Genomic DNA, 57,307 nt, shown 5'->3' with positions numbered 1-57,307 from the left:
CGGTAGTGGATCGCGACGGCCGGCTTGAATGGATTGTCGCCGACTTGAGCGATGGACGCCTCATTTCCGACAATACTTCCTCTCTCCGCGGAGAAGGCGGCAGTGTCAATGTAAAAGCGGTTGTGCTGGGAACGGGTGAGATGAGGGGGAATGTCACTTCCTATATCCGCCATCTGGCACGGAACACGGCAAGTGAGATCAATGCGCGATCCGTGATGAAAGACCAAGCTTCCAGCATTTTGAACAGTATCACGAAAATTGAAAAGGGAGCCAGCAAATCGGACGGGCAGCAATCGGGGAAAGTGCTGATGTTGGGAGAAAAGGCCCGCGGTGATGCCAATCCGATTCTCCTGATCGACGAGAATGATGTTGCGGCAGGCCATGCTGCGAGCGTGGGCCGGATTGATCCATTACAGCTCTACTACTTGATGTCTCGCGGGATCAGCCGGACAGAAGCTGAGAGATTGATCATTTACGGTTTCCTGGATACCGTCCTTTCCCAAATCCCTTCTGAGGCGCTGCGGAAGAGCATCCATCGCGTCATCGAAAGGAAGTTTGCGAATGAAAAACGCTCGTAAAGATTTTCCGATTTTGGATCAATCCGTCAACGGTCATCCGCTGGTTTATCTTGACAGCTCGGCAACCTCACAAAAGCCGGTTCAAGTGATCGAAGCGGTGGAAGCTTATTATAGAGAGATCAATTCCAATGTCCATCGGGGCGTTCATACTCTTGGCACAAAGGCGACAGATGCATACGAAGGCGCACGTGAAAAAGTGCGCCGTTTCATCAATGCGGGCTCGACCCGGGAGATTGTGTTCACGCGCGGGACGACGACAGGAATCAATTTGGTTGCGCGCAGTTATGCAATTCCCCGTTTGCAGCCTGGTGATGAAGTGATTCTGACGCCGGCGGAGCACCACAGCAATCTCATTCCGTGGCAACAAGTCGTGAAGGCCACCGGTGCAACCCTGAAATATTTCCCGCTTGAAGCAGACGGAACGCTTGATCTCGCCAAGGTGCGAACGACGATTACACCCAACACCAGAATCGTCGCGATTCAACAGGTATCAAATGTTCTCGGAACGGTTCACCCGATCAAGGAAATTGCGAAAATCGTCCATGAAAACGGAGGAATCATTTGCGTGGACGGAGCGCAAAGCGTCCCTCACATGAAAGTGGATGTACGCGATTTGGATGTCGATTTCCTCGCCTTCTCCGGTCACAAAATGTGCGGGCCGACCGGAATCGGCGTTCTCTACGGGCGTGAAGAGCTGTTGGAACAGATGGAACCGATCGAGTTTGGCGGCGAGATGATCGACCATGTCGACCTGACAGATGCGACCTGGAAGGAACTGCCGTGGAAGTTTGAAGGAGGAACCCCGATCATCGCCGGTGCGATCGGACTGGGAGCTGCCATTGATTATCTCGAATCGATCGGAATGGAGCAAATCGACGAGCATGATCGGAAGCTGGCCCGCTACGCATATGAAATGCTGAGTCAAGTGGAAGGCATCACCATTTACGGTCCCAAGGAAAATCGTACGGGTTTGATCACCTTTAACCTGGACGATATTCATCCTCATGATGTCGCTACGGTCCTGGATGCCGAAGGAATCGCCGTTCGTGCCGGACACCATTGCTGCCAGCCGCTGATGCGCTGGTTGAATGTTACAGCGACAGCAAGAGCGAGCTTTTATCTGTATAATGACGAAGCAGACATCGACCGCTTGGTGAAAGGCATTCAAAAGACGAAGGAGTATTTTGGCCATGTCTTTAGATGATCTGTATCGGCGCGTGATCATGGATCATTATCAGCGCCCGCGCAACAAAGGACGAATTGAAGACGGGGCGGTTACTGTTGATTTGAACAACCCGACTTGCGGTGACCGGATTTCGCTGCAAATGCGTGTGGAAGATGGCATCATTCAGGAGGCGAAATTCCTGGGTGAAGGTTGTTCGATCAGTCTGGCCTCCGCATCTATGATGACTGAGGCGGTAAAAGGGTTAAAGGTGGAGGAAGCACTGGAACTCGTCGACCTCTTCTCGAAGATGATGCAGGGGGAAGATGTAGACCCTGAGAAATTTCCGCTTGAGGATATAGAAGCGTTGATGGGAGTTGCCAAATTTCCGGCCCGGATCAAATGCGCTACATTGGCGTGGAAAGCGCTTGAGCAAGGTGTAAGAAATCAGCAAAAAGCAGACTAGAAGGGGGAAAAAACCGTGGCCGATCAAAACCAACTGCCCGATCTGTCGGAGTACAAGTACGGTTTTCGCGATAAAGACGTTTCGGTTTTCCGCTCCAAAAAAGGGTTAAGCCGCGAAGTGGTCGAAGAGATTTCCCGCTTGAAAGGCGAACCGGACTGGATGCTTGAATTTCGCTTAAAGGCGCTGGAGCAGTTTTATAAAATGCCGATGCCTTCTGCGGAGAACAGCAAGTGGTTTTCCATTTTGCCCGGTAAACTGGATGAACTTGACTTCGACGACATCACGTACTATGTCAAACCATCCGAGCGCCAGGGACGCAGCTGGGATGAAGTCCCTGAGGAAATCAAACAAACCTTTGACAAACTGGGCATTCCCGAAGCGGAACAAAAATTCCTGGCCGGTGTGTCGGCTCAATACGAATCTGAAGTGGTTTACCACAATATGCAAAAAGAACTGGAAGAGCAAGGGGTTATCTTCTGTGACACCGATACGGCTGTCCGTGAATACCCGGAGCTTCTGAAAGAGTATTTCGGTACGGTCGTACCGCCTTCAGACAACAAGTTCGCTGCTTTGAACAGTGCGGTCTGGAGCGGCGGCAGCTTTATCTACGTGCCGAAAGGCGTTCGCTGTGAAGTGCCGTTGCAGGCTTACTTCCGCATCAACTCGGAAAATATGGGACAATTTGAACGCACGTTGATCATCGCGGATGAAGGTTCGTTCGTTCATTATGTGGAAGGTTGCACTGCACCGATTTACAGCACCGATTCATTGCACAGCGCCGTTGTGGAAATCATCGTCAAGGATCATGCACGATGCCGTTACACCACCATTCAAAACTGGGCGCCCAACATTTACAACCTGGTGACCAAACGGGCCGTCGCTTATCGCGGTGCGCATATGGAATGGGTCGACGGAAACATCGGCAGCAAATTGACCATGAAGTATCCGGCTGTCATTATGCAGGGAGAAGGAGCAAAAGCGGATATCCTGTCGATTGCCGTTGCCGGTAAAGGACAGCACCAGGATGCAGGCGCCAAAGTGGTAGCCAATGCGCCGAACTGCACATCCACCATTATTTCCAAATCGATCAGCAAACAGGGCGGTAAAGTGACCTACCGCGGACTCTCCAGCTTCGGGCGGAATGCAACGGGCTCCAAGTCCAACGTCAAATGTGACACCCTGATTCTGGATGATCAATCAACTTCCGATACGATTCCGTATAATGAAATCAAAAATGACAACGTAACACTGGAGCATGAGGCGACCGTTTCCAAAGTGAGTGAAGAACAGCTCTTCTATCTGATGAGCCGCGGTCTTTCCGAAGAAGAAGCGACACAAATGATCATTATGGGCTTCATTGAACCGTTTACCAAGGAGCTTCCGATGGAATATGCAGTGGAAATGAACCGTCTCATCAAATTTGAGATGGAAGGTTCAATCGGATAAATTCTGCCGCAAAACCGTCAAGTGAGGCAGCTTGGCGGTTTTGCGTTTTTAACAGAGGAGGAATCAGGATGAAATGGATCGGCGAGTATTTTTATTTTATTCTGCTGGGAATTTTGGTGCTGATGTTTGCATTGGTGATCGGAACGCGTTTTTTCTAGCGGGCGGATCGGTTTTTTTTGACCAGGACGGCTTCGCGATTCCATTTTTTTAAGGTTGTTCGCGCATAATAAGGGTAAATGTTAACGAAGGTTTATGAGGTTCCTTTTAAACGGAGGGCGGAAAAAACATGACCTTGAAGCGCGAACTGACGGATCTGGAGCTTTCCTGTTACAGCGAATATTCAAAGCTTAAAACCGTGTTGATGTGTCCACCTGTTTACTTTCACATTTCAGAAGTGATTAACCGGGTACAACGGGTCCATATTGGGGAGATTGACCGCGAAAAAGCGAAACACCAATTTGAAAATGTGGTGCAAACCCTGGAGAGGCATGGAGTTGAGGTGATTTTGCTGCACTCGGATCCAGAATATTCCGACCAGGTTTATACGAGGGATATTGCCTGCGTGGTGGGGAGAGAGCTTCTGCTGGCCAATATGAAAGAAGAAGTGCGGCAGGGAGAAGAAACGGAGCTGGTCAGGCGGTTAAAAGAATGGCGCCTTCCTTACATTGAGGTCGGACACGGATCCGTCGAGGGAGGAGATATCCTCGTCGACGGTGATCAGGTTTGGGTCGGGCTGAGCGGCCGGACGGACAGAAAAGCGGTTGATGAGTTGGAAAAGCGCCTCCCTGATTTTACTTGGCACCGGATTCCATTGGAGAAAAAATATCTTTATCTTGACTGTATTTTCAACATTTTATCCCCGACTGAAGCGATTGTTTATCCCCCGGCTTTTTCAGAGGAAACACTGGCGATGTTCTCTTCTGTCCGGGAGTTGATTCAGGTGACGGAAGAGGAACAGTTTGGACTAGCTGCCAATGTATTGTCGATTGGAAATAAAGTGGTCTTGAGCCAGCCGCAATTCGGTCGCCTGAACCGTGAGCTGAGGCGGAGAGGGTATGAAGTGGAAGAAGTGGATATATCCGAAATAACCAAAGGAGGCGGGGCATTTCGCTGTATCACCCTGCCGCTCGTCCGGGAGTAAAGAAAAAAAAGCGGGAGGTCATCCCGCTGGAAATGCTTTGTCGTTTTGAGATAAATGTTTCAAATAGCCGGATACAGTCTCGATGGCCACGGCGATTGCCCGTTCATCCGGTTCGATTTGCGGATGGTGCAGACCGTAGGGGGTTTCAACTCCAAGCCAGAACATGAAACCGGGAATCTCCTGCAAAAAATAGCCAAAATCTTCTCCGGCCATTGTTTCGCTGCATTCGACCACATGGAAGCGGGTGTGATTTTGCGCCCATTGCAAAAACGATTGGGTCAGTTCCGGATGGTTGTACACCTGGCAGTAGTTGGCCCCCCAGTCGATAGTGGCCTTGCAGTCAAATCCGGTTTCGATCCCGCGAACCAGCGCCTGAATTCGCTGTTTTACCGTTTCCATCGCTTCGGTTGACAACGTGCGAATCGTCCCTTCCAGGCGGGCGTGTCCGGCGATGATATTCTGCTTGGTTCCGGCTTCGATCTTTCCGATGGTGACCACTCCGGCATCAAGCGGATTCAGATTGCGCGAGACGATCGTTTGCAATTGCAGTGTGAGTTCCGCGGCAGCGACCGCCATGTCATTGGCCAGATGGGGTCGGGCTGCGTGACCGCTGGTGCCGCACAGATCGATGAACAGCTCAGACGTGTTGGCAAAAAGGATTCCCGGACGGGTGGCAATTGTACCCACCGGATATTCCGGGGCGATGTGCAGCGCCAGGATGAGGTCGGGCTTCCAATCGGAAAACTCTTTGCTTTTCAGCATGGGAAAAGCGCCTCCCGGACCTTCTTCCGCCGGCTGGAAGATGAACAGGAGATCATCATCGACCGGATGTTCACAGAAATGGGTGATCAACCCCAGGGCGATGGCCATGTGCATGTCGTGTCCGCATGCATGCATGTAACCTTCATGTTTGGAACGGAACGGGTAACTGGTTTGTTCGGTGATGGGAAGTCCGTCCATATCCGCTCGGTAGCCGATACAGCGTTTTGGATTCTGTCCGGGGATTCTCACCAGTACTCCCGTGCGCCAGGTTTTGATTTGCAGGCGCGGGGGCAGGGAAGAGAGATAGTCCAGGATGAACTGTTGCGTTTTCACCTCGCAAAATCCCGGTTCGGGAATCTGATGCAATTGTCTGCGCAGTTCATTAAAACGATCAGTCATTGCTCTTTCTCCTTTAATCGGCGATTTGCAGCATACGTTTTTCCAGCGCCTGAATGAAGAAGTCGGTTTCCTCCCGTTTCAGCGTCAGCGGCGGGAGAAGGCGAATCACGGTTTTGGCCGTCACATTGACCAAAATTCCGTCCGTGAGCAGTTCCTTTTGCAACCGTATCACATTCTCGGCAGACAGGGAGGTACGGATGCCGATCATCATGCCCCGCCCGTCCATACCCGTGATCAGATGCGGGTATTTTTCTTTTAGAGCCTCCAATCGTCTCCACAGATAATCGGCCCTTTGTTTGCCCTGTTCCAATCCCCCTTCTTCCAACAATACATCGAGGACGGCGTTGCCCATGGCTGCGGATAGCGGAGAAGGAGCGAATGTGGTTCCGTGGTCGCCTGGTTTAAATACATCGGCTGCCCTTTCGCCCGCGATGATGCCGCCGAGTGGAAGTCCGCCGCCGATCCCTTTGGCGAACAAGATGACGTCAGGAGTTAAATCAAATTGCTGATACGCGAATAAGGTACCGGTGCGTCCCATTCCCGTTTGAATCTCATCCACGCAAAAGAGCATTTCCTCTTCGGCACACAGATCATCAATCGCGCGTAGGAACGATTCGGAAAGCGATACGACGCCACCAGCACCGAGAATCGGTTCCACCAGGATGGCGGCCGGCCGGTTCTGCCTGCAAACTTCCCGCAGTTCGGCAATATTATTCATTTCCACCTCATAAACGGGAAAAGCTGGTTGCGGGTAATCCTGGTATACACCCGGTTGCCGGGTCAAGCGCAGTGCACCGAGCGTTCGCCCGTGAAAGCTGTTTTTCAGCACGACGATGCCTTCTTTGCCGTTTTGTTCCCGCCGGGCCCATTTGTGAATCAGCTTGATGGCCGCTTCGGTCGCTTCTGCCCCGGAACCGCCGAAATAAACCTTCCCTTTCCCGAAAGTGTGCTTTACCAGCCGCAGCGCCAAACGGATGGCCGGCGGATTCAAGAAGATATTGGAAATGTGGAGAAAGCGGTGTCCTTGTTCCTCCAATGCCTTCATCAGACGGGGATGCGCGTGACCGAGGATGTTGACGGCCAAGCCGGTGAACAGGTCGAGATAGCGGTTTCCCGCTGTATCATAAAGATAGTTGTTTTCCGCTTTTTCAATGGCGATCGGCAGACGCTGTACAGTCGGCATGATATAGGTTTGGTCGAGTTCTTGCCAGTTCGTCGTCATGTTGCCTTCTCCTTTTGATATAAAATGAGGCCCCGGAGGGCCAAATTTCTTCTGATGGGGTAGCGGGCCGATTAAAGCTCGCGCAATGCTTGAATAACCTCTGTTTTCGATCGGGTCTGGCTGTCGATCTCTTTAATCACGCGGGCCGGAGTTCCGGCAACAACGGTGTTGGGCGGAACATCTTTGGTGACAACGGCGCCCGCAGCAACGACCGAGCCTTTGCCAACGCGAACCCCTTCCAGGATGACGGCATTGGCGCCGATTACAACATCGTCCTCGATGACAACAGGTGTCGCGGATGGCGGCTCGATGACGCCGGCAATGACTGCGCCGGCCCCGATGTGGCAATTTTTCCCGATTGTGCCGCGTCCGCCGACGACAACGTTCATATCGATCATGGTGCCTTCACCGATGACGGCCCCGATATTGATGACGGCTCCCATCATGATGACGGCATTTTTTCCGATTTCCACCTGGTCGCGAATAATTGCCCCCGGCTCGATCCGCGCTTCAATCTGCTTCAGGTCAAGCAACGGGATCGCAGAATGGCGGCGGTCATTTTCCACCACATAGTCTTCGATTTTATCCTTGTTTTCGTTCAGGACGGGAGCGATCGCTTTCCAGTCACCAAACAAAACGCCAACGTTGCCGTTAATAAAGGTTTTTATGTCACTATCAAATTTCAGGCTGTTCAAATCCCCTTTGATATGTACTTTGACCGGGGTTTTCTTTTCGCTTTTTTGAATAAACTCAATGATCTGGTGTGCGTCCATTTCTTTCATACTTTCGGCATCCTTTCTGCGGGTATTAAAAAAGGAATCCCTTGAAATTCGCGGATACAAACAGATTTCAACACAGTAAAGTATAACATATGTCATCCTTTTACAAAACCAGCCCGGTCAAAACAAAGGAGCCGGGTCCCCCATGTTTGCAAATGGGTCGCCCGGCTCCCGGTATTAGAGACCGCCTGGTTCGCTGTTTCCATCAGGGGCCAATCCGCCTGGTTCACTGTTGGTGATATGGATGCTCAGTCCGCCCGGTTCGCTGTTGCTTGCCATTTGGAGAGAATGTTTTTGCACGTGAAAGAGGAGGGTAAAAGCTGAAACCAGCGCAAAGGAGGAAACAACCAAAATGGAAATAAATTTAGATGCTTTCCTCAAGGAATTCTACCTCCTTTCTATTAAACTCTTTCTTTACATTATACATATTTCGCATGCAATTCTGAAATTCCTGCTCGTCTTTTCCGTCAAAACAGCGGGCCAGGCTGAACCAGGCTTTAAATTCTTTCTCTTTGTATCCCTGTTTTTGCGCGATTTCCAGGGCTTTTTGATAGTGCGAGATCGCTTCGTCCGTTTTGTCGATAATTTGACACAAATCGCCCATCATGATGAGGCTGGTGCTGAGCCGGGAAGTATCGTTGAACTTTTCTGCATATTTGATTGCCTTTTCCAAAGCGCCGTACGCATTTTCGTTTCTTCCCTGCTTCATGTAGAGAATGCCGAGCCGGGTATATACGGTGGTCAGGCGTTGGTCTTCAGGGAATTTTCCTTCGAGTTTCAGGGCCATTTTGAAGGAGGTTTCCGCGAGATCCCATTCCTTTTTCGCTGTGTATACACTGCCCAGAACGGTCCAAAGATCGCACATGCTGTCGTATTGTTTGTTGCGGCGCGAGATTTCGATTCCTTCCGTGGCAATTTCGATCGCTTCATCCAAGAGACCGGACAGTCTGGAAAACTCGGACCTCAGCCAATAAAAGCCGAGCGCAGTTCCGATATCGTCCATTAACGGGATTTGCTCCCATATTTCATGAACCAGCTGAATTCCTTCGGTGATGCGTCCGGTTCGTTGCAGGTAAACCCCTTTGTTGCGGTATAAAAGGGCTTTGATATGCCGGTTTTCACCGTCTTCCACAAATGCCTCGATTCCGTTGTTGGTGAATTCCAGGGCTTGTTCAATATCATTGCGGTAATAGCTGATCAAGCCCAAAAGAAGGTAGCTGGCCGCTTCCATGTTGTTTTCTTTGTACGGATTTTGCTGTGAGATGCGAAGTGCGTTATATAGAGCGCGTTCGGCTTGCTTCCATTTTCGTTTACCCATGTAACATTTAGCTTTAAAATAGTAGGCGTGGGCAATATATGGATGGCTTTCTTCCAAGTTGAGTTCTTCCAAAAGGTCGAGCGCTTCGTCGATAAATCCTGTTTTTCGCAGAGTGGCGATGGTGAGAAGTTTAAATTTTACTTTTTTTAATTCTTCCTGCTCCTGTACCAGCATTTCCGGAAGTTTATGCATTGGAAGATCCAATTTTTCCAGCAGATATGAAATTTTCTCGGGACTCACATGTGCGACTCCGCGTTCGATATTGCTGACCGTCGCCGGGGAGATATTTTCGTCGGCCAAGTCCTCCAGCCTGAGCCCGCGGTCTTTTCTCACCTTCCGGATCACTTCGCCGATTTCGTGCAAAGCTAAGGTCTTCATCCCGGTCACCTCTCTTAACCTGATTATTATTATATTACACCTTTTTAAAAAAATTGGGAATGTGTATTTTTTAATTTTCTTAAATATACTGGTGATCTGGTCGTTTTTTTAACAGCCTCGTGGCGAACATCTTTTACAATCCGTTATGTTTGCTGAAAAAATAGGTTAAAAAGATAGATAGAGCTTGTTTATCCATATTGGGAGGAATCATGTTGTTTATTTTATTTTTAAAGATTTTGCGGAAAAGAATTTGGGAAGACGGCATTTTTGATTTGGCTGCCCAATTAGCATATTACTTCCTGATGTCCCTGTTTCCCTTTTTGCTGCTGGCGGTCACGATGCTCGGCTTTCTTCCGTTCCGGTCCGACAATATTCTCGGAATGATCAAACCGTATGCTCCGGCCGGCACTTACCAACTCATTGCTTCCAATTTGACCAGTATTCTGGATCAGCAAAACAGTGGCATTTTTTCCGTCAGTTTGATTGTGACGATCTATCTCGCTTCAGTTGCCTTCCGGTCGATCATCCGGATTCTGGACAACGCTTATCGCGTTCATGTCGAACGGACTTTTTGGAGTGAGTTTATCATCGGTTTTTTTCTGATGTTCAGCCTGCTCGTCGCCCTGATCGTCTCCTTGACCCTGCCGATTTTCGGGAAGATATTGGGGGAATTCGTCTTCAGCTTGTTCGGGGTGGAGAAATGGTTTTTGGAGTTTTGGGTTTGGGTTCGCTGGCTGTTAAGTACGCTCGTTTTATTTTCCGTCTTTTGGAATCTTTACAAGTGGGCCCCGCACATTCGCGTCTCCTTCAGGCAGGCATTGCCCGGTGCTGTTTTTGCAACCCTCGGCTGGCAGATCAGTTCGTACGGTTTTTCGTTTTATGTTTCGATCAATCAAAATTATTCCCATATCTATGGGAATTTAGGAGCGATCATCGTTTTGGTCGGCTGGTTTTACCTGTCGGCAGTCGTGCTTGTCCTGGGGGGATTGATCAATGCGACCTGGTATCAGGTGAAGTTGGGGAGAGCCGTGACGGAAACGGGGGAGAAAGTATATTGACAAGTAGTTCCGGTGAAACTTTTCGGGCATTTGTCTCGTCACAATAGATAGGGTCAGGATGTTTGGCAGCCATCTCATCCAAATACGGGTGAGATTTCACCAACCAGTTGTGTCTAAATATTTAATTTATTTATAACTCGGCGGCAATCGGTGCGGCTGCGGGAGGGAAATAAAGTTGTAATCGAAGAAATAAATATATAATTGAAATTATTATTTTCACAAACGGTTGGTAAATCCCATATGAGCCGGATTAAAAACAGAAAGAAGGTGAAGAGATGAAAGAATGGGATCCGATTGAATTGAATATCGAGCCGCAAGACGGTGAATTGGAGTGCGAAATAGGCGGGCTGAAATGGGAATTGCCTGATGATGGTGTCAAGATTGATATCGATTTTTGACCGGGATTCAGGCGGGCTGATTTAACGGAGATACAAAGCGATATTATAACCTGTGTTTAAGATCGCTCTGCCGACAGGGTGTATGCCGACAAACATGAGCAGAAGGATCCGGGAGCAAAGAGATGCCTCCGGATCCGACTGATCTATCGGAACTTGAAACAAGCCGGCCGCTCTTTTGGCAGAGCGGTTTTTCTTTTCCGGAAAGAATGAAAAAATCGAAAATAGGTATTGTTATATAACAGTAACTGTGTTAATATAGTTACTAACAAGGGGTTTCTGTTATATAATAATGCGAATCGTGATCAAAGGGGAGAAATACGATGTATGATCTGGAATTGGAAGGGATCAAAGTGAATGCCCCGATCCCCCCAGCCTATGAAGAAATTTTAACAGCAGGGGCACTTTCGTTTATTGGCAAATTAGCCAGGGCTTTTACCGCCCGGCGGGATCGGTTGTTATGTAACAGGATGAAACGGCAGGCTGATCTGGATCGCGGGATTTGGCCCGACTTCCTCGAGGAAACCAAAGCGGTGCGGGAAGGGGATTGGGCGATTTCCGATCTGCCGGAAGACTTGAAGGACCGGCGAGTTGAAATCACCGGGCCGGCCGGAGACCGAAAAATGGTCATCAATGCGCTCAACTCTGGGGCGAAGGTGTTTATGGCCGATTTTGAAGACGCCAGTTCTCCCACATGGAAGAACATGATTCAAGGTCAGATCAATTTGCGCGATGCGATTCGCGGGACGATTCAATTTACCAGCGAAAACGGGAAAACCTATCGCCTGCAGGAAAATCCGGCGGTACTGGTTGTCAGACCCCGCGGGCTTCATCTGGATGAACACCATATTTGGGTTGACGGCCAGCCGGTTCCGGGAGGATTGGTGGACTTCGGTCTTTATTTTTACCATAATGCCAGCCTGCTCATAAAAAGGGGATCCGGGCCCTATTTTTACTTGCCCAAGCTGGAAAGCCATCTGGAGGCGCGTTTCTGGAATGATGTCTTTTTGTTCGCCCAGCACGAATTGGGCATTCCGCGCGGAACGATCAAGGCCACTGTTTTGATTGAGACGATCATGGCTGCGTTTGAAATGGATGAAATTCTTTACGAACTGCGTGAGCATTCAGCCGGTTTAAATTGCGGGCGCTGGGATTATATCTTCAGTTTTATCAAAAGATTAAGGAATTTTCCTGAGGTGATCTTGCCGGACCGGGCCAGTGTGACCATGACCGCACCCTTCATGCGGGCGTACAGTTTGCTGGCGATCAAAACTTGCCACCGTCGTAACGCCCCCTGCATCGGCGGAATGGCTGCGCAAATTCCGGTCAAAAACGACCCCGGGGCAAATGAGCGCGCGAAAAACTCGGTCCGGCTCGACAAAGAGCGGGAAGCGAAAGACGGGCATGACGGCACCTGGGTGGCTCATCCCGGTTTGGTTCCCGTCGCCAGGGAAGTATTTGACCGGTTTATGCCCGGACCGAATCAGATCGGGAAGCAGCGGGAGGATGTCGCCGTTTCCGCGAAAGACCTGCTGAAAGTTCCCAAAGGCAAGATCACGGAGAAGGGATTGCGCACAAATATCCGTGTGGCCATTTTATATCTCGAAGCCTGGATTCGCGGATTCGGGGCGGTCGGAATCGACCATCTGATGGAAGACGCGGCAACCGCGGAAATCTCCCGGGCTCAGGTGTGGCAATGGATTCGCCATGAAAAAGGGGTGCTGGAGGATGGGCGGAACATCAGCCCGGCATTGGTGCGCGAGATGATCGGTGAAGAGATGGAAAAATTGAAAAATGAAGTGGGTGAACAGCAGTGGCCGGATCGGAAATTCGAGGAAGCGCGCCGTCTGTTTTCTGAATTGGTGTTCGATAGTGAATTTGCGGAATTCCTGACACTCCCGGGTTCCGGACTTCTTTTCCAATTCGATCAGAAAGGATGACGATCAATGAGATATGCTGAACAGGCAGAGATGTTGCGAAAAGATTGGAAGGAAAATCCCCGTTGGAAAGGGATTTCCCGTACCTACACGCCGGAGCAGGTGCTGCGTCTGCGCGGATCGGTTCAAATCGAATACACGTTGGCCAGAAGAGGGGCGGAACGTCTTTGGGATTTGCTGCACCGCGAGCCCTTTATCCGCGCATTGGGTGCCTTGACCGGGAACCAGGCAGTACAACAGGTAAAAGCGGGGTTAAAAGCGATTTATTTGAGTGGATGGCAAGTTGCGGCTGATGCCAATCTGGCCGGACAGATGTATCCGGATCAAAGTCTCTACCCGGCCAACAGTGTTCCCGAGGTGGTGAAACGGATCAATCGGGCGCTTCAGCGGGCCGACCAGATTGAGCATGTGGAAGGCAAAACGGACCGGGAATGGTTTGTTCCGATCGTGGCGGATGCGGAGGCGGGATTTGGAGGGCCGCTCAATGTGTTTGAGCTGATGAAAGCGATGATTGAAGCCGGGGCTGCCGGTGTTCATTTTGAAGACCAATTGGCTTCCGAAAAGAAATGCGGGCATCTCGGCGGGAAAGTGCTGATTCCCACCTCACAAGCAGTGCGCAATCTGATTGCGGCGAGGCTGGCCGCAGATGTGATGGGGGTGCCGACCGTGCTGATTGCCCGCACGGATGCCAATGCCGCCCAATTGATTACCAGTGACATCGATCCACGTGATCACGAGTTTATCACCGGTGAACGAACGGCGGAGGGATTCTACCGGATTCGCAACGGACTGAAAACAGCGATTGCCCGTGGGCTTGCTTACGCACCGTATGCCGATCTCATCTGGTGTGAAACGTCGGAGCCCGATCTGGAGGAAGCACGGCAGTTCGCTGAAGCGATTCATGCCAAGTTTCCGGGGAAAATGCTGGCTTACAACTGCTCTCCGTCGTTCAATTGGAAAAAGAAATTGGATGAAAAAACGATTCTCCGCTTCCAAGAGGAGCTCGGGAAAATGGGATACAAATTCCAATTTGTGACCTTGGCCGGCTTCCATGCCCTGAACCACAGCATGTTCCGGCTGGCCAAAGAGTACAACAGAGAGGGAATGGCCGCCTACTCCAGGCTGCAACAGGCCGAATTTGCACTGGAGAACGAAGGGTACAGCGCCACGCGCCATCAGCGGGAAGTGGGTACGGGCTACTTTGATGAAGTTTCCATGGTCATCTCCGGAGGAACCTCTTCAACCACTGCCATGTCAGGTTCGACAGAAGAAGAACAGTTTACGGCGTGACCGGGAGATTGTCTGGAAGAAAGCCGTCCGGGTTGCTGCGGGCGGCTTCTTTGATGTGTCCGGCAGGCAAGAGTTGATCCCGGATCGAACAGTTTATAGAAGAGTTCCTTAGGGGGATGAATCAATGAACCATTTTTCAACATGGCCCGAAGTGAAAAACGTGGAGATCGCCTTTTTGCCCATCGGTTCGCTGGAGCAGCATGGGTATCATTTGCCAATCGCTGCCGACAGCATCATTGCCGAAGCGATTGCACATGAATGCGCCAAAAGATTTGACCACTCGTTTGTCTGCCCGGTGCTTCCTTATTCCGCATCATTCGAGCATGCGGGCTTTCCTGGTTCGATCTCGTTGCAGTCCATTACGATTATCATGGTTGTCAAGGATATTATCCGCTCATTGGAGCGCATGGGCGTGGACAAGATCGTGATGATCAACGGGCACGGCGGAAACTATTTGTTGGGGAATATTGCACAGGAGATGAATGTGGATCATTCACGCATTTTGCTTGCGCCCAGCCGCAAACATTGGGAAAAGGCGTATGAACAGGCCGGGATTTCGGCCGCTCCTTCGCGTGACATGCATGCGGGGGAGGGAGAAACATCCATTCTCATGTACTTGGATGAGGCATTGGTGAGGATGGAGCAGAGGGTGGATGTGGATTCGCCGGAACGCGATCTGCTGACGGCATGCGGAATAAAACCTTATACGGAAACGGGAGCGATTGGATTTCCGACCCGGGCCAGTGCAGACAAAGGGAGAATCCTCCTGCAAGCTTTGGGGGAGCAAATTTCAATGACAGTTCGGAAATTCATGGAAGGAACATGATAAGCAAGACTTAAAGCCAACCAAAACAAAGAGCGACACAAAACCGGGGCAAACCCCGTTTGCGTCGCTCTTTGTTTTGGATTCTCATCCGGTTCATCGCATCCTAATCGTGGTGGCCATTTTCCGCTTTGATCGATTCATAGATATCATGCAAAAGCTGTTGTTTCGTCTGCCATAAGTTTTCTGATAGATCCACATGGTATTCTTCTGGATTTAATATGCGCAAATGCTCCTCCCAGAAGAGAGAGAGCTGCTGTTGATGATAACGGCGGATTTCGTCTAATGAAGGCAGCTCGTAAACCCGTTCGCCGTTTTTAAAAATCGGTTGCAAGAGGGGAATGGCCCGGAAATGTTTCACCTTTTTGCGTCGGAAAGGTTGCAGCGGGTGAAACAGAACCAGCGGTTTGGATTCATCCACTTGTTCTTCAAGCAGGGTGAGCAGATCGCCGCGGGCTTTTCCGTTCTTGCGGTCCACAATGCGATAAATGTTTTTGAGGCCCGGAGTCGTCACTTTCGACGGATTGGAAGAAATTTTAATCGTCGGTTTCCATTCGCCGTTTTCATAACGGGAGACCATTTTGTACACAGCGCCCAATGCCGGTCTGTCATAGGCGGTGATCAATTTGGTGCCGACGCCCCATGCGTCGATCTTCGCCCCCTGCGATTTCAGATTTAAAATGGTGAATTCGTCCAAATCGCTGGAAGCGACGATTTTGGTTTCCGTAAGTCCGGCTTCGTCCAACATTTTCCGGGCTTTTTTGGAAAGGTAAGCGAGGTCGCCGCTGTCCAGACGGATTCCGGCCAGGGTTTTTCCTTGCTGTTTTAACTCCAGTCCCACCTGAATGGCGTGCGGAATACCGCTTTTCAAGGTGTCGTAGGTGTCGACGAGAAGCACCGCTTGATCCGGAAAAGCAGCGGCATAGGCCCGGAACGCTTCCAACTCGCTGTCAAAGTCCTGCACCCAGGAGTGCGAATGCGTGCCCGATGTGGGAATGCCGAACACATTGCCGGCCAGTGTGTTGGAGGTGGCGTCAAACCCGCCGATATAGGCGGCCCTGGCTCCCCAGACGGCGGCATCCATTTCCTGGGCGCGGCGTGTCCCGAATTCCAGAAGCATGTCGTCTTTGGCAATATGGCGAATACGGGCTGCCTTGGTGGCGATCAGTGACTGGTAACCGATGAAATTGAGGAGCGCCGTTTCAATCAACTGAAGCTCGATCACCGTTCCCTCCAGCCTGACCAGGGGTTCATCGGGAAAAACGATGGTTCCCTCCGGCATGGCATGGATATTTCCGGTAAAGCGGAACGAACGTAACAGATCAAAAAATTCCGGTTCAAAGTGTTCATTCATTGAACGCAGGTATTCGATGTCTTCTTCGGTGAAACGCAGATTCTCCAGATAATGAACGGCTCTTTCCAAACCGGCGAAGACAACATATCCGTTGCCGAACGGCAGGCTGCGAAAATACAGGTCAAATGCCCGCCGGTGATGATGCGTTTTGTTTTTGAAGTGTGCGTACATCATGGTGATTTGGTATTTATCCGTATGCAGTGCGGAAATCGGTGGCAAATTCATTTTTTGTAAACTCCTGTCTGTCTGTATTGCCATGGGATTAATCAGTGATTTTATAAATGATCGGGATCGCTTGGTTTTTCTTTATATAGTAAGCGCCTAGTTGCACTTGTTTATCCTTCAGGGAAAGAATCCAAAAACTTTTGTGGACAAAATGCCAGCCTGAGCGGTCGCGGGCCGATGGATAAGCATCGCTGAGCGGATGGGAATGCAAAACGCCGAGCCATTCCAGCTGAAGGGAACGGATTTTTTTGACGGCTTCAAAGTAGGCACGCGGTTCAAAATCAAGGAAACAAGGGCCGCTGTTTTGTCCGGGGATTGGAAAAAAATGCGTGATCACGGACCCGTGGCCGGCCAAAAAACCGTATCCCTGATGCGGATACTGATTCAGGCAGTACTCCTTCATCTGTTCAATTACATAAGAGTGAATGGTAAGAAAGGATGGCTTCATCCCTCAGCTCTCCCCGCCGGATTTGATCAACCCAATCTATGAATCTCCCATTATTTTATATTTCTCTGAAGATGAAGTCTATGGGCAACTTGCGTGATTGGGAGAAAATGATCAGGGATTTCCGGCATAAGCGGTTGATGGAACAAGCTTAAGCAAACTTGCAACACACTTTTGAAGAATACGCGACCTGACGTTTTTTTCCGATATCACTAATGGTAGAATGAAGGGAGAAGCTCATTATTTACGGAATTTTACCAGAAAGGCAGATTTCTGATGAGTAGAATAGTAAACCCGGTTCAAGTGGGTTTATGCGGATGGGGAGATCATGATTTGTACCCGCCGGGAACGGGATCGCGGGAGAAGCTGGCGATTTACGCCGGTTATTTTCCTGTAGTGGAAGTGGACAGCACCTATCATGCGATCGCCCCGAAGGAGCGGATGGAGCGATGGGCAGAGGAGACACCGGAGTCATTTCGCTTTGTCGTCAAGGCTTACCGCGAATTGACCGGTCACGGGCGAACGGAGCGGGCGCCGGTACGCTCCTGGACGCAGCTGGTCGAAGAAATGATCGAATCGGTTATGCCGATGATGAAGTCGGGCAAACTATCAATGTTACTTTTTCAGTTCCCTCCTTGGTATGATTGTAGCCAAAAACATGTGAAATATATTCGCCGGGTTCGGGAAGCGTTTCGCGATTTTCCGGTGGCGATCGAGTTCCGCAACCAGAGCTGGTTCCGGGCGGAGTTTCATGATAAAACGCTGCAATTTTTGGAGCGGGAAAAATTGATACACGTTATTTGCGATGAACCCCAGGCCGGGGAAGGTTCGGTTCCGGTTGTACTGGCGGTGACGAATCCGGAGCAGGTACTGATTCGCTTTCACGGACGCAATCGGTCTGGATGGAATAATACCGGCCAGCCCAACTGGCGGGACGTCCGTTATGCATACCGTTATTCCGATCAGGAGCTGGAGGAATGGGTCGGGCCGATTCGGGAATTGCAGAAAAAAGCGAAGAGCATTACGATCCTTTTTAATAACAATTCGCAGGGGGATGCCAAGGACAGCGCCATGAAAATGATCGGGAAATTGGGATTGCAGTTCGAGGGGTTGGCGCCGAGACAGCTGGCCTTTTTTGAATAACCGGATGTGAAAGCCGGCCGGCAAGAGAGCCGACTTAAGGGAGGTTTTTTGTGGGCTTGATAAAACGATTCCACCTTTTGCATACCAATGATTTGCACAGCCGTTTGGACGGGGCGGCGCAAATTCACCATCTGGTCACTTCGCTTCGGGAGAAATGGGCCGCGCAGGGAGAAGAAGGACTTTTAATCGATGTCGGCGATCATATGGATCGCATGCGCATGGAAACGGAAGGGACGGATGGGTGGGTAAACCGGGCGATTTTGGAGAAAACCGGCTATGATTTGTTTACATTTGGCAACAATGAATTGCTCACTTTTTCCAAGGATCATCTTGATGCTCTCTTCCGTGATGCTTCTTTTTCGGTGATCAGCAGCAATGTTTTTGAATACGGAAGCGATCGCCAGCCCGGTTGGCTTTCGCCGTACAAGATCAAGGAAGTAGCCGGGGTGAAATTTGGTTTCCTGGCGGCGACGATTCCGTACCCGCTGGTGTATGAGCAAATGGGCTGGACCGTGAAAGATCCGCTGACCGTTCTGAAAGAGGCCGTTCATTCTCTGCGGGGGCAGGTGGATTTGCTCATTTTGCTGTCGCATTTGGGATTGCCGAACGACCGGTTGCTGGCAGGCCAACTGGAGGGAATTGATATGATTCTCGGTGCGCACACGCACCATTTGCTCCCCGAACCGGAGCGGGAGAAGGGGACATGGATCGCGGCGGCCGGCAAGTTTGCCGAGTATCTCGGCCATGTTTCCTTGGAAATCGATCTTGAGCAGAAGCGTTTAATCCGTGTGGAGGGGCGCTGTTATGAGCTGAAAGGCCAGGAGGCATCGGCTGAAATTCTCAGTTTGATTGACCGCTACCGGGAAGAGGCGGAACGTAATTTGTCCGAACCCATCACTTATTTGCCCGAACCGTTGATTACCGACTGGTATGGTGAAGCGCCATTTGCCAATCTGCTGGCTGACAGCCTGCGTGACTGGGTGCAGGCCGACATCGCCCTGGTGAACAGCGGCCAATTGCTCAAGTCGGTCCGTTCCGGCCTGATTACCCGCAAAGATTTGCACCGGGTTTGTCCGCACCCGATCAACCCGGCTTTAATCAGGATTAAAGGAAAAGCAATCAAGGAGACGCTGGAAGAATCGCTGTTGCCCGAATTTCAGGAACAGCCGATTCGCGGATTTGGCTTTCGGGGAAAAGTTCTCGGATCGATGGCTGTGTCGGGAATGAAGGTAGAGTATGATTCCCGTGCCAAACCGCATGAAAAAATTCTTCGCATCATGGTAGGGCCGAGGGAACTGAATGAGGAAGAAGAATATGAGCTGGCCACCATCGACATGTTTACCTTTGGTGCCGGATACCTCGGCTTGAAAGAAGGGGAGATCATTCGCTTTTATCTGCCTGAGTTTTTGCGGGATTTGCTGGCAGTGCAGCTCAAAAAAACAGATGCGCTCCAAAGATGCAGGGAGCCGAGATGGATTGATGAAACAAGGAAACATTCATGTCTTTTCGGCACAACCCAAGTGTGAAAGCACAAGCAAAATCAGGTGGGGTGCGGGAACCGCGCTTCGGATTGCGATGGCTCTTTCTGAGATGGATTCCGTGGATCATTCTTGAAACGCATTAATAAACCATTTATTGTTAACCTAAAGGAAAAACCTCGCAAAAGGATAAGCACTGTTCTACAATATACATAAGGGAGGTTGCCGCGATGAGTTTTGTGGATGAAGTATATTCGCTATACAGGGATCAGTTAAATGATGATGAAGAAGATGCGGTTGCGATCGTTCTCAGCATTCTGGAAGAGCAGTCACGCGAGAATGTACTCCAGTTGATTGATGAGATGAGCGATGATGAGATTATGCAGATGCTGGGTGTCTATTTGGTGGAGATGCTGAAAATGAAAATGATTCAGGATGGAAAGCTCCAGCCGCACAGGTCGTTGTTAACTCCGTCCCGGTATCATTGATTCATAAAAAAATTGGCGCATTCTCTCACTTTTTTGGGCGTTTGCTCATACTTTGTTGTAAGAAGTAAGGGCTGAGGAGGGAATGCGCTTGATTGAGATGAAGCCGATTGACATCGATGGTCGCCAGGTTCTCGGAATCGAGGTTAAGTTGCCGAAAACAACATTGCTGGTGATCACAACCGATAAGGGATATATCATGTGTGGAGCATTGGATATCGCTTTATTGAACGAACGTCTTTCCGACCGCAACATAATTGCGGCAAGGGCAGTGGGAGTCCGTACATTGGAACAGCTGCTCGATGCTCCCCTCGAATCGGTTACGCACACGGCCGAGTCGATGGGAATTACTTCGGGAATGACGGGCAAAGAAGCACTGGTCAAGATGATGTGAAGAATACCTTTGTTGATTTTTGTCTACAGCCTCACCTTCGGATGTGATGTTCCGAAGGTTTTTCATTTTCCGCGAAAGTGGATTGCCGGTCAGGCCGTCCTGTCTCACGGATCAGTATGGCAGCAAAGCCGCAATCGATCTGCCGCCTGTTTCATATCGTCCGGAAGCGGGGAGGTGAAACGCATTTCTTTCCCCTGCAAGGGATGGAGGAAAGAGAGCACGCTGGAATGAAGCGCTTGCCTTTTGATCAGGGAAAGTTCCCCTTGATACAAGCTGTCTCCCATAAGGGGAGCTTGTAAATGAGCAAAGTGGACGCGAATTTGATGCGTTCGTCCGGTTTCCAGGCGCACCTCGACCAAGGCTCCCTGTTCATTTTGGTCTCGCACTTGATAATGGGTAACCGCATGCTCTCCGCCCTTCTTTATCTTCCGGCGGGTGGGGTGGCCGGGATCACGACCGATCGGGGCATCAATCGTGCCGGCAAGACGGGGCAGAGGGCGGCCGAGCAGCGCCAAATATCGGCGTTCGATTTTTTTCTGCCGCAGTTGCCGGTCGAGCAGCTGGTGCATGTATGCATTTTTGGCAATCAGGATCAAACCCGAGGTATTCCGGTCGAGGCGGTGAACGGGTCTCGGTACGCCCGAAACCCCTTGCTGTTCCCATACATGCAGGATGCCGTGAACCAGAGTGCTCCTGTCATCGGGACGGACAGGATGAACGGTCACCCCGGCCGGTTTGTCGATTACCATCAGATCGAGATCTTCATAAACGATGGTGAACGGCACCGGCTCGGGTTGCAGATCGGATTTCTCGAGCGGGCGAACGGCAGCCTTGATCTGATCGCCTGTTTTCACTTTTTGTTTCATCCAGGGGGAACGTCCGTTTAACAGAATTCCCTTCCGCCGGGTTAACCGATTGATCATGCGGCCGGACAGCTGGAGGGGGCCTTTGAGAATTTCTTCAACGGTCATCCCTTCCAAATCGGCCTTGATCGTATAGGTAATCCATTTATTGTTCATTGTTTTCACCATGGCGTTTTCCCTTTTCCAAAGATGTGATAAAGAATATGGTTTAACTACAGTTTAACTCCATTCAAACAAAAGGCAAACGTACCATGAAACATAAATGTGAATGTCTTTTTGGGAAAAACCGGGGATGGAAGAAAAAATGAGCGGAGAGTGCTGCCCCTTGACTGATCATTCGGAACCGGGGGAGCTCAAGGCGGAAGAACAGAGAGGGTGGGTAAAATGAATGGGAGGAATTTCCCGTTTGCGGTGATTTTTTTCGACGGGGTATGCAACTTCTGCAATCATTGGGTGCAATTTTTGCTTAAAAAGGATAAGGCCGGTGTTTTTCGTTTTGCCTCGTTGCAATCCAAAGTGGCCTGTTCCGTTTTGCCTGGATATGGAATTGAACCGGGGGCGCTGGAATCGATCGTTTTACTGGAAAACGGACGATGTTACACAGAATCTGCAGCAGTCCTGAGGATTTGCCGGCGGCTGAAAGGAGGATGGAGATGGTTTTCCCTCCTTGGAGCGATTCCGCGTCCGGTTCGCGATTATCTGTACCGCCAGGTGGCCAAACGGCGTTACCGTTGGTTTGGGCGTACCGAGAGCTGCATGGTGCCGGACAAGGAGATGCGGGACCGCTTTCTTGAAGATTTTTAAACCAATTTGATCGGCCGCACCACATCCCTCTGTCGAAAAATCGCCTTCCGATTTTTTCACGAATTGCTGAAGGTGTCCGGAGATCGGGGAGGGCGGGAGGCGGTCGGAAAATATGCGTTCGCCAGGGAATGTGTGAAGTCGTTAACAGGTGAGAGAAATTGATGCAAGGGGAGATTACCGAGATGTCATCCTGAAGCGATGAACCCGGAGGCGCGATTGATCCGAAAGTCTCCATACCAAGGGAAAAGTTGCCGCAAACGGATAAAGGGAAGGCTCCCTTTCATGATGGGAATGGTTCGGTACCCAAGAGCACCAAAATTTTTCTTTCACACACGAGTAAGGAAGCCCTCCATTTTTTAATCAATCGGTTCGGTATCACTTGGAGGATCGCCGAAAACGCCGAGATACACCACAGGAAGCCCCTCCTTTTTCAACTTACCCCTTGGCCAGTTGGAAGTATTGCTTCGAGTATTTTGCGTAGTTGGGTTCATCATTGAGTGCCAGATAGGCTTGTGCCAGTCCAAACAATGCTTCAAGCTTGCTGCTGGTATCCGTATCTAACTCATAGACTTTTAATAAATATTTGATTGCATCGGATGTTTTTTGTTCTGCAAGTAAGATTTTTGCTATATATAGCAATGTTTTAGAGTATTTTAACATATCATTTTCTCTATTTGCAATTTTCGATGCTTTCTGTAATATGTCGTGAGAAAGCTGGAATTCTTTTTTCTCAAAATAGACAATTCCGAGCTTTTGATATGCTTCCAGGAGGAGCCAGTGTCTTCGCGAGATTTTGCTTTTCAAATCAATGGCTGCTTTCAGGCATTTTTCGGCGCGGTCAAGTTCTCTACGCCCGCGGTAAATGTCGGCCAAGGTGATGTACAGCTCGAGTTGCCGTTCAAAATTATCGTTAATTCTCGCAATTTCCAGTCCTCTTTGCGCACAGGCGGCCGCTTCGTCATAGAGTTTGATCTCCATTTTCAGTTTTGCCTGCAGATCATAGATGCCGATCGCTGTTTCGATATTGATATCAAGTGAATCCACGGTGATTTGCTCCAGGGTTTTCAGTGCTTCCTCCGCTCTCCCCAATGCGCGCAGATAGATCGCCTTATTGGTTAAAAGGATGGTGTAATAATATTTTCGCTCCCCGCCAAGATCAAAACTTTTGATTCCTTCTTCCACATAGCGCAAGGCTTTCTCTTTGTTTTTGGTGTGTTTAAACTCGATGACCGACAGGTTGTTCAAAATGCAGGGTTTTAAATTATGCGGTTGATAGTCGACAGTTTTTTCGATCTCCTGCAAGGCCTTGTGAAAATACTCAACGGCTTTGTTGTTTTGCTTTAATTTGAAGTGACATCTTCCTTTTAAAAAGTGAAGAAGTGGGCCATCGTAGGAAGGGGGGAGGTTGGAGAGTTCTGCAAGGGTTTTTTTGGGGTCGGCGTACAGCTTGTTCTCCAGGATCAGCAAATCCAGCCGGCGTTCTTCGGCTTCTTCCTGATCTTTTTTGGAAAGTTCGCTGAGAGACAGATCCAGCTTACGGAGAAGGTAGCGAACCTTGACATGATTTTGCGTCAATCCGCGTTCAATTGAGGAGAGAGTGGCCCGGGGAATATAGTCATCAGCCAGATCGTCAAGGGTCATCCCGCGTTCCTTGCGAGTTTTGCGGATCAGTTGCCCGACCTTGACAAAATCCATTAAGCTTGGATACCTCCTTCTCTACTATTCGCATTTTTCTAACAAAATATATCACAACGTGTGTGGCAGTTACAACATGATTTTTGATATTTTTTGCAGTATAAAATTAATTATTACTGCACTTCCAGAAATATACGAGATATTTTTTTTATTTTTTGGCAGAAAAAATACCATAGAAGAATATTTCCGCAATATAGAAAATATTTATCTAATTCTAATAATTGATTGAATCAACCTTCAGCTCTTCTTTATACTAAGTTTGTAAGGGAAGAAAAGAAGCAAGAGTTCCAAAAAGATTGGATCCAGACAAAAGAAAAAGCGAATTCTTGATCGCCTCTTCCTTCCGGGAAGAGAAGCGAATGGATAAATCCGTTCCCGATTTTTTGGTGAAAGGAAGTGTCACGGGTGAAAAGGATGATCTTTTTAAATTTGAATAATGACCTTAAACGGGTTTTGTTGCAAGCGCTTCAGAAACAGATGGAATATTTTTATAACAAGAGTTTGCAAGAACCCCGCAAATTTTTGTCCGCCGTCTATTATGAAGAGGCGAAAATGCTGGAGGAAGCCATGTCACAAATTCAGACACAATGGACGGAGGCTCTTCCCAGCGCACAGGTGGTATCTCCCCCGCCCTCCGATTTGTGTGCGGAAGATGAGCGCCAATTCTATGTATCCTTTTGTGAACTGAAAAACAAAAAAATCGGCTCTCTGTTTGCTTTTACAGAGGAAGCGGAGCCGATCGAGGTCACGTACGACAACAAAAAGGGATTTACGATTAAGGTAAATAATTGCATTTCTGCACAAACTTACGATCTGGATACAGCCTTTTTCACGTTCCTGGACTTAATTGAGGAATAACCTTGCCGGTTGCATGATTAAAAAAGCACTTTCCCTAAGGAAAGTGCTTTTTTGTGGCTTGAGTTTAGCGGACTTGGTTCAAGCGAACAACGTTGGCGGATTGGGGTCCGCGTTCACCCTCTACGATATCGAACTCAACCGGTTCGCCTTCTTCGAGGGTTTTGAATCCATCGGCTTGGATCGCGGAGTAGTGTACGAATACATCGCCACCGTCTTCGCGCTCGATGAATCCATAACCTTTTTCAGCATTGAACCATTTAACCTTACCCTTCATCTTAGGGCCTCCTTCTTCCATTAAAAAGCGGTCAAACTCAAGCACTTGAAAACCTTTTGTTACGCTAAACAAGAGGCCACAAGATGAAACTTGACTTGCATCCGACTTTTTAACGCTTAATTATAAACACATCATAACACGCCCGTCGAAACGGTTCAAGTTTTTTCCTTCCTTATTGGAATAAATGTTGATAGGCGGAAAGATCGATCTGTTTTTTTTGCAGTGTTTTGATCAACCACTTGTGATCCCGTTTGGGTGTGGCCAAAATGTAACCTTTCACGATATGTTCTTCCGTTAATTTTTCAGCCTGTTCATGCAAAACCAGTTCACCGATTTTTCCGGCAATTTTCTGTTTGGCCACATCGCGGAACAGTTTGGGCACGGGTTCAACCAGTTCATTTAACAGCGCTTTTTGTTCATCCGACCAGAGATGCAGCGTTTGGTTTATATAATACTCCTGCCAATCGAGGATCGATTTCCCGTCTTCCTTGGGCAGTGCTTTTAAAAACTTGCGGAACATGAAGTAACCGCCGATTGCCAGGAAAAGGAGAAACACGATCCAGAAGAACAGATAGAACCATTCAAGCCATGCAGGTACTGTCACAGAAGGCCACACCTCTTTTCTCGTCCTCTTTCAAAAATTCATTATAACGAAGGGGAAAGTACAGCTGCAAGTCGGAGCCGAGACACACGCCGATTTCATGACGGGAAAAAGGCATAAAAAAACGCCTTCTTCCATTTATTTGGAGAAAGCGTTCCTAGGTTTTCCGCTTAGAAAAAAGTGTGGATGGCATAACCGATCAGTCCCCAGCAAGGAATACTCAAGAGAGAAGCATTGATTAAACCGACAAGTGCATTGTTCATCTGAATGACCTCCTGTGTGATTTTTTGATTTATGGCAATTCCGCTTGGAAATGATGATCCTTATCCAATCAAGAGACGAACTGCGAAATAAATGATTCCCCATACCGGAAGGCTCATGAGCGTTGCATTAAACAAACCGATTGAAGCGTTATTCATGGCTGTTTCCCTCCATCAATCTCTTGATGAGTTTATTATAGAATGGCTTTTTGCGTTTGTCCGCGATTTTACGCAATTGAAAACGAAATGTAATCTTGCGGTTACGTTAAGACGCTTTTTGAAACAAAAAAACATCCTGACAAATGAGGGCATTGCGCATCAAAAAGACTGATTTTCAAGGCTTGCAGTGGAGGTCACACCATCGTGCGCCTGTGCGGGCCCGGTAACATAAAACCGGGCTCTGAAATATTGTTGTAACATTGCCGGAAATATTGACGTTACTTCAGCGCTGGGCTATACTCTCACCCGTGCCTGTTTTTTGAAAAAATGCATGTCTTTTCGGTACAACCCAAAGGATGAAAATCCGGTAAACCCGGATGGATGAGTGCGCCCCGCCCCGACATGTGACGGCACTTTGACAGAAGAAAAAAGGAGAGCGTGAAATGCAACCAAATCAAAAAGGGATAAGACCGGTCACTCCGCAATATGATCCTTGGGATGCATGGATGACGAGAGCCGCGACAGGAAAGTACGAATTGACCAGTGTGGAATTTACGGTAACCAACCTTTGCAACTTGCGATGTGAGCATTGTGCGGTTGGAGAGACACTGGTGGAAAGGGAAGGACTGCCGATCAGCGTAGATCAGTTGATCCGTCGTCTTGATGAAGTGGAGACATTAAAAACATTAAGCATTACAGGGGGAGAGCCGATCTTAAATCCCCGTGTCGTAAAAGAAACGATTCGTCCGTTGCTTAAATATTGCCGGGAGAGGGGGATTTATACCCAGCTCAATTCCAACCTGACCTTGCCGTTAAGCCGGTACGAGGATTGGATCGAGGATTTGGATGTCTTACATATTTCCTATAACTACCGGGATGCGGAGGATTTTTACCGTATCGCTTTTCAGAAAGCAAAAAAAGACGTGGATTTTAAAACGGCGGAGACCCTGTTTAACCGGTTGAAAGAAAATGCGCGCCAATTGTCCGCACAAGGTGTTTTCATTTCAGCCGAGTCGCTGTTAAGCCCGTTTACTTCCCGCCATATCGTGAAGATGCATCAGGATATTGCGGAAATGGGCTGCAAGCGGCATGAAGTTCACCCCCTTTACCCGAGCGATTTTGCAAGGGGAATGGAGCTGCTGACACTGGATCAGTACCGGGAAACGGTGCACCGCCTGCTCGATGGACACCATCCGGAAGTATGGATCTTGTTTGGCACCCTTCCATTTTACCCGTGCAGCGACAAAGCGGAGGATCGCGAGCTGTGGCAAAGGCTTCATCGTGAGCCGAATGTGACGGTCAGACAGGATCCCGATGGACGCAACCGCCTGAATGTCAATGCGTTTACCGGAGATGTCATCGTGACGGATTTTGGGGATGTTCCCGCTCTGGGAAATATCAAAACAGACCGGCTGGACGATATTTTTCAGCAATGGCTGGAACATCCGCTGGCCAAGAAAACCCATTGTTTTTGCCTGAAAGCGAAATGTGCCGGCCCCAACCTGTTGGTCGCCCATGCTTATTATGCCGATTGGGATTTCAGCAAACGCCGTGCCAAAATTGAAATACAGTGAAGGGGAAGAGATCTGTTTTCAAGTTGCTGTCACATGACGGGGAGAGGGGCTCCTCCCCTGCTTTCCGTGATGTCGGTTTTGACTTTCTTCAGGCTGTGCCGGAAAGACATGAGTGTTTTTTGGGGAGTCAGACAAAATACGGGGAGTACACGTTTGCTCGCAACCTTTTTACCAAAATCGAAGTAAAAATATAAATATTTGAATATAATGTTCTGTATATTTATACTATTGAATATAAAACAAAAAAGGAAGTGAGATCGTTGAGCTATTCTTCTCTTCGTCAAGCCGCGCGAGATTCTTTGCGGGGGAAATGGGGCATCGCGGTCGGAGTTACAATTTTATATCTTATTTTAGTTAACGGTGTTCCGACCATTATTGATCTGTTTTTGAAGCCGAGTGATCCGCAGAACGAATTGGACGGGGTGTCGCTCCTTAACACACTGATTCAATTACTGTGGTGGATCTTTGTATATGCTCCGCTCATTATTGGATATGTCGTGTTTATCATGAAGTTGGTGCGCCGGCAAGAAGCAGAAACCGGGGATCTGTTTTCACGTTTTAAAGGGGAGTGGTATCTCCGGTCCATCGGTGTGGTTGTGTTGCAATCAATTTATATTGCATTATGGAGTATACTGTTGATCATTCCCGGGATTATCAAGTCCTATTCTTATTCCATGGCTTATTATATCCTGCTGGATCATCCCGAATATTCGGCATTCCAAGCGATTACGGAGAGCCGGAAGCTGATGAACGGCCACAAGTGGCAGCTGTTTGTGCTGCATCTCACGTTTATCGGCTGGTTCCTTTTGTCCTTCATTTCGCTGGGAATCGGGTTTTTCTGGTTAATTCCCTATTTCAATGCGGCACAGATGCAATTTTATTTGAAAATCAGCGGCCAGTCTACGGAAGCATCAATTCGCTGACAAAGAGAAACCCATCCGTCCGGTTTTCCTGGCGGATGGGTTTGTCGTGCGATTGTCGCCTGCCCGTGAGTCTTTAAATTGCGTTTCTTGATCTTATTGCCCGCGTGCCGGCGACACGGGACGCAGGCGTCTGCGGGGGTTTTCCGGATCGGTACGGGGTGAATCCGTTCGGTCAAATCGAGGGCATCGGCCACTCTTCCGAGGTGATGGAATAAATTTCGTGGTCCTCCCATTTGCCGTTGATGCAAAGATAACGTTTCGAGAGGCCTTCATAACGGAATCCCGCTTTTTCGACCACGCGTTTGGAGGGGAGATTGCGCGGCATAATGGCGGCTTGGACACGGTGCAACCCGGCCGTCGCAAAAGCGTATTGAACCGCTAATTTGACTGCCTCGGTCATATATCCCTTTCCTTGCATCCGTTCATCCATAAAATATCCGATTGTGCAGTTTTGCCAGGCCCCGCGCACGACATTGCTCAGGTTGACCCGGCCGATGAGGGAATGGTTTTCCAGCAAAAAAATGCCGAAGGGATATCCCTGATCTGATTTCCATTGCCGGATCGCCTGCTCGATGGCGGAATGTTGTCCGGCGGCAGTGAAGTAGGATTCCGGCCGGATCGGTTCAAAGGGTTGAAGAAAGGAGCGGTTTCGCTGCACCAATTCCAGCATCGGTTGTACATCGTCCAGCGTCAATGGGCGAATGCGGATTTTTTCTCCGTTTAACATATCTCCCTCCGTTGCTTTTGTATTTCTCTGCGAGCAAAACATAATAACCCTTTATTTGGAACTTTGTCAACAGACTGCTTTTTATTAATATTGTTTTTTCTGTGAGTAAAAATTCGGTGGTGTGAAAATGGAACCCGGATTCCGGACCGTTTGACAATGGGTTATGGAAATGGGTGATCCAAACAGAATATAATGAACTTAGGACGTTTATTCTTTTTACTGTGTGTGGTTGTTGACAGCAAGGTTGTAGTCATCGGAGGAGTGCATATGGATCTGTTTCAAAAATTTGTCCGGGAAAACGTGGACGGGCCGGAGCAATCGAAATCGGAACGCATTCTTTTGGTGCCGCGTCCGTTGGAAAAAGAGTTTGAGCACTTTTGCCGCAAACGCAATCTCAGTTTTAATGAAGGGTTGATCATGCTGATTGAAACAGCGCTCAACCAGGAGAAGAAGCCAAAGCAACCGGAAGAGGAGGCTGTACAGCCGAATCCGCAAATGTTTATGAACGATGCTTTGTAACCTTCGTTGTAAAGAAGCCGGAACCCGTCTGTATCCGGCTTCTTTCCGTGTGAGTGCATCGCTGGACAGGGCCGTGGGGGGCTTCCTTCGCATTTTGTTTTCTGAATTGAGATACGATTGGAACCGCTTTCCTACGCAATCATGTCCGCTTTTGCCATCCATGATTTCGCGTTTTTTCACCCGGTCTAGCACGAAAAGGAGGGACAGCATGATCGTCAGGAAGAAGGAAAACGGGTTTGTCTTGATCAAACAGCATGATCACAGTTTAGTCTCAGGGGAATTTGCTGCGCATGTAAAGCAGGAGATCGAACCGCGGGAAACAACCCTCTATGCCATCTCCCATCATGATATCGGATGGAGGGAATTGGATCAATCAGTGTTGTGGAATGATGAGGCGGATGCTCCCTATTCATTTGATCAGTATCCGATGTTGCCGAAAGTGAAAGCCTACAGCGAAGGAATTTCCAAGGTAGAATCGTTCTCACCCTATGCCGGATTTTTATGCAGCAAACATTTTGCTTCGTTTTTTCAAGATGCCAAAGATCCGGTCGGACAGCAATTTCGACAGCAGGAACTGACCCGGCAACATCGTTTGCGAAAAGGTTTTACCGGGACGGAAGAAAGAAACAGCGACGCCAACTTCCGATTGTTGCAGTTCTGTGATGATCTGTCGCTCTTCCTCTGTTTGAACGATCCGGGGACCAATGAGCATCCTTGGTACAGAAACGGGATTCGCTATGGGGGAACAACATATCAATGGGTGTGGGAAGGGGAAGAGCAGCTTCGCTTGGCTCCTCAGTTCTTCAGTTCTTCCTTTGACATTGAGCTTCCGTATCAAGTGGTGGACAAGAACCGGGATATCATCGGGCGGGGAACGTATCGCTTTCGCATATCCGTTTGAACATTGGACGGGCTGGTTGACTTTTTTTCCGGGGCAGACCAGCCCGATTCGCTTTTGAGAAACATTTTGCTTCTTCGCCCAAAGGCCGCTGCAAAAAAGCCAGTCCCCATCTGCTTGCAAAAGACAATGAATCTTCCGTGTATTGTGAGTTTTGCTTGCGGCCGTTAAGGGAAATTTTTCAAAGAAAAAAGGAACAGGTGAGAATGACCGATGAAAATTACAGGATTTAATCATTTGACAATACGGGTGAACGATTTGCGGCAAAGCCTTCCCTTTTACCTCGATGTTTTGGGAATGAAGCTGGTTCATCGCGGGCGGAGCGATGTTTATCTGGAGTGGGGAGAGGCATGGATCTGCTTGATAGAGACGAAGCAGCGGCGGAGACAAGAGGGAATGGGAATCGACCATGTCGCTTTTACGATTGCGGAGGAGAATTTTTCCGAAGCCGTTTCCCGATTAAAGCAGCATGGAGTGCCCTTTGTCAGGGAACCTGTGTTTCGCGGAGGGGGATGGTCTGTCCAATTTACTGATCCGGATGGGACAGTGTTGGAATTATTTACGGGGACTTTGGAGAAGCGGATGAAAAATTGGCGATAATCGCATAAAAAAAGTATGTTGGCTGCCCTGATCACGGTCGGTCAGGGAGATGAATAATTATTAATTTTTTTGTATAAAAATTAATTGCGGGAGGGACGGTTTGAAGACATCGGTAATATGTTTGACTGGGAGACGGATTTCCGGCCGGTTTGCTTTCCGCTTAAAATTCACGGAGTGAAAGATTGTTTTTGCTGATATCCTCGGCAAAAGGAGGGGGATGTCCATTCGGGCAATGGGAATTTTTAAAATTTTAAAAGCAAAAAGTCGCCTTCTCTGCCGTTTAAAGATTCATCTTTATAGTGGAAATGTTGCTTCTTATACAGAGGAATAAAAATATATTCGTGCCGGTTTAAATAGTCGATAAAAAAAATATATCAGGAAATTTTACAAAATTGTGTTGAAAAAAGTACGATTTGTGTAATATTATAGGGAAAAGAAATGGATATTGTACATGATCTTTCCAATTGAGGCGGACCACTTTTTTCCATTGGAAGGCGGAAAATCGGACTGACAGCGTGTTCTCCTGTTGCCGGCTTTTTTGCAATGAATAATTATAAATGGAATTGCTTGTCGGCGGATTGCACCGCCTTACCCTTAAGGAGGGGGATAAAGTGAAAGATCCCAAACAAATATTGGATTCCTGGCGTACTGATATAAAGTCGCATAACCTCTTTTCCAATTTGCTCATGCAATTCGATTTGGAGTATCCCAATTCGGGCAAAAATCGTAAAAAACCGGTTCCCAAGCGGCATCTCAACCGGACGGTGGCGACTCTTTCCCTTTGCCTGGTCACTGGTTTGACCGTTGGCGCGGGTTCAGCCTTTGCGGAAAGCGAGTGGGGCAAGGATACACCGCCGCTTGACCAGCCGGCTTCTAAGGTGGGCGTCCAAGCTCAGCCTCCCCGGGCGGAGGATCGTTCAGTGGAGCAGATCATTCAGGACCGGCCGACCGAAAACGGCACAGGAAAGGATTTTCAGCAATTAAAGCCCGATGTGCCCGTTCAGGAGAAGCAGACTGAGCGGAGAAGCCTGAATAATGCGAACTCTGTGCTTGATCGGCCATCCGAATCCAGGGAGGATCAGTCCCGGGAAACCCAAACAAAACAACCGGATCACCAGCTTCAATCAGGTCAGCATCAGGAATTGCCTCCGAAGTCAAATACATCACCCCATGCGACTGACCAATCCAAAGAGGCATCATCCAAGGCGGCCAAGCACAGCCAGACCCATCATTATGTTCCGCCTGTGAGGACGGTTCAGGGACATGAACAGTCTGAAGGTTCCAAATACAGTGCTTCCCGATCCGAGATGCAGTATGCTTCAGGAGCAACCCATTCTCCAGATGTCACGGCGAATTCCAAACAGCCTTCAGAGAAACTCGCAGCGGAGCCCAAAACAGTAAACGGCGGTGCTCTTCCGAAAACAGCCAGCGGTGATTTAAATGGTGTAGTGTTCGGTGGTGCAGCTGCTCTGTTGGGGTCCGCTTATACCATGTTCAGAGGCAGGAAGGATCAAGCTTGAAATGGGATCGGTGGCTGGCTTGTCTCCTGGTTACGCTCGGTTCCGCCTATGCCGGTTATTCGGGTATCCAGTATTATGAAAAAATCAGAGCGGTTCAACATGTTTCCGCTGATCCGGCAGCGCTGGCAGGCGACCGCAAAACAGCGGATGCGACACAGAAAGCGGCAACGGATGGAGGACACGACCGGGTTGTCGTTCCGTACAGGGAACGTCCAAAGACCGGCCAACATTTTGCTGATTTGATCATACCAAAATTAAAGGCGAAAATGCCCGTTATTGAAGGAACCGACGAAGATGAGCTTGCTGTCGGAGTCGGGCATTATGCGGGAAGTGTGCTTCCGGGTGAACCGGATAACTGCGTTTTATCCGGTCACCGCGATACAGTTTTCCGGCATGTCGGGGAGTTGAAACAGGGTGACGAGTTGCAGGTCGTTACTTCGCAAGGAACATTTGTCTATGAGATTACCAGGACATGGGTGACGGACCCTGACGATCGGTCGGTGATCGTTCCACTTGGAAGGGCTGTTCTCACATTGACCACATGTTACCCATTTTCATATATAGGGCCGGCTCCAAAGCGGTATATTATCCAGGCACAGCTGAAGGAGAAAATAACGATTCCGCAATGACGGTACAAGGAGGATGAACAATGGAACGGCCGATAATTCGTCGAAAGGTGCTCCGGTTTCTGTTTTGGGCTTTGCTTCTTTACACGGCGCTGAGCACCACCGTTGTCTGGGCGATTCAGTTTGGGTTTATTGCTGTGCCGCCCAGGGCAGCCGTCGTCGCCGGTCCGGCGAAAAACACAAGTTCCGCTGCTCCCTCATTGAGCGAGGTCGCTTTCAGCGAGCAGTTTGCCAGAGAGTATTTGCTCTGGACACACGGAAAGGAGGAGTCCCGGGCCGAAAGGCTCAAGCTGTTTTGGAAGCCCAACCTGGATGTACAGGGAGGATTGGACTTTTCAAAGGCCGGCTGGGATTCCTATGCACGAAATGTCGATGTCTGGTCAATCAAAGACCGGCCGGATCAGTCGGGAATCAAAGATGTCACCATCTATGCAGAAACCATTTTGACCAATGTCAACAACCCGAAAGAGGAAAAGCGGGTGGATCGCTATCTTGTGGTGCCGATTAAAAAAGCGGGCGATTCATACATTGTTGTCGATATCCCGCACTTTATCGCACCTCCGGTCGCGACTGTACAAGATCAGAGCGGGGATGAACCCGATCAGGATCAAGGGGAGATGGTAAATGATTCTACGCGGAGACAAGTGGAAACATTCATGAAATCTTTCTGGAAAGTATATACAACCGGTGAACCAAATGAAATTGCCTATTTTCGCAAAGATGGACAGCCGGCCTCCGGCTTGACCGGGATCATGGGATTTGTCGACTTGAAGAATTTGGCTGTCTACCGCAAGGACGACACTTATCATGCCGAATGCGATGTCACATTGCAGGATCTGGCCTCGGGGGCGCAGCTGAATTATCATTATGATTTTGATCTCGTACAGGTAGGCGACCGTTGGTATGTATCAAGAATGGGACAAGGAGAGGTTTAGTGTGATGAAATCCTATCTGCTGTGGCTGATGGTTGCGGGTCCGGGTGAGAAACTGGAGCAATCGCTGGGAGGAGAAATCGGTTCGCTGTTTTTGCTGGCGGTGATCTTTATCAGTTTGACCCTGTTTTGGAAGCGGGCCTTTACGGCTTTTATCGGATTTGCCCTGTTCGCGATGCTGGTGAGTGTCTTTATTTTCCAACCTCAACTCATTACACATCTGGGTTCCGACGGATTTCGCTGGTTGTTTGAGGCTTATCTGAAATGAAGCAGATCCGCGTCTACAATAAGGTCTTTCGCATTGAGAAAACAGTCTACTCCATTCAGGGGGTTCACCTGCCGCTGCCCGTTTCTTACCGGCAGATGGCCTTCTTCGTCGGAACCTTGATGGTGATGGTGGTCTTGAATAAATTTCCGCCCCTGTCATGGGTGGATTACTTCCTGATCAAGTTTATCGGGATTCCGGCGCTCGTCGCCTGGTTTTTTACGCGAAAGACGCTGGACGGCAAGGCGCCGCACCGCTTTCTCATGCGCGTGATCGAGCATTTTTTCAGTCCGCATCATTTTGCGCGTTACCAAGAAATCGCACGGCCCAAAAATCATGTTTACGTTTATGAAGGAGAAGTTACATATCGGAAATCCGGGGGGGATACCCAGTGACGCGCGTTCCGTTTCCGGTCAAATACTTTGAACGAAATCTGGTGTTTGGCAGTGATGAGTCGGTTTACGCTTATTATGAATTGCAACCGTTTAATTACGATTATCGGTCAACCGACGATAAGCTGAGCCTCCATGCGAATTTGGAGGCTTTTTATTGGAACATTCTCGCTGATACGCACGCTTTGGTCGTACCGGAATTCCAAAGCCTGGAGGAGCATGAGGAAGCGATGGTCGGCCGCTTGAACGGGAACGATGCACTCCGCGAGGCGGGCGTTCATCAGATCCGCGCGGTGATTGAGCATCTGAGGGGAAAAGAAGTGCACCAACACCGCTTTTTTATCGGTGTGAAGCTAAAAGAGGCGAGCGTGCAGGGATTATCCTTTTTTAACGAACTCGCTTACCTTTTGAAAGATTTTAAGCGATTCCTGCTTAATCAGTCAGGAACCGACTCACCTGAGATTTATGAAGAAGAGATTCAGGCTTATATGGTGCAGGAAGAGTTGATTTTCTCCCGCATCAATGGATTTTTGCGGGTTCGCCGGGTGACTCCGGCCGATTTGGAATGGTTGATTCGCCGCGGGTTTTACCGGGGGATTGGTGAGACGCCGCGGCGGCACAACTGGAAACCGCAGGCGATTCCGGTCACGGTAAAAGGCAAAAAAGCGCGCCGGCCGTCCCGGGATATCCTCACCCTGGCGGAAGGGAGATTCAATGATTCGCACGGCCGGCAGCTGATTGTAGAACAGCATGTGGGCGGCAAAGTGAAGAAGGGCTATATGGCTTTTTTAACGTTGTCCCATATTCCCGACAAAGCACCCTTTCCCGGACTGGAATGGCTTTACTGCCTGCAACGCCTCTCTTTTCCGGTCGAGGCTTCGGTGCGGACGGAAACGATTGAGTACAGCAAAGCCCTGACACAGGTGTTGAACAAGAAGAAGGAATTAAAAGCGGAAGATGAACATGCCTTGGAAAGCGGAGTGGAAACTTCTTACCATATTTTGCACAGCCGCCAGGAAGCGAACGAACTGGAAAGCAATTTGCGCACGGATAAATTTCCGCTGATCACAACCTCCATCGTTTTGTGTGTATCCGCGTCAACCGAGGAAGAACTCCATTTGCGCATTCAACTGGTGAAAGATTTGTACAGCGACATGCTGATCCAGGTGGAGGTTCCGTTCGGTGATCAGTGGCGGGCTTTTAATGAATTTCTGCCTGGAGCGAAACGGTATATCACGGATTATATCCATTACATGGATCCTGCGGCGGTGGCGGCCAGCATGATCGGAGCCACCCGCCAGCTGGGGGACGGGCAAGGCCATTTTATCGGGATGTCGCAAAATCTCCCCGTTTTCTTCCAACATGACCGGGGGCCAAAAGATAAAAAATTGAGTTCAACGGCATCTGCGGCATTTATCGGGTCGCTGGGGGCAGGGAAATCTTTGGGGGCCAATCTGCTCGCCTATCAAGCGCTTTTAAACGGGGCTAAGGTGTTAATCTTCGACCCGAAAGACGAACGGGCGCATTGGCCTGATTTTTTGCCGGAACTAAGGGAGATCACGAGCATCGTCACTTTGCGCGCCACTCTTGAAGATCGTGGGAAATTGGATCCGTTGATGGGAGCGGCCAGCACTGCGGACCGGTTGGCGGCAGCGGAAACGGCGAAACGGATTCTGCAATTTTTGGCGCGGGCGGCTGATGGAACATATGAAGCGATTGTGATCGGAAAAGCGGTGGATCAAGTGGCCAAGGAGGATCGCCCTTCGATGATGCGGGTGATCGACCGGTTGCGTGAAGGGCTCAAATCGGCGCCGGAGAAACGGCAGGACAGCCTGGAAGAGATCGTTGATGTCTTGAGCTATCTCGCCACTTCCGGACAGGGGCAGCTGTTGTTTGGGGATGGAACGCAAAGGGCGATCGATTTGTCGATGCCGCTGACCATTTTGCAGGTGGAGGATCTGAAGCTGCCGGAAGAGAGCCAGACCGATTTCGGCCGGATGGGGATCGCGTTGTTAATGGCGATTTCCGACTTTTCGCGTCGTTTTTCCAATCAATCTTCCGATGAGTTTAAGCTGGTACTGTTTGATGAATCCTGGCGCTTGGCAAAAGTTCGCGAGGGCCGGGCGATTCTGGAGGAGCTGGTTCGTACCGGCAGAAGCAAAAATGCCGCCATTTACTTAATCAGCCAAAACGCAAAAGATATGTTGGGCGAAGAGATTCGTTCCAATCTGGGATGCCGGTTCGTCTTCCGGTGCCGGGATTTGAAAGAGGCGGAGGCGGCCTGCCAAATTCTCGGAATTGAACCCAATGAGGGAAACATCGAAACCATCAGGAATCTGCCTACGGGTACGTGTCTGATGTCGGATTTGGAAAAGAGAGTGAATGAATTGGAAATCCGCGTTCTGGAGGAAAGGCTTTTCATCGCATTTGATACCCGCCCTGGTTCGCGCGCAGAGAAAAATGCGGATCTGGTATCTCTGCCAACCCAGGAACGGAAGAAAGGAATGCTGCCTGCCCGTTCGTTCCAGTGAGGAGGGCTTATCAACGAGAATGAAAAAGAAGGGGAACGGTTCATGAATCTTAGGAAAAGAAAGTGGGGGGCCGTTATCGCCCTGGTTTTGGCCATGGCGATGACCGTGAACGCAGGGGTTGTCTTTGCTGCCGACAGCACGTCCCAATCGTCGGACGGATATAGCCTGATCAGTGACCTGCTGACCATTTTTCCGCAGGATGAGATCAAAAAGGCGCGGGCCCAAGGGTATGACGTGAAGTTTGCCAAGTATTTTCCGAGTCAATATAAATTGGAAATTTACACCGAAGATGCTTCGTTTCTGGATATTGATAAGAATGTATCAAATGGCGCCTATACCTTGATGAATGAAGTGAATAACTTTATCTGGCAGGCGCTCCTGTCGTGGAACTTTACCGTGATTTTGGTTGTGGAAAACGCTTTTTCCCTGAATGTGGTGGATCAGTTTGCCACTGCGGTGCAAAAAGCGGTGCAGCAGTTGGCCGGCTTTACGGGCACGGGCTATGGAAGCCAAGGGTTGATGGGGAATTTTCTGCTGTTGATGATCATTCTCGCCGGTGCGTACATCGCCTACAAAGGCATGATCAAAAAGAAGACGACCGAAGCGCTCAACGGGATGTTGACCACGATTGCCGTATTGATTCTGGGTCTTGTCTTCTTTGCCAACGCCGGAGGAGTGATGCGGTATTTTAACGATATCAGCAGCGGTTTGAGCCAGGAGGTGATGGGAGTCGGGCTTGATTTTCAAAGCGAGCTGTCCGGCAACCAGGTTACCTACCCGGCCGATGTCTCGTCAATGGTGATCGCCGACAAATTGTATAACATGATGGTTTATGAACCTTACATCATGTTGCAATATGCCAAAACATCAAGCGACCAGCAGATGACCCCGGAACGCGTCAACAAGATTTTGGCCCACCAGCCGGGAAGCGAGGCGCGAAAGCAGGCGGTAATGCAGGAGGCCAAGGGAGATCCGGCGGCAGGGATCAAACCAAATCCCATGGTGACCACTGATGGGGTATTTCAGCGGTTAACTTTGCTCCTGCTGTTGTGCGTCGCCCACTTTATCCTGGGATTGCTTTTTTTCATCATTGCCGGCGCGATGATTGTGTATCAGTTTATGTTTGTTCTCACTGCCTTATTTGCGCCGTTTGCCTTTTTGATGGCCCTGTACCCCGCCTGGTCCAGCGTGGCTGTCAACTGGTTTAAAAGATTTGTCGGATATCAGTTGATCAAGCTGATTATCGGGATTTTTTTCAGCATGTTGCTCACTATTTCGCAATTCCTCTATCAGATGAGTCCGCCGCAAAAGGTCGGATATGTCTGGACGATCGCGATGCAATTGATTTTGGTTGTCGGCGTCATCTGGAAGCGGAATGAACTGTTCAGCATCATGAAAGTCCCGGTGGGTAAGGTAGAAAACTTTACGGGTGAGCTGAATATCAAGATGCCGATGGATTATGTCAATAAATATACAACGAACTTAAGGTCTAAAGTGGGCAAAATCAAATTCCGAAGATAAAAGGCGATCGAACCGGATGGGATTGTGAAAGGAGTGCCGGCAAATGTTTCAGACGGATTTGCCCAGCCACCGCCGCCGTCTCCTCGTTTTTGTGCTGGTTGTGTTTCTCGTGGTTGGTTTTGCCGTGCGCTTTGTATTGGTGAAGCTGGGCTGGACAGACCAGCCCCGGCCGACTGCAACGGAACCAAGTGCACCTTCGGCAGAACCGTCGGAACCGGCGGCAGTCTCCTCACTGCCCCCGGAGGAGCTCAGTGCCGTGACTGAAACAGCCAATCGCTTTATCCGAGCTTACACGACGATCGATTTCAGTGACCGGTCCAAGTGGCTGCACGCTTTGGATGGATTGACCGGAAAGGAATTTTATCAGTATTTGCAGGAAGAGGCGACAGCCCGTCCTGCCGATGGTTTGACAGCGACTTCCTTTGGCAAGATTGAACGCCTGCAATGCAGCGGAAGCGGATTGACGGCTTCCTGCATCGGCGCAGTGGTTGTACAGGAACAGAAGGGGCAACAATTCACGCCTGTCGAAAGGGTGTATCAACTGTCACTCGCCAAAGAGGGTGAGCATTGGGTGGTGGAGGAGGCGGAAGTACGTGGAGACTTCGACTGAATCCGCTGTGCTGACCGAACGGATCTACGGGGCTGTTCATGACCGGATTTCTTCCAAGGTCAAGTGGGTGATCCTGAGCGCGGCGGCCGTTTTCGCGGTTATGTTCTTTTTCGCTGTCACAGTGTTTGGCACGATTTTCACGAGTTTGTTCATCAGCCAAAACAGAGCTTCATCCGCTGATCCTTATGCGCAGTGGGAAGTGTCGCAGGGGTTCCCGCAGGCAGCCAAAAAATATTTGCCGATATACCAAGCGGCAGGCAAAAAGTACGGTGTCCCCTGGCAAATTTTAGCGGCAATTCACAAGGTGGAGACGGATTTTGGCCGGAATCTCAGCACAAGTCCGGTTGGGGCCAGAGGACAAATGCAGTTTATGGATAAAACCTGGCTGGGTTGGCGCTATCCAGGCGGAAGCAAATTGGGGGATTTGCCCGACTCCGTCAACCTGACCGATCCGCGCCTGATCCAAAAGTATGGCGGATACGGTGTGGATGCCAATGGTGATGGAAAAGCCGATCCCTATAATCCTGAGGATGCGATTTATGCGACGGCCAAATACCTGGCTGCCAATCACCAGCCTGGAGAAGACTGGTTTGCGCGCGGAGGTGCGGTTTGGCAGTACAATCACGATTATGAAAATTATGTATTGAAAGTGAAAAGTTATGCCGAACAGTTTGCCCATCCGGTGGTGACCGGGGCAGGATCCGGCTTGGCGACCGGGCAATTGGCCTGGCCTGTGTCTGGAGGGCGGATCACCTCGACATTTGGAACCCGGTTTGATCCAGTCAAAAAGGTGGTTCAGCTGCATAAAGGAATCGATATCGGAGCGCCGCTGGGAACACCGATCTTGGCAAGTGACGGAGGAGTGGTCATTGAATCGAGGGTGTCCAGCGGTTACGGCTGGATTATCGTAATCGATCACGGAAATGGTTGGCAGACTCTTTATGCCCATATGTATCCCGAGCATGTGAAAGTGCAGGTCGGGCAGAAAGTGGGTAAAGGGCAAGTGATTGCCGAGGTTGGTTCAAACGGATGGAGTACCGGGCCGCATTTGCATTTTGAAGTGCATAAAAACGGACAGTTGATTGATCCGCAACTGCTTTTGAGACGATAAAAGGGATGAGACACAGAGAGGGAGAATTTTCCTGTATCATTTATTAGGAAAGGCGGGGTTTTGTTGTTCCCTTGGAATAATGTTCCAAAAGGCGGAGACGATATCTTCAGCAAAATAGCCAAATGGTTTTTTTATCTTCTCGTCGGTTTTGCGGTGTTCATCGGTGTCTTGTATCTGTGGAAGTTATTGGCGAACCTCTTCCATGAACAGAACCATGCAGAGCGAGCGACATCAGCGATCGGAAATTTGTTTTCATGGTTGGGAACGGCTCTTTTGGCATTGCTTCCGATTTTGCTCATCCTGGCGATTCTGGGTCTGCTGGCCCTTTTTGGCAGCCAGCTGTTTACACGGTCCCATTACCGCAAACGGGCTGAAAAAGGGGTGAAATATCTCCGCATTTTGCCGGCGGACGATACGCAGTTGGATCTGGACAAAATCTCCGAGCTGACACGGACGTTCGGCGGGATGATCCGCCCGATCCGCATGCGCCTGAAGTACGGACGGCCTTGGTTTCGCCTTCGCTTTGCCATTCCGCCGGACAGCAACGAAATCGGCATTTACATGGCGTATCCGATTGACAAGGAAAACAGCGTGAAGGATACCCTGCGCAGCGTCTATCCATCGGCCGAACTGCACGATATCACGTATGACCAATTTCCGCAGCCGCAAAAAGGCGGATCAGGCGGGCATTTCATCTTTCAACTCGGAAGGAGCAAAGGATTGCCCCTGGCCTCTTTGCAGCAAACCAAACAAAGTCAGCTGGGTAGTATTTTAAACTGTTTGCGCCCTGGTTCGTATCTGGATTTGCAGTTTGCTCCGGTCAGCTGGAAAGAGTTGGAGGAACGTTCGGAAGATGCAGTGGACAGTCTGAAAAACAAGAGGATGAAGGATATGGATCCGGAAGAGCGGATGCGGCGGGTCAGTCTGATGCAGCGGTTGACCGGTCGGGAATTGACATTCCATGTTCGCCTGTCCTTGTGGTCGAACAGCAAAAACGCGGTGTCGGTCATCCGTTCAACCGCCGAATCGGTGGAAACGGCAATGAAATACGACGGATCGATTCGCTTTATCCGCCATGACTGGTGGAATCCGCTTTCCGATGCCAATCTGATTCCCATCCCTTTTCCCTTTACGATCATGACGTGGACATGTGATGAAATCGCCAACTTATTCCATCTGCCGCCGGCCAATCACTATATTTACCAGGAACCCAAGGAAGAAGGACCAGATGCGCGCGGTTTTATTGTTCACCTTCAAGCAAACCAGCGTTCCCTGAAAGCCGATGAATTGAATGAAGGCGTGCTGATCGGGAAGGTTCATCACCCGCTGGAAAAACGGGAATTGCGCGTTTCGTATGATCAATTGAGTAAACACTTCATCCTGACGGGGGCAAGCGGGATGGGGAAATCCAGTCTGGCAGTCGAGATGATTCAATCGATTTTGGATGAATGGTTTGAAGATCCGGAGCAGAATCCGGGTTTTACCATTATCGACCCGGCGCGGGAGATCATTCCCATCATTGAAAACCGCTTGCGGATCGCTGAGCGGTTCGGTGTCAAAATCCCCCGTGAGAAAATCCATCATTTTAATTTGTCTCATGACACCACTCATGTTCCTGCACTCAATCTGTTTCACAGGGTAAAGAATCTGCCCACGAACCAGATCGCCCAACAGATCGCCACCGTTCTGGTAACACGGGAAGAGGATGAAGAAGCCTTGATGCGTACCAAGCGTTTGATGGGCATGGCCGTTCAAAGTTTGCTGGAAGATAACCAAACCCACACGATTCTCGGAGTGGACGATCTGTTTCGAAATCGAGACTTTCGGAGAAAAGTTGTCGGAAATGTGCAAGATCCCTATGTAAAAAGGTTTTGGGTAAACGTTGATGAAAATGAGCTGAAAAAAGAAGCGGAACCCGTTTTGGACCGGGTGGAGCGGATCCTGCAAAACCCGACGCTGCGCCGTTTGTTCTGCCAGAAAGAAATGAGTCTGGATATTCGAAAATATATGGAAGAGGGACATATCGTTCTTGTTGACATGTATGGACTGAAAGATTTTGATCTGCGGGTGACAGCCGGTCACTTGCTCAATCAGTATTATCAGGTGGCACGAACGAGGCCGACCGGGTCCAAGTTTCACCTGATGCTGATCGATGAAGCCCATATGGTGCAGATTCCTCTGATTACTGAAATTTTGATGGAAGACCGCAAGTATTCATTTGGCATCGGTTTAATCACCCGCGAGATCGACCAGTTTGAAGATGAACAACTGATGCAGGCGATTCGCTCCAATATCGGCATGGTGCTCAGCTGCGGCCAGACGGAAGGTTCCGACGAAGTGGAAAGCCTGACCCGCAAACATGTCAAAGCGTCGTTCGTGGAGCGATTGCCCGTACGGCATGCGGCTGTTTACATTCGTACGAAACGCAGGCAGCGGAGCGATGTCACAACCTGCGTTGTCTCCAATGAACCTCCTTATGTTTATCGGATTGACGGCAAGAAAGCCGATCATCGCACGCGGGAGAAAGATGAGGCGATGAATTGGGGGCTGGAATGGGGACTGGAAATCATGCAGGCTTCGGATGAAGTCCGTCCCATCGAGAGCGTGGACAGGGAGATCTATGACTATATGAACGAAAATCTCAACTTTGACAACTTAAGGGACGAGCGGGATGACCGCTCGCAAACTGCCAACTAGGATTTTTCTTTGATCAGCCGGCCTGAGACAGGAACCTGGCTATTTACACTTTGCCTGGCACAGGCCGGTTTGTCTCTATTTTACTTAGAAAGGGAGAGGAGCCGATTGTTTCATGTTTTTAGAAATATATTAGGTCTACTTAAAGACTTGTTTCATATAATTGAGATCATATTTTTGGCCTTTGTGTTTTTTGATTTGATCAATTCTCTTTCATTGGGAATAATCGTCTTGTTGATTTTGTTAATTGCCGCTTTCTTTTTTCATAATATTAGTAAAGCAGTGGCATGGGGGATTGTCGGCTTTTTAATTATCCCTGGCGGGGTTTTACTGAAATTGGTGATGGCTGTGTTGTTTGGCGGTGTTCGGTATCTGATCGGACATGGCTTTCGCTTTTTTAAAAAATAGTTGGCCGGTGGCTGTTATGATCGCAAAAGGCATCCGGACGGGATTTGATCCGGGTGCCTTTTTTTGATTTTTAAAAGCAAAACGATTGACTGCATAATTAGCAGAGGAAGGAAAAAAATAACATTAAAGACGGAGTTGAAGGTGACACGAAATGCCCAGATTGATTGCGATTGGGACGGCGGTTCCCGAGTATGAAGTGAAACAGGAAGAGGTACGCGCCTTTGCCAAAAAGTTGTTTGGTCCGTCCTTCCAGAATATTGACCGGTTTTTAACTGTATTTGAAAATGCCGCAATCGATCGGCGAAAATTTTGCAAACCGCGGGAATGGTTTGAGCGCAACCATTCCTTTGCCGAAAAGAACCAAGCTTATGTGGAATCGGCCATCGCTCTGGGAGAGAAGGCCATCCGCTCCTGTCTGGACAAGGCCGGGATCGGACCGGAACAGATTGATCATCTGTTTTTTGTGTCGACGACCGGGATGTCCACACCTAGCATTGATGCTCATTTAATCAACCGCCTGCAAATGTCCGGCTCCATGAAGCGAACGCCCATCTGGGGGCTGGGCTGTGCCGGCGGTGTAGCCGGTTTGGCACGTGCGTATGAATATACCAAGGCGTTTCCGGAGGCAAATGTTCTTTTGCTCGCTGTGGAGTGCTGTGGTTTAACATTCCGGAACCGGGATCAGTCCAAAAGCAATTTGATCGCCACCTCGCTTTTTGCCGATGGAGCGGCAGCAGTGCTGGTGGCCGGTGATCAGGCCGCAGGTTGCTTTTCCGAAACCGGGCCGGAGATTTTGGACAGTCAGAGCATGATGTGGCCCCATTCCCTTGACGTAATGGGGTGGGATGTGGAGGATGACGGATTAAAGGTTGTGTTTTCCCGGGATATCCCTGCATTGGTGCGGGCAAGGGTGCGTCCGGTCGTCGATGCTTTTTTGCTGCGCCATGAGCTTGATTTGAGCAATATCGGCACCTTTATCATGCATCCGGGCGGCAGGAAAGTGTTGGAGGCGTATACAGAAGCGTTTCATACAGAAAAAGAGAAGCTGAAAATGTCTTATGAAGTTTTACGGGATTATGGGAATATGTCATCCGCCACCGTGCTGTTTGTCCTGGAAAAAACGGTGACGCAAGGAGGGTGGACGGGAACGAACGGATTGATGGCAGCGATGGGGCCGGGCTTCAGCCTGGAGATGGTGTTGCTGAAATGGGAACCGAACCTGCCGAACCTGTTCATTTCCGGACGATTGGTTGCAGAGAATGAAAAGATGAAGGAAGAGGTTAAATGAAGTTGGACGGATCCCTGTTACTGCTGATTATTTTGCTCGGACAACGATGTTGGGAACTGCGGTTGTCCCGGAGAAATGCCCGTTTGCTCCGGGAAAGGGGGGCGGTGGAAATGGCGGGAAGCCATTATCCGCTCATTGTGCTGATGCATCTGCTCTTTTTTGCCGGAATTCTGGTGGAGCATTTTTATCTTGGGAGCAGAGCGCCGCAATGGTGGCCGATCCCTTTTTTCTGCCTGGTGCTGGTACAGGGACTGCGCTTCTGGAGCATTTGCTCGTTGGGAACGTTTTGGAATACGCGCATCTTTGTCATTCCGGGAAGCCGCCCGCTAACAACCGGTCCTTACCGCTGGATGCGGCATCCCAACTATGTGGTGGTAATGCTCGAATTCATTTTGATCCCCATTTTGTTCGGTGCGTATGCCACCATGGTTTGGGCTTCGCTTCTTAATGCTTTTATTCTGTTTCACATTCGCATTCCTGCAGAGGAAAAAGCGTGGAAAACACTGGGAGGTCAATCTTTGAGCAGGGGGTGACCCTTATGGCCGGACCGGCAAGGGAATGGAAAGAGACCGGCAGAAGCTGCTTGTCACTTTTTTGATGGATGGAAAAGAAACATTGCCAATGAAAGCACTTTCAGGTTACAATCATAATCAACTCACCAAAGGAGGGGGCAGACATGGCCAAGCCATATGATTTGGATGAACGCATTTCAGAATATATAAAAAAATCTTCGCCGTCGAAACTGGTGCCGCAATATCAAGTCGGCAGTAAAGTAAAGGTGAGGATCACCCGCCTTGTTGATTTTGGTGCCTTTGTTGTTACGATGGACCCTTTTGCCTTGTCGGGATTAATCCATAACCGCCATATCCCCAAAGAGCAGGAATTGCATGTTGGACAGGTAATCGAGGCAAAGGTAAAGGAAGTGAAGGAAGATAATAAGATTGAATTTCGCCTGGATGAAAATCTGACGGTTCATGAAGCTTTTGCTGACCTTGAAGTCCTTAAGGAGAAGCTGCCCGACCATAGCTCGAAGGTGCAGCCGCCTGATGAGACAAAGGAAATTATTCATTTCCTGTCCAAGGAATTCGGCATTATCTCCGATGAATCAAAAAAGAAAGTAGAAGAAATGGTTAATGAGGTGGGGGTGTTCCGGTTTACATTGTCGATGATGAAAATATTGCCGGTTTTTAAGCGGGATTTGGTTTATCATTTTCTTAAAGAAGTGGAACAAGTGAGGGATTCTCTTTAACAAACGAAAGATCGAATTTTCCCGTCATATGCGCGAGCGTTTGGCCCAGCGTTTGGGAAAGGATTGGAGCGGGAGGGAGATCGAACAAGTCATTCGGGACAGCCGTGTGCTCTTGGAAACCAAAACGCATCTCTATCTTTATCACGAAGGGTTGGATCTGAGATTTCCCTGTGTCAAGGATGGTGAGACTTGGGTTGTGAAATCGGTCATCGTTCAGGGCATGGGGATGGAAGCGCAAGAAGAATAAGCAAAGAGACAAAATCCGCCTGACAGGGCTCCTGCCGGAGTGTTTTCAGGCGGATTTTATGCTTTTTGATTTGCTTCCGTCCGCATTTTGTCATTCCCCCCAATCAATCAGATTCCGTTTTCGGGCGCGTTGGTAGACATCGTGTGGATTTTGCGGCCGTTGGGCGAGGCGTAAGCCGACTGCGAGAAAATAAATCGTGTTTTCTTCGGGATTGAAGCGGTAGATCAAGCGAAGATCGGGGCGCTGTTTTCTGCGGGGGCGGGCGACGGAAAAAAATTTTTTCTTGTAATATCCGGTTAAGGGTGCATATTTAAGCGGCGCAGCTTTGAAGGGATGACGGATGACCTGGTCGATGGCGCGGTCGATCTGTTGCAGGCATTCATTAAAACGCTTTTTGTTCATCATGGATGCCAACAAGGAAAGGTCTTCGGAAAAAAGGGGATGATATACCTCTTTAATCATGTAGAAGATCCTTTCTCCATTGAACGTAAGAATTCCATTCTCGGCGTATGATTCGGTTTCTCCAGCCAATTTTCTTTCGGCAGTTGCAGGCGTTCGCTCAGGTTATGGGCCAGTTGGATATCCTCCTGCATTTCTTCCAGTTCCTCCAGACGGTCCACCAGCTGTTCATAGGTATCAATATCAAGAATGACGGCTTTGAGCTCATTATTATGGGTGAGGCCGAGTTTCTTGAAGGAGCGGAGCATTTCGTTGAACAATTTATTCTTGTTGATCGCCTGAAGGTCGTTGGCTGATATAAATGCTTCAAATAATTTTGACATGGAGGGAAGGCCTCCTCTCTGTTCTCATTACTTATATTATAGCGTTTGGCAGGGAAAAGAGGCAAAGCGGAAGGAAAAAATCTGTTTTCAACATTCGTCTTATAAAGGGAAGGGGGTGCCTCTCTGCACCCGTCTTCCCTCAGGCGGAAGGCATCCGCCGTTGTGCATACTTGGCGAGAATCGGTTGGTTTGCCTTCAGTTCTTTCAGAAGCTGTTCAAAGGTCGCCCGGATATCCCATTGTGCTTCCGGAGAGGTGCGCAAATTGATCAGATGGTACAATTCCCACAGGCTGACTGTCGCAAAGATTTGCCGGTGATGGCTGTTTGTAACCAGATAGGGAGCCGCTTCCGGACAGACAGAAGCGATCGCGTTGAATCCTTCTTCCACTTCTTCGAGCAGGGCTTGGAACATTTCGCTGAGACCGGCTTCGGACACATGAGGGGGAATGGTCCGGCCCAAACGGATCGTGGGCTCGCCGAAGCTGAAATGGGTGCGGCGGTTGTGGCGCAGCAATTGATGCCAGTTGGCTTCGGAAACGACCATTTCCATTTGGTAGGTGAGATGGTCAAATTCGCCGATCGGATTGTCGAAAAAGCGCAGGTGAACGAGGGCCTCTTCGGCGATCTGTTCCAGTTCAGCCGATGTGTACCTGTTTGCGCGGGCGCTCGCTTCTTCATACGAGAGCGGACTCTGGCTGATGAGGAGCGCAGTCGCCAGTTTGCGCAACGCGTCTTCGTAGGCCGGCATCGAAATGAAACGGGCATGGGGACCACTGACCGGATGCCGGGGGAGCTTGCTTTGCGCAAAACGCAATTGGAGTGCTTCCCTGGTTTTCAGCAGATATTCGTTCGGTTTTACGTATTTGAGCAGGGTGGGGATCACCTGGCTGATCTCTCTCTCCATTGCCCGCGCCAATTGACGCGATTCAGCATGAGGGCTGGATAATAGCCGAACCAGCGTATCGCGGAGAGCGCGTCCGTTTCCAGTCAGCCCCAGGTTGGTCAGGGTGGCTAACGTCAACACATAACGGGCATCTTCAAATGCGATTTTTTCAATGCGGGAGCGATAGGCCCGCTCGGATTCATGTTCTGACCGCGGAAATTTTTGCGGCAGGAACTGCATCAGACCGTGCATCAGTTTTTCATAGGTGTCATATGCTTTTTCGTTGATGGAGATGAAACGCGCTTCGAGATCGGGATGGGCCCTGAGCTCTTGCGGGATATAAAAATCGCCTCGTTTGGGACGCTGATAGCGCTGGCTGTATTCGGTAAAGCTGTTAAACGAGTTGGCCAGTTCCAGTTCGGCCGAAGCAAGGCGGCTGATTTTTTCGATTCCGATATGGGCGACAGCGTGTTCCGCCACACTCGAATGCCCGTAGCCAACCACCCATTTTTCGTGGAAACGGGCGGCTTTTTCGGAATAAGTGCCTGCAAGTCCGCCTGCATTTACGCCGACCGCCAATTCGTCGTCGGCCAGCAGTTTGGCCAAATTTTCCCGGAAGCTGGCCGGGCTCCGGCTGACATAAGCAAAAATGACGGCGATCACTTCTTCCGGCAGGTTGTAGATGGCATAAACGTTTTGATCCAAATTTGAGACATAACGTGAAAGATCGATTTTGTCGCTCATTTTTATCCCTCCATCGTCCATGCCTTTCATTCTATCACGCCCATCAGGATTGGGGAATCGCCAATCGCGGCCGGAACCGGAGGAGGATGGATTTCCCATAGCGGGGAAATGCATGGTTTACGTTGACGGAATCATCGATTATGATGGGGTTAAATGATAATAGACAAACATGAGGTTACAGCATGGAAAGGGCCGATTTTGATGACTAAGCCAGTGAAAGCATTAACCATTGCCGGTTCGGACAGCAGTGGCGGAGCAGGCATTCAGGCCGACTTGAAAACATTTCAGGAACGCGGGGTCTATGGCATGACTGCGCTGACCACGATTGTGGCAATGGATCCTGACCAGGATTGGAACCATCAGGTATTTCCCGTTCCGATCCCGACCCTGAAAGCTCAGTTGAAAACGATATTGCAGGGAATCGGGGTGGATGCGCTGAAGACGGGGATGCTCGGATCGGTTGAAATCATTGAGATTGCCGCAGAGGTGATCGCATCGCAAAATATTCCGGCCGTCGTCGACCCGGTGATGGTCTGCAAGGGAACCGATGAGGTGCTTCACCCTGAATTGGCGGATGCATTAAGGGAAATTCTCGTTCCCAAGGCGACTGTTGCCACTCCCAACCTGTTTGAAGCCGGACAGCTCAGCGGACTGGGGGCGCTGAACACGGTGGAGGATATGAAAGCCGCCGCGCAAAAGATCTATGAGTCGGGGGCGAAATATGTCCTGGTAAAGGGCGGCGGCAAATTGCAGCATGAGAAGGCCGTCGACGTATTTTACGACGGGGAGACGTTTGAAGTCCTGGAGAGCGAACGCATCGAGACCACTTATACACATGGGGCGGGGTGCACTTATTCGGCCGCAATTACGGCAGAACTGGCCAAGGGCAAATCGGTCAGGGAGGCAGTGTTCACGGCCAAAGCATTCATTACGGAGGCAATTCGCCATGGTTTCCCGCTGAACCGGTTTGTGGGCCCTGTTTTGCATATGGCGCACCGGTTGCACCAAGGAAAATAACATCCCGAGCCGGCACCGATTCTCCGATGATCTGGGGATCGGTGCTTTATGTTTTGCCCGGGTGAAATGACTGTGATCATTCGTGGACTTTCCGGGAAAGCCGTCAAGGATCGAAAACGGTACGGTTTTGAAGATTAGCACCCGCCATTTTCACAGCTTAAGGGAAGAGCAAAAAAATGATGCCGGGGGAAGCTCGTCCAGTTATGTTTAACAAATGATGGCTGGTGACGGTTGGCAGCCGCTGGCTTTATGACGCGGGTAAATAAACTATTTTCCTACAGAAGGTTTTTTTGATTTGTAGATAGAATATAATTAATTGACATTATTTTTATACATTATAAAAAATGATTAATAGATAAATGGTTCAAACTATAATCCGAGGTGATCTCTTTGGCCCAACCTGTTTTGGAAATTAAGCACCTGAAGTTGCATTTTTTTACGGATAAAGGCGTGGTCAGGGCGGTGGACGGGCTGGATCTTACCGTGCAAAAAGGCGAGATTGTCGGCTTGGTTGGAGAATCGGGATGTGGAAAAAGTGTAACCTCACTGGCGATTATGGGGTTAGTGCCAAAGCCCCCGGGCAAAATTGTTGATGGTTCCATTATTTTTGCGGGGCAAGATTTGACTAAGTTAAACAATAAACAGATGCGTCAACTTCGCGGCAAAGAGATCGCCATGATTTTTCAGGAACCGATGACCTCGCTCAACCCGCTGTTTACAATCGGGAACCAACTCATCGAAGCCATTCGCACCCATGAGAAGATCTCCAAAAAAGCCGCCAGGGAGAGGGCGCTGGACATCCTGAAAAAAGTGGGCATTGCCCGCGAAGGGGTATTGGATGAGTATCCGCACCAGCTGTCCGGGGGAATGCGCCAGCGGGTGATGATCGCCATGGCCATGGTGCTGCGCCCGCGCCTGCTGATTGCCGATGAACCGACGACCGCGCTCGATGTGACCATTCAAGCGCAAATTTTGGATTTGATGAAATCCTTGAATGAGGAATTCGGCACCTCGGTTTTGTTGATCACCCATGATTTGGGAGTCGTGGCGGAAATGTGCGACCGCATTATCGTGATGTATGCGGGGCAGGTGGCGGAAGAAGCAGACCAGAGGCGCCTGTTTAAAAATCCCGCTCATCCCTATACACAAGGCCTGTTAAAGTCGATTCCCAAACTGGACGAGCAAAAGAAGCGGCTATACGCCATCCCCGGGCAAGTCCCCAGTCCGTTCAATTTGCCCGCCGGTTGCCGCTTTGCCCCGAGATGTGAATTTGCAATGGAGATCTGCCGCAAAGAGGAACCTGAAATCGTGAAAGTGGATGAAAAGCATTTCAGCCGCTGTTTCTTGAATCAAAAGGAGGCAATCGATCATGGCGCTCATGAGCGTTCGTAACCTGAAGAAAACATTTCCGATCCGCGGCGGCATTTTCGGCAAAAAGATTGGAGAAATAAAGGCCGTTGACGATGTCAGTTTCACTGTGGAAAAAGGGGAGACACTCGGGCTGGTGGGGGAGAGCGGTTGCGGCAAATCCACCACCGGACGGACGATACTCCGACTGTATGAGCCGACGGCGGGCGAGGTTGAATTTGAAGGAAAGTCGATCTTGCAATACTCTCCGGAAGAGATGCGAAAAGCGCGGCGGGAAATGCAGATGGTGTTTCAGGATCCGTTTGCTTCTCTGAATCCGAGGCAGAGAATTGGGAAGATTTTGGAAGAACCGCTTATCGTTCATGGACTGGGAGGAGCGAAGGAACGAAAAGAACAAGTGGAGGAACTGCTGAAGGTGGTCGGGCTGGACAAGTTTCACATGAACCGTTACCCACATCAGTTCAGCGGCGGCCAGCGGCAGCGGATCGGCATTGCCCGCGCGCTTTCCACCAAGCCGAAACTGATCGTTGCCGATGAACCGGTATCGGCATTGGATGTGTCGATTCAGTCGCAAGTGCTTAATTTGATGATGGATTTGCAGGAGCAATTTGAACTTACCTATATCTTTATCGCTCATGATTTGAGCGTGGTGAAACATATCAGCACCCGGGTCGGCGTGATGTATCTGGGACGGATGGTGGAACTGGCCGGACGGGACGAGTTGTATCGCAATCCGCTTCATCCTTACACCCAGGCCTTGATGTCCGCCGTGCCGATTCCCGATCCGGATGCCGGGAAGGAGCGAATCATCCTGTCCGGCGACGTGCCCAGCCCGGCCAATCCGCCGCTCGGTTGCGCGTTTCATCCGCGCTGCCCCTACGCCATGGATGTCTGCAAAGAAGTCCGTCCGGAGATGAAAGATGCAGGCGGCGGCCATCAGGTTGCCTGCCATCTGCTTGATCAATAGTTTGAAAAGGAGGTGAGTCGCCAAAGGGATCGTCCGGCAATCCAAAAACATGATGAATCCATTTAAAGGAGGATGCTTATATGCCAAAACGGCTTTGGATATTCTGTTTCACTTTTATTCTGGTTTTATCATCATTTTTAGCGGGATGTTCCAACAATAAAGCGGGCAGCCAGGAAAAAACCTTGATCTATGGCCGCGGAGCCGACTCCAAACTGCTTGATCCGATTCAAGTGACGGACGGCGAATCCCTCCATGTCACTGAACAGATTTTTGATACGCTGGTCAGATATGAACCGACATCGACCAAGGTGGAGCCGTCTTTGGCGGAGAGCTGGACAACTAGCCCTGATGGCTTAAAGTGGACGTTCAAACTGCGCCAAGGCGTCAAATTTCAGGACGGAACCCCGTTTAACGCTGATGCCGTCGTGTTTAACTTCGAGCGCTGGATGGATAAAAACAACCCCTACCACAAAGGAGGGGAATTCCCTTACTTCGGTTATATGTTTGGCGGATTCAAAGGGGATAAAGGTGCAGTTATTAAAGATGTCAAAGCATTGGACGAATACACGGTTGAGTTTGATCTCAACTATCCGCAGGGCCCGTTTTTGAGCAACCTGGCCATGTCCCCGTTTGGCATTGCTTCGCCGACCGCCATCAAAAAGGAAGGACCTGAACAATTTGCACAAAAACCCGTGGGAACCGGTCCCTTTGTCTTCGTGGAATGGAAAAAGAACGATCATATTACGTTGAAGAAAAACAAGGACTATTGGCGAAAAGGTTATCCCAAGCTGGAACAAGTGATTTTCCGCTCCATTCCGGATAACACCGCCCGCTTGACCGCGCTGAAATCGGGAGATATCGATATCATGGACGGCCTGAACCCGAACTCGGTCGGACTGGTGAAAGGGGACAGCAACCTGCAACTGTTTAACCAGCCGGGGATGAATGTGGCTTATCTGGCTTTTAACACTCAGAAGAAACCGTTTGACAATCCGAAAGTGAGACAGGCGCTCAATTATGCCGTCAACAAAGAAGGGATTATCAAAAGCTTTTATTCCGGTCTGGCCGAACCGGCGGTCAATCCGATTCCTCCGTTTATGTGGGGCTATAACGGCAAAATCAAGGATTATGAATTCAATCTTGATAAAGCGAAAAAACTCTTGGCTGAAGCGGGCTACCCCAATGGTTTTGAAGTCGATTTCTATGCTCCGACCGAACCGCGCCCCTATCTGCCGGACGGCAAAAAAGTAGCGGAGTATATGCAGGCCGACTTCGCCAAAATCGGCGTAAAAACGAAAATCGTCACCTATGACTGGCAGACGTACCTGGACCGCACCGGAAAAGGGGAGCATTCGATGGCTCTCTTCGGGTGGAACGGGGATAACGGCGACCCGGACAACTTCCTGTACGTGCTCCTCGACAAAGACAATACGCGTACGCCCGATGCGGGAAACATCGCCTTCTATAAAAGCGATCCGTTGCACGATCTGTTGATCAAGGCGCAGCGTTCCAGCGATCAGGAGGAACGGACGAAACTTTATCAGCAAGCGCAGGAAATCATTAAAAACGATGCGCCGTGGGTACCGCTGGTTCATGCGACCGTACCTTATGCAGCCAAAAAAGAAGTAACCGGGTTTATCCCGCACCCGACCTCAACGCTCTACCTGGAAAATGTGGATTTGAAGTAAAAGATCGGGCCAGGAGTGGCATTGCTCTTGCGTGGGGCAATGCCACTTTCGACATAGCCAACAACGAGGTGGAAGGAAACGATGTTAGCCTATACAATTCGCCGGATTTTCATGCTGATTCCCGTCCTCATCGGGATGTCGCTCGTTACGTTTGCCATCGTCCATGCGATTCCCGGAGATCCGGCAAAAACCATTGCCGGGGAGAAAGCGTCTCCGCAGGAGTTGGCGGAAATCAGGCATAATCTGGGACTGGATCAGCCTTTTTACAAACAATATTTCCTTTATGTCAATGATTTGCTGCATGGAAATTTGGGTACTTCCCTCATCACCCATGTCCCGATTTCCGAAGAGATTCAGCCCTATCTGGCTGCGACGGCAGAGCTTTCGCTGGCGGCGATGGCGATTGCCATCTTTTTTGGTGTTAATCTGGGAATTTTATCGGCCTGGAGACAAAATTCATGGCTGGATTATTCCGGGATGGTGGTTGCTCTCCTCGGTGTCTCGATTCCGGTCTTCTGGCTGGGTTTGATGGAGCAGTGGCTGTTTGCGCAGAAGCTGGGAATATTTCCTTCCAGCGGACGAATTGATCCGCGCCTCGGCTTTGAGGGATTTTCGGGATTTTATGTGCTTGATTCCCTGTTCAGCGGAGATTTCACCGTCTTGGGAGATGTGATGATGCATTTGATTTTGCCGGCAGTCGCGCTGGGAACGATACCGATGGCGATCATCGCCAGGATGACCCGGTCCAGTGTGCTGGAGGTGCTCCGCTCCGATTTTGTGCGGACAGCCCGCGCCAAGGGATTGTCCGAATTTTGGGTGGTGTACAAACATACGTTGAAAAATGCCTGCATCCCGGTATTGACGGTGGCCGGCTTGCAAATGGGGTTGCTGCTCGGCGGTGCGGTCTTGACGGAGACGATTTTCAGTTGGCCGGGAGTGGGGCGGTATATTTACGATGCGATTGGGCAGCGCGATTACCCGGTTATTCAATCCGGCATTCTCGTGCTGGCGACGATTTTCGTGGTGATCAACCTGCTGGTCGATCTGATTTACGCTTGGATCGATCCGCGCATTCAATACGGGAAGGATTGATGTTCCATGCCATCATTGCCGGAGATGAATGAAAATTCTTCTGTCACATCGATCGATTATGCCCCCTCCATCCATGAATCGCCAGTCAGGTATTTTTTGCGGGCATTCTGGCGGCATCGTTCGGCCGCGATCGGCAGTGTCATCATTATCCTCTTTATTTTGCTGGCTGTGTTTGCTCCTGTCATCACCCCGTATCAGTATGACCAGCGCAGCAGCGCCTTATTGGCTTCACCTTCGGCCAGCCATTGGTTCGGGACGGATGATATGGGGAGGGATATTTTTACCCGCGTCATTTACGGAGCGCGCATCTCACTTCAAGTCGGTTTTTTTGCGATTGCCGGTTCGATTGTGATCGGCAGCTTCCTCGGCCTGATTGCCGGTTACTACGGCAGATGGCGGGATACGATTATCTCCCGCATTTTTGATATTTTGCTCGCCTTCCCCAGCATTTTGCTGGCCATTGCCATTGTGGCCATCTTGGGGCCGGGGTTGAACAATGCGATGATTGCCGTTGCCGTCATCAATATTCCCGCCTTCGGACGGCTGATGCGGTCACGCGTGCTGTCGGTCAAGGAAGAAGATTTTATCCTGGCGGCACGGGCCATGGGGATGAAAAACAGCCGGATTTTATGGAAACATATTTTGCCCAACTGCTGGTCGCCGATCTTGGTGCAGGGCACATTGGGATTTGCGACAGCCGTCATTGAAGCGGCCGCTCTCGGCTTCCTCGGATTGGGTGCACAGCCGCCTCAACCCGAGTGGGGGACGATGCTGTCCGATTCCCGCGAATTTATTCAATTGGCTCCTTGGACGATGATTTTTCCGGGACTGGCGATTGTGTGCACCGTACTCGGTTTCAACCTGTTGGGAGATGGCCTGAGGGACTTGTTTGATCCGAGAATGAAAGAATAGGGAATGAAGCGGTGAAATAGGTTAAAATAATAGCGTGAAAAATGCAGGCAAAGGGGCGGAACAGCGGAGGTTCCATTGCCGTTCTCAAAAAAGATCGCGATTTCAAGGAGCTGACTGAATTGGCCCAATCACATGAGATCGAATACCGCATTTATGGCGATGACATGCAGTGCGTGGAAATCGAGCTGGACCCGGGTGAAAGCGTGATCGCTGAAGCGGGCGGTTTAATGATGATGGAAGACGGAATCGAGATGGAGACCATCTTTGGCGACGGGTCTTCGTCCAGTAAGGGGCTTGTCGGCAAACTGTTCGGTGCGGGCAAAAGGCTGTTGACGGGCGAAAGCCTGTTTATGACTGTGTTTACCAATGCGGGGCAGGGGAAAAGGCATCTCACCTTTGCTGCCCCGTATCCCGGAAAAATCGTTCCGTTTGACCTGGCTGCCCTCGGGGGCAAGGTAATTTGCCAGAAGGATGCCTTTCTCTGTGCGGCGAAGGGGGTCTCAGTCGGTGTTGAATTTCAGCGGCGGCTGGGAACCGGATTTTTTGGCGGGGAAGGCTTTATTATGCAAAAACTGGAAGGGGACGGACTCTCATTTATTCACGCCGGCGGCACGATTGTGGAGAAGGAACTGGGGCCGGGTGAACTGCTGCGCGTCGATACGGGATGTCTGGTTGCGATGACGCCGACGGTCGATTATGACATCCGCTTTGTCGGGGGATTCAAAACGGCCCTGTTCGGCGGGGAAGGCCTCTTTTTCGCGACATTGAAAGGGCCGGGGAAAGTGTGGATTCAATCGCTGCCGTTCAGCCGGCTGGCCAGCCGCGTTTTTGCTGCCGCCAATTACGGAAAAAAAGATGAGGGAAGTATTCTTGGAGGTCTGGGTAACCTGTTTGAAGACTAGAAAAGCTTGTGCCGAAATCGGGCACAAGCTGAGGTTGTTGACAAAGAAGGTCAACAGCCTTTTTTGTTGAAAAGGTATAAAAAAACATTCCGAAGGAAGGTTTCTATGTTCAGGACGAATTCATC

The 57,307-nt window shown here is 49.7% G+C and carries 59 protein-coding genes (1 of these 59 cut by a window edge); 44 read left to right on the top strand and 15 right to left on the bottom strand.

The genetic code is table 11. The annotated features are described in order from the left end of the window. From sufD to I8U17_RS12625, 5 genes are all read left to right on the top strand, one after another. A protein-coding gene (gene sufD, locus I8U17_RS12645) for a Fe-S cluster assembly protein SufD (protein ID WP_198056095.1) crosses the window boundary here: on the top strand, positions 1–578 show its end. The gene continues 742 nt to the left of window position 1, outside the view; the window shows 578 of its 1,320 coding nt (coding positions 743–1,320); its start codon lies beyond the left edge, outside the window; its stop codon occupies positions 576–578. Further along, on the top strand, positions 562–1,782 hold the full coding sequence (locus I8U17_RS12640) for a cysteine desulfurase (protein WP_152568460.1): 1,221 nt from the start codon (positions 562–564) through the stop codon (positions 1,780–1,782). Before sufD ends, I8U17_RS12640 begins: the two co-directional genes overlap by 17 nt. Then, positions 1,769–2,206, top strand: a complete 438-nt coding sequence (gene sufU / locus I8U17_RS12635; protein ID WP_033099552.1) for a Fe-S cluster assembly sulfur transfer protein SufU — start codon at positions 1,769–1,771, stop codon at positions 2,204–2,206. The genes I8U17_RS12640 and sufU overlap by 14 nt, the downstream gene beginning before the upstream one ends. A 15-nt stretch (positions 2,207–2,221) precedes the next feature. Beyond that, positions 2,222–3,652 carry a Fe-S cluster assembly protein SufB gene (gene sufB / locus I8U17_RS12630; RefSeq protein WP_033099551.1) on the top strand — a complete coding sequence of 477 codons (1,431 nt, stop codon included), beginning with the start codon at positions 2,222–2,224 and terminating at the stop codon, positions 3,650–3,652. A gap of 286 nt (positions 3,653–3,938) precedes the next feature. Continuing rightward, the gene (locus I8U17_RS12625) at positions 3,939–4,793 is read left to right on the top strand and encodes a dimethylarginine dimethylaminohydrolase family protein (RefSeq protein ID WP_198059493.1); all 855 of its coding nucleotides are present in this window, start codon (positions 3,939–3,941) and stop codon (positions 4,791–4,793) included. 18 nt (positions 4,794–4,811) lie between these two features. Here the strand turns inward: I8U17_RS12625 and I8U17_RS12620 are convergent, their stop codons facing one another. The 5 genes from I8U17_RS12620 to I8U17_RS12600 all read right to left on the bottom strand — a co-directional run bounded on the left by I8U17_RS12620 (position 4,812) and on the right by I8U17_RS12600 (position 9,651). Further along, complete coding sequence (locus I8U17_RS12620) at positions 4,812–5,954, bottom strand: N-acetyldiaminopimelate deacetylase (RefSeq protein ID WP_198059492.1); 1,143 nt, start codon at positions 5,952–5,954, stop codon at positions 4,812–4,814. 13 nt (positions 5,955–5,967) lie between these two features. Continuing rightward, positions 5,968–7,176 (bottom strand): aspartate aminotransferase family protein, encoded by a 1,209-nt coding sequence (locus tag I8U17_RS12615; protein ID WP_033099548.1) that lies wholly within the window; start codon positions 7,174–7,176, stop codon positions 5,968–5,970. A 71-nt stretch (positions 7,177–7,247) separates the two neighbouring features. Then, positions 7,248–7,958 carry a 2,3,4,5-tetrahydropyridine-2,6-dicarboxylate N-acetyltransferase gene (dapD, locus tag I8U17_RS12610; RefSeq protein WP_033099547.1) on the bottom strand — a complete coding sequence of 237 codons (711 nt, stop codon included), beginning with the start codon at positions 7,956–7,958 and terminating at the stop codon, positions 7,248–7,250. A 174-nt stretch (positions 7,959–8,132) separates the two neighbouring features. Next, the gene (locus tag I8U17_RS12605) at positions 8,133–8,336 is read right to left on the bottom strand and encodes a hypothetical protein (protein WP_033099546.1); all 204 of its coding nucleotides are present in this window, start codon (positions 8,334–8,336) and stop codon (positions 8,133–8,135) included. Further along, positions 8,320–9,651 carry a helix-turn-helix domain-containing protein gene (locus tag I8U17_RS12600; protein WP_033099545.1) on the bottom strand — a complete coding sequence of 444 codons (1,332 nt, stop codon included), beginning with the start codon at positions 9,649–9,651 and terminating at the stop codon, positions 8,320–8,322. Before I8U17_RS12600 ends, I8U17_RS12605 begins: the two co-directional genes overlap by 17 nt. A gap of 212 nt (positions 9,652–9,863) precedes the next feature. On the opposite strand from I8U17_RS12600, the gene I8U17_RS12595 reads away from it, so the two are divergent. From I8U17_RS12595 to I8U17_RS12580, 5 genes are all read left to right on the top strand, one after another. Next, positions 9,864–10,709, top strand: coding sequence for a YihY/virulence factor BrkB family protein (locus tag I8U17_RS12595; RefSeq protein ID WP_160173793.1), 846 nt, complete (start codon positions 9,864–9,866; stop codon positions 10,707–10,709). Positions 10,710–10,984: 275 nt separating this feature from the next. Then, positions 10,985–11,107 carry a hypothetical protein gene (locus I8U17_RS18600; protein ID WP_255518265.1) on the top strand — a complete coding sequence of 41 codons (123 nt, stop codon included), beginning with the start codon at positions 10,985–10,987 and terminating at the stop codon, positions 11,105–11,107. 320 nt (positions 11,108–11,427) lie between these two features. Continuing rightward, positions 11,428–13,044 carry a malate synthase A gene (gene aceB, locus I8U17_RS12590; RefSeq protein ID WP_198059491.1) on the top strand — a complete coding sequence of 539 codons (1,617 nt, stop codon included), beginning with the start codon at positions 11,428–11,430 and terminating at the stop codon, positions 13,042–13,044. A 6-nt stretch (positions 13,045–13,050) separates the two neighbouring features. Next, positions 13,051–14,331 carry an isocitrate lyase gene (gene aceA, locus I8U17_RS12585; protein WP_198059490.1) on the top strand — a complete coding sequence of 427 codons (1,281 nt, stop codon included), beginning with the start codon at positions 13,051–13,053 and terminating at the stop codon, positions 14,329–14,331. Between the two features lie 124 nt (positions 14,332–14,455). Then, a complete protein-coding gene (locus I8U17_RS12580) occupies positions 14,456–15,157 on the top strand; it encodes a creatininase family protein (RefSeq protein WP_198056089.1) in 702 nt (233 codons plus the stop codon). Positions 15,158–15,260: 103 nt separating this feature from the next. On the opposite strand, the gene I8U17_RS12575 is transcribed toward I8U17_RS12580, so the two are convergent. Next, the gene (locus tag I8U17_RS12575; RefSeq protein ID WP_033099541.1) at positions 15,261–16,733 is read right to left on the bottom strand and encodes a nicotinate phosphoribosyltransferase; all 1,473 of its coding nucleotides are present in this window, start codon (positions 16,731–16,733) and stop codon (positions 15,261–15,263) included. A 37-nt stretch (positions 16,734–16,770) separates the two neighbouring features. Beyond that, positions 16,771–17,181 (bottom strand): M67 family metallopeptidase, encoded by a 411-nt coding sequence (locus tag I8U17_RS12570; protein WP_052153939.1) that lies wholly within the window; start codon positions 17,179–17,181, stop codon positions 16,771–16,773. A gap of 273 nt (positions 17,182–17,454) precedes the next feature. Between I8U17_RS12570 and I8U17_RS12565 the strand changes: the two genes are divergently transcribed. From I8U17_RS12565 to I8U17_RS12550, 4 genes are all read left to right on the top strand, one after another. Next, on the top strand, positions 17,455–18,321 hold the full coding sequence (locus I8U17_RS12565; RefSeq protein WP_033099540.1) for a DUF72 domain-containing protein: 867 nt from the start codon (positions 17,455–17,457) through the stop codon (positions 18,319–18,321). Positions 18,322–18,371: 50 nt separating this feature from the next. Next, the gene (locus tag I8U17_RS12560; RefSeq protein WP_198056087.1) at positions 18,372–19,847 is read left to right on the top strand and encodes a bifunctional metallophosphatase/5'-nucleotidase; all 1,476 of its coding nucleotides are present in this window, start codon (positions 18,372–18,374) and stop codon (positions 19,845–19,847) included. Between the two features lie 182 nt (positions 19,848–20,029). After that, complete coding sequence (locus I8U17_RS12555) at positions 20,030–20,287, top strand: DUF6154 family protein (protein WP_033099539.1); 258 nt, start codon at positions 20,030–20,032, stop codon at positions 20,285–20,287. 88 nt (positions 20,288–20,375) lie between these two features. Further along, entirely contained in the window at positions 20,376–20,678 is a 303-nt protein-coding gene (locus tag I8U17_RS12550) for a YunC family protein (RefSeq protein ID WP_198056086.1), read from the top strand. A 104-nt stretch (positions 20,679–20,782) separates the two neighbouring features. Here the strand turns inward: I8U17_RS12550 and I8U17_RS12545 are convergent, their stop codons facing one another. Beyond that, on the bottom strand, positions 20,783–21,709 hold the full coding sequence (locus I8U17_RS12545; protein WP_052153937.1) for an RluA family pseudouridine synthase: 927 nt from the start codon (positions 21,707–21,709) through the stop codon (positions 20,783–20,785). Between the two features lie 216 nt (positions 21,710–21,925). On the opposite strand from I8U17_RS12545, the gene I8U17_RS12540 reads away from it, so the two are divergent. Then, positions 21,926–22,345, top strand: coding sequence for a thiol-disulfide oxidoreductase DCC family protein (locus I8U17_RS12540; RefSeq protein ID WP_033099537.1), 420 nt, complete (start codon positions 21,926–21,928; stop codon positions 22,343–22,345). 435 nt (positions 22,346–22,780) lie between these two features. Here I8U17_RS12540 and I8U17_RS12535 read toward each other — a convergent pair whose 3' ends face one another. Beyond that, a complete protein-coding gene (locus tag I8U17_RS12535) occupies positions 22,781–24,040 on the bottom strand; it encodes a tetratricopeptide repeat protein (protein WP_198059489.1) in 1,260 nt (419 codons plus the stop codon). Positions 24,041–24,445: 405 nt separating this feature from the next. Here I8U17_RS12535 and I8U17_RS12530 point away from each other — a divergent pair, with 405 nt between their 5' ends. Then, positions 24,446–24,898, top strand: a complete 453-nt coding sequence (locus tag I8U17_RS12530; protein ID WP_033099535.1) for a hypothetical protein — start codon at positions 24,446–24,448, stop codon at positions 24,896–24,898. 64 nt (positions 24,899–24,962) lie between these two features. Here I8U17_RS12530 and I8U17_RS12525 read toward each other — a convergent pair whose 3' ends face one another. Beyond that, the gene (locus I8U17_RS12525) at positions 24,963–25,172 is read right to left on the bottom strand and encodes a cold shock domain-containing protein (protein ID WP_033099534.1); all 210 of its coding nucleotides are present in this window, start codon (positions 25,170–25,172) and stop codon (positions 24,963–24,965) included. Positions 25,173–25,344: 172 nt separating this feature from the next. Further along, positions 25,345–25,776, bottom strand: a complete 432-nt coding sequence (locus tag I8U17_RS12520; protein WP_198056085.1) for a DUF2621 family protein — start codon at positions 25,774–25,776, stop codon at positions 25,345–25,347. A gap of 375 nt (positions 25,777–26,151) precedes the next feature. Between I8U17_RS12520 and I8U17_RS12515 the strand changes: the two genes are divergently transcribed. The 3 genes from I8U17_RS12515 (at position 26,152) to I8U17_RS12505 (ending at position 28,689) form a co-directional block, all read left to right on the top strand. Beyond that, positions 26,152–26,364 carry a hypothetical protein gene (locus I8U17_RS12515; protein ID WP_198059488.1) on the top strand — a complete coding sequence of 71 codons (213 nt, stop codon included), beginning with the start codon at positions 26,152–26,154 and terminating at the stop codon, positions 26,362–26,364. Between the two features lie 271 nt (positions 26,365–26,635). Further along, complete coding sequence (gene yfkAB / locus I8U17_RS12510) at positions 26,636–27,766, top strand: radical SAM/CxCxxxxC motif protein YfkAB (RefSeq protein WP_033099531.1); 1,131 nt, start codon at positions 26,636–26,638, stop codon at positions 27,764–27,766. Between the two features lie 260 nt (positions 27,767–28,026). Next, positions 28,027–28,689 carry a DUF975 family protein gene (locus I8U17_RS12505; RefSeq protein ID WP_033099530.1) on the top strand — a complete coding sequence of 221 codons (663 nt, stop codon included), beginning with the start codon at positions 28,027–28,029 and terminating at the stop codon, positions 28,687–28,689. A 172-nt stretch (positions 28,690–28,861) separates the two neighbouring features. Here the strand turns inward: I8U17_RS12505 and I8U17_RS12500 are convergent, their stop codons facing one another. Next, positions 28,862–29,416: a GNAT family N-acetyltransferase gene (locus tag I8U17_RS12500; protein ID WP_198056084.1), complete on the bottom strand. Its 555-nt coding sequence runs from the start codon at positions 29,414–29,416 to the stop codon at positions 28,862–28,864. Between the two features lie 267 nt (positions 29,417–29,683). Between I8U17_RS12500 and I8U17_RS12495 the strand changes: the two genes are divergently transcribed. The 18 genes from I8U17_RS12495 (at position 29,684) to I8U17_RS12410 (ending at position 46,827) form a co-directional block, all read left to right on the top strand. Beyond that, complete coding sequence (locus I8U17_RS12495) at positions 29,684–29,935, top strand: hypothetical protein (RefSeq protein ID WP_033099528.1); 252 nt, start codon at positions 29,684–29,686, stop codon at positions 29,933–29,935. Positions 29,936–30,143: 208 nt separating this feature from the next. Continuing rightward, the gene (locus I8U17_RS12490) at positions 30,144–30,836 is read left to right on the top strand and encodes a DUF3891 family protein (RefSeq protein WP_198059487.1); all 693 of its coding nucleotides are present in this window, start codon (positions 30,144–30,146) and stop codon (positions 30,834–30,836) included. 210 nt (positions 30,837–31,046) lie between these two features. After that, complete coding sequence (locus tag I8U17_RS12485; RefSeq protein ID WP_198056082.1) at positions 31,047–31,433, top strand: VOC family protein; 387 nt, start codon at positions 31,047–31,049, stop codon at positions 31,431–31,433. A gap of 611 nt (positions 31,434–32,044) precedes the next feature. Further along, positions 32,045–32,953 carry a hypothetical protein gene (locus I8U17_RS12480; RefSeq protein WP_198059486.1) on the top strand — a complete coding sequence of 303 codons (909 nt, stop codon included), beginning with the start codon at positions 32,045–32,047 and terminating at the stop codon, positions 32,951–32,953. Further along, positions 32,950–33,582 (top strand): class D sortase, encoded by a 633-nt coding sequence (locus tag I8U17_RS12475; protein ID WP_232331077.1) that lies wholly within the window; start codon positions 32,950–32,952, stop codon positions 33,580–33,582. Before I8U17_RS12480 ends, I8U17_RS12475 begins: the two co-directional genes overlap by 4 nt. 20 nt (positions 33,583–33,602) lie before the next feature. Then, positions 33,603–34,514: a conjugal transfer protein gene (locus I8U17_RS12470; RefSeq protein WP_033099525.1), complete on the top strand. Its 912-nt coding sequence runs from the start codon at positions 33,603–33,605 to the stop codon at positions 34,512–34,514. Position 34,515: 1 nt separating this feature from the next. Then, entirely contained in the window at positions 34,516–34,779 is a 264-nt protein-coding gene (locus tag I8U17_RS12465) for a hypothetical protein (RefSeq protein WP_033099524.1), read from the top strand. After that, positions 34,776–35,171: a TcpE family conjugal transfer membrane protein gene (locus I8U17_RS12460; protein WP_052153934.1), complete on the top strand. Its 396-nt coding sequence runs from the start codon at positions 34,776–34,778 to the stop codon at positions 35,169–35,171. The genes I8U17_RS12465 and I8U17_RS12460 overlap by 4 nt, the downstream gene beginning before the upstream one ends. Continuing rightward, positions 35,168–37,699, top strand: coding sequence for an ATP-binding protein (locus I8U17_RS18805; protein ID WP_198056080.1), 2,532 nt, complete (start codon positions 35,168–35,170; stop codon positions 37,697–37,699). The genes I8U17_RS12460 and I8U17_RS18805 overlap by 4 nt, the downstream gene beginning before the upstream one ends. 42 nt (positions 37,700–37,741) lie before the next feature. Beyond that, on the top strand, positions 37,742–39,220 hold the full coding sequence (locus I8U17_RS12450; RefSeq protein ID WP_033099523.1) for a CD3337/EF1877 family mobilome membrane protein: 1,479 nt from the start codon (positions 37,742–37,744) through the stop codon (positions 39,218–39,220). Between the two features lie 43 nt (positions 39,221–39,263). Beyond that, on the top strand, positions 39,264–39,830 hold the full coding sequence (locus tag I8U17_RS12445; protein WP_198056079.1) for a hypothetical protein: 567 nt from the start codon (positions 39,264–39,266) through the stop codon (positions 39,828–39,830). Further along, positions 39,814–40,941: a peptidoglycan DD-metalloendopeptidase family protein gene (locus I8U17_RS12440; RefSeq protein WP_198059485.1), complete on the top strand. Its 1,128-nt coding sequence runs from the start codon at positions 39,814–39,816 to the stop codon at positions 40,939–40,941. Before I8U17_RS12445 ends, I8U17_RS12440 begins: the two co-directional genes overlap by 17 nt. 63 nt (positions 40,942–41,004) lie before the next feature. Then, complete coding sequence (locus tag I8U17_RS12435) at positions 41,005–43,638, top strand: helicase HerA domain-containing protein (protein ID WP_198059484.1); 2,634 nt, start codon at positions 41,005–41,007, stop codon at positions 43,636–43,638. Positions 43,639–43,743: 105 nt separating this feature from the next. Further along, complete coding sequence (locus tag I8U17_RS12430) at positions 43,744–44,043, top strand: hypothetical protein (RefSeq protein ID WP_033099520.1); 300 nt, start codon at positions 43,744–43,746, stop codon at positions 44,041–44,043. A gap of 151 nt (positions 44,044–44,194) precedes the next feature. Beyond that, complete coding sequence (locus tag I8U17_RS12425) at positions 44,195–45,331, top strand: type III polyketide synthase (protein WP_198059483.1); 1,137 nt, start codon at positions 44,195–44,197, stop codon at positions 45,329–45,331. Beyond that, entirely contained in the window at positions 45,328–45,864 is a 537-nt protein-coding gene (locus I8U17_RS12420; RefSeq protein WP_033099519.1) for an isoprenylcysteine carboxyl methyltransferase family protein, read from the top strand. The genes I8U17_RS12425 and I8U17_RS12420 overlap by 4 nt, the downstream gene beginning before the upstream one ends. Positions 45,865–46,007: 143 nt before the next feature. Further along, positions 46,008–46,580 carry a S1 RNA-binding domain-containing protein gene (locus tag I8U17_RS12415; protein ID WP_198059482.1) on the top strand — a complete coding sequence of 191 codons (573 nt, stop codon included), beginning with the start codon at positions 46,008–46,010 and terminating at the stop codon, positions 46,578–46,580. Between the two features lie 28 nt (positions 46,581–46,608). Continuing rightward, the gene (locus I8U17_RS12410; RefSeq protein ID WP_033099518.1) at positions 46,609–46,827 is read left to right on the top strand and encodes a hypothetical protein; all 219 of its coding nucleotides are present in this window, start codon (positions 46,609–46,611) and stop codon (positions 46,825–46,827) included. Between the two features lie 90 nt (positions 46,828–46,917). On the opposite strand, the gene I8U17_RS12405 is transcribed toward I8U17_RS12410, so the two are convergent. The 3 genes from I8U17_RS12405 to I8U17_RS12395 all read right to left on the bottom strand — a co-directional run bounded on the left by I8U17_RS12405 (position 46,918) and on the right by I8U17_RS12395 (position 49,236). Beyond that, a complete protein-coding gene (locus I8U17_RS12405; protein WP_033099517.1) occupies positions 46,918–47,289 on the bottom strand; it encodes a type II toxin-antitoxin system RelE/ParE family toxin in 372 nt (123 codons plus the stop codon). After that, entirely contained in the window at positions 47,286–47,609 is a 324-nt protein-coding gene (locus I8U17_RS12400; RefSeq protein WP_033099516.1) for a hypothetical protein, read from the bottom strand. Before I8U17_RS12400 ends, I8U17_RS12405 begins: the two co-directional genes overlap by 4 nt. A gap of 139 nt (positions 47,610–47,748) precedes the next feature. Then, positions 47,749–49,236: an FAD-dependent thymidylate synthase gene (locus I8U17_RS12395; protein WP_033099515.1), complete on the bottom strand. Its 1,488-nt coding sequence runs from the start codon at positions 49,234–49,236 to the stop codon at positions 47,749–47,751. 201 nt (positions 49,237–49,437) lie between these two features. Between I8U17_RS12395 and pdxK the strand changes: the two genes are divergently transcribed. The 7 genes from pdxK (at position 49,438) to I8U17_RS12360 (ending at position 57,182) form a co-directional block, all read left to right on the top strand. Beyond that, on the top strand, positions 49,438–50,253 hold the full coding sequence (pdxK, locus tag I8U17_RS12390; protein WP_033099514.1) for a pyridoxine/pyridoxal/pyridoxamine kinase: 816 nt from the start codon (positions 49,438–49,440) through the stop codon (positions 50,251–50,253). A gap of 390 nt (positions 50,254–50,643) precedes the next feature. Then, positions 50,644–51,645: an ABC transporter ATP-binding protein gene (locus tag I8U17_RS12385; RefSeq protein ID WP_198056074.1), complete on the top strand. Its 1,002-nt coding sequence runs from the start codon at positions 50,644–50,646 to the stop codon at positions 51,643–51,645. Continuing rightward, a complete protein-coding gene (locus I8U17_RS12380) occupies positions 51,623–52,588 on the top strand; it encodes an ABC transporter ATP-binding protein (RefSeq protein ID WP_033099512.1) in 966 nt (321 codons plus the stop codon). Before I8U17_RS12385 ends, I8U17_RS12380 begins: the two co-directional genes overlap by 23 nt. Before the next feature lie 80 nt (positions 52,589–52,668). Next, the gene (locus tag I8U17_RS12375) at positions 52,669–54,276 is read left to right on the top strand and encodes an ABC transporter substrate-binding protein (protein ID WP_198056073.1); all 1,608 of its coding nucleotides are present in this window, start codon (positions 52,669–52,671) and stop codon (positions 54,274–54,276) included. A gap of 81 nt (positions 54,277–54,357) precedes the next feature. Further along, entirely contained in the window at positions 54,358–55,368 is a 1,011-nt protein-coding gene (locus I8U17_RS12370) for an ABC transporter permease (protein WP_033099510.1), read from the top strand. A gap of 24 nt (positions 55,369–55,392) precedes the next feature. Continuing rightward, the gene (gene nikC / locus I8U17_RS12365; protein WP_198059497.1) at positions 55,393–56,280 is read left to right on the top strand and encodes a nickel transporter permease; all 888 of its coding nucleotides are present in this window, start codon (positions 55,393–55,395) and stop codon (positions 56,278–56,280) included. A 119-nt stretch (positions 56,281–56,399) separates the two neighbouring features. Beyond that, a complete protein-coding gene (locus tag I8U17_RS12360) occupies positions 56,400–57,182 on the top strand; it encodes a TIGR00266 family protein (protein ID WP_033099599.1) in 783 nt (260 codons plus the stop codon). Positions 57,183–57,307 lie beyond the last annotated feature (125 nt).

It is taken from the genome of Thermoactinomyces sp. CICC 10521 (genome assembly GCF_016055135.1).
GTDB lineage: Bacteria > Bacillota > Bacilli > Thermoactinomycetales > Thermoactinomycetaceae > Thermoactinomyces_A > Thermoactinomyces_A daqus.
The sequence above is the reverse complement of the archived record's forward strand: the minus strand, read 5'-3'. Positions and strand labels throughout refer to the sequence as shown.

Bases quoted from the DNA above. Each gene is read 5' to 3' on its own strand.
- I8U17_RS12640 (WP_152568460.1), top strand. From the start codon at position 562: ATGAAAAACGCTCGTAAAGATTTTCCGATTTTGGATCAATCCGTCAAC.
- sufU (WP_033099552.1), top strand. From the start codon at position 1,769: ATGTCTTTAGATGATCTGTATCGGCGCGTGATCATGGATCATTATCAG.
- I8U17_RS12625 (WP_198059493.1), top strand. From the start codon at position 3,939: ATGACCTTGAAGCGCGAACTGACGGATCTGGAGCTTTCCTGTTACAGC.
- I8U17_RS12620 (WP_198059492.1), bottom strand. From the start codon at position 5,954: ATGACTGATCGTTTTAATGAACTGCGCAGACAATTGCATCAGATTCCC.
- I8U17_RS12615 (WP_033099548.1), bottom strand. From the start codon at position 7,176: ATGACGACGAACTGGCAAGAACTCGACCAAACCTATATCATGCCGACT.
- dapD (WP_033099547.1), bottom strand. From the start codon at position 7,958: ATGAAAGAAATGGACGCACACCAGATCATTGAGTTTATTCAAAAAAGC.
- I8U17_RS12600 (WP_033099545.1), bottom strand. From the start codon at position 9,651: ATGAAGACCTTAGCTTTGCACGAAATCGGCGAAGTGATCCGGAAGGTG.
- I8U17_RS18600 (WP_255518265.1), top strand. From the start codon at position 10,985: ATGAAAGAATGGGATCCGATTGAATTGAATATCGAGCCGCAAGACGGT.
- aceB (WP_198059491.1), top strand. From the start codon at position 11,428: ATGTATGATCTGGAATTGGAAGGGATCAAAGTGAATGCCCCGATCCCC.
- aceA (WP_198059490.1), top strand. From the start codon at position 13,051: ATGAGATATGCTGAACAGGCAGAGATGTTGCGAAAAGATTGGAAGGAA.
- I8U17_RS12580 (WP_198056089.1), top strand. From the start codon at position 14,456: ATGAACCATTTTTCAACATGGCCCGAAGTGAAAAACGTGGAGATCGCC.
- I8U17_RS12575 (WP_033099541.1), bottom strand. From the start codon at position 16,733: ATGAATTTGCCACCGATTTCCGCACTGCATACGGATAAATACCAAATC.
- I8U17_RS12570 (WP_052153939.1), bottom strand. From the start codon at position 17,181: ATGAAGCCATCCTTTCTTACCATTCACTCTTATGTAATTGAACAGATG.
- I8U17_RS12565 (WP_033099540.1), top strand. From the start codon at position 17,455: ATGAGTAGAATAGTAAACCCGGTTCAAGTGGGTTTATGCGGATGGGGA.
- I8U17_RS12555 (WP_033099539.1), top strand. From the start codon at position 20,030: ATGAGTTTTGTGGATGAAGTATATTCGCTATACAGGGATCAGTTAAAT.
- I8U17_RS12545 (WP_052153937.1), bottom strand. From the start codon at position 21,709: ATGGTGAAAACAATGAACAATAAATGGATTACCTATACGATCAAGGCC.
- I8U17_RS12540 (WP_033099537.1), top strand. From the start codon at position 21,926: ATGAATGGGAGGAATTTCCCGTTTGCGGTGATTTTTTTCGACGGGGTA.
- I8U17_RS12535 (WP_198059489.1), bottom strand. From the start codon at position 24,040: ATGGATTTTGTCAAGGTCGGGCAACTGATCCGCAAAACTCGCAAGGAA.
- I8U17_RS12525 (WP_033099534.1), bottom strand. From the start codon at position 25,172: ATGAAGGGTAAGGTTAAATGGTTCAATGCTGAAAAAGGTTATGGATTC.
- I8U17_RS12515 (WP_198059488.1), top strand. From the start codon at position 26,152: ATGAGCGTTGCATTAAACAAACCGATTGAAGCGTTATTCATGGCTGTT.
- yfkAB (WP_033099531.1), top strand. From the start codon at position 26,636: ATGCAACCAAATCAAAAAGGGATAAGACCGGTCACTCCGCAATATGAT.
- I8U17_RS12500 (WP_198056084.1), bottom strand. From the start codon at position 29,416: ATGTTAAACGGAGAAAAAATCCGCATTCGCCCATTGACGCTGGACGAT.
- I8U17_RS12495 (WP_033099528.1), top strand. From the start codon at position 29,684: ATGGATCTGTTTCAAAAATTTGTCCGGGAAAACGTGGACGGGCCGGAG.
- I8U17_RS12490 (WP_198059487.1), top strand. From the start codon at position 30,144: ATGATCGTCAGGAAGAAGGAAAACGGGTTTGTCTTGATCAAACAGCAT.
- I8U17_RS12485 (WP_198056082.1), top strand. From the start codon at position 31,047: ATGAAAATTACAGGATTTAATCATTTGACAATACGGGTGAACGATTTG.
- I8U17_RS12470 (WP_033099525.1), top strand. From the start codon at position 33,603: ATGGAACGGCCGATAATTCGTCGAAAGGTGCTCCGGTTTCTGTTTTGG.
- I8U17_RS12460 (WP_052153934.1), top strand. From the start codon at position 34,776: ATGAAGCAGATCCGCGTCTACAATAAGGTCTTTCGCATTGAGAAAACA.
- I8U17_RS12450 (WP_033099523.1), top strand. From the start codon at position 37,742: ATGAATCTTAGGAAAAGAAAGTGGGGGGCCGTTATCGCCCTGGTTTTG.
- I8U17_RS12445 (WP_198056079.1), top strand. From the start codon at position 39,264: ATGTTTCAGACGGATTTGCCCAGCCACCGCCGCCGTCTCCTCGTTTTT.
- I8U17_RS12425 (WP_198059483.1), top strand. From the start codon at position 44,195: ATGCCCAGATTGATTGCGATTGGGACGGCGGTTCCCGAGTATGAAGTG.
- I8U17_RS12420 (WP_033099519.1), top strand. From the start codon at position 45,328: ATGAAGTTGGACGGATCCCTGTTACTGCTGATTATTTTGCTCGGACAA.
- I8U17_RS12415 (WP_198059482.1), top strand. From the start codon at position 46,008: ATGGCCAAGCCATATGATTTGGATGAACGCATTTCAGAATATATAAAA.
- I8U17_RS12410 (WP_033099518.1), top strand. From the start codon at position 46,609: ATGCGCGAGCGTTTGGCCCAGCGTTTGGGAAAGGATTGGAGCGGGAGG.
- I8U17_RS12405 (WP_033099517.1), bottom strand. From the start codon at position 47,289: ATGATTAAAGAGGTATATCATCCCCTTTTTTCCGAAGACCTTTCCTTG.
- I8U17_RS12400 (WP_033099516.1), bottom strand. From the start codon at position 47,609: ATGTCAAAATTATTTGAAGCATTTATATCAGCCAACGACCTTCAGGCG.
- I8U17_RS12395 (WP_033099515.1), bottom strand. From the start codon at position 49,236: ATGAGCGACAAAATCGATCTTTCACGTTATGTCTCAAATTTGGATCAA.
- pdxK (WP_033099514.1), top strand. From the start codon at position 49,438: ATGACTAAGCCAGTGAAAGCATTAACCATTGCCGGTTCGGACAGCAGT.
- I8U17_RS12380 (WP_033099512.1), top strand. From the start codon at position 51,623: ATGGCGCTCATGAGCGTTCGTAACCTGAAGAAAACATTTCCGATCCGC.
- I8U17_RS12375 (WP_198056073.1), top strand. From the start codon at position 52,669: ATGCCAAAACGGCTTTGGATATTCTGTTTCACTTTTATTCTGGTTTTA.
- I8U17_RS12370 (WP_033099510.1), top strand. From the start codon at position 54,358: ATGTTAGCCTATACAATTCGCCGGATTTTCATGCTGATTCCCGTCCTC.
- nikC (WP_198059497.1), top strand. From the start codon at position 55,393: ATGAATGAAAATTCTTCTGTCACATCGATCGATTATGCCCCCTCCATC.